This is a genomic window from Pantoea sp. LS15 (genome assembly GCF_012241585.1).
Taxonomy (GTDB): Bacteria; Pseudomonadota; Gammaproteobacteria; order Enterobacterales; family Enterobacteriaceae; genus Enterobacter.
On the sequence record NZ_JAAVXA010000002.1, the window covers coordinates 173508 to 230138 of the forward strand.

Sequence of the window (56631 nt, forward strand, 5' to 3'; positions counted from 1 at the left end):
GGATATTGCCCGTAATCCTGTTCAGCGCGCGTAAGAGAGGTTGTGATGATCAATGCACTGGGATTACTGGAAGTGGATGGCATGGTGGCTGCCGTAGACGCGGCGGATGCCATGCTGAAAGCCGCGAACGTGCGTCTGCTTAGCCACGAAGTGCTCGATCCTGGCCGGCTGACACTGGCGGTGGAAGGCGATCTGGCGGCATGCCGCGCAGCGCTGGATGCCGGCAGCGCCGCCGCAGCGCGTACGGGTCGTGTTATCAGCCGTAAGGAAATAGGCCGGCCGGACGATGACACCCAGTGGCTGATCGGCGGTTTTACACGCCAGCCGAAGAAACCAGAACAGAAGCCCGAAGTGAAAACAGACGTTACTACGCTGAATACCTCCTTGACGTCTGACTCCTCTGAGCAGCTTATGACGTTGTTGGCATCGGTCCGTCAAGGAATGACGGCAGGGGAAGTGGCTGCCCACTTTGGCTGGTCTCTTGATGAGGCCCGAAAGGCGCTGGAACAGCTCTTTTCTCACGGAGCGTTGCGTAAACGCAGTAGTCGCTATCGCTTAAAAAATTAACCTGTCGGAGGGCCGGTGGCGTCGTTGGCGCTTCCGGCTTAAAAGATCATGAAAAAGACCCGAACTGCAAACCTGCACCATCTTTATCATGAAGCATTACCCGAAGACGTTAAACTTACGCCGAAAGTTGAGGTGGACAACGTTCACCAGCGGCGCACAACGGATGTGTATGAGCATGCGCTGACGATTACCGCCTGGCAGCAGATCTACGACCAGCTGCATCCGGGAAAATTTCATGGCGAGTTCACGGAAATCCTGCTCGATGATATTCAGGTGTTCCGTGAATACACCGGGCTGGCGCTGCGTCAGTCGTGTCTTGTCTGGCCGAACTCATTCTGGTTTGGTATTCCGGCCACGCGCTGCGAACAGGGATTTATTGGCACCCAGTGTCTGGGTAACGCTGAAATTGCGACCCGCCCGGGCGGGACGGAGTTTGAACTGAGTACGCCGGATGATTACACCATTCTGGGTGTCGTTATTTCAGAAGAGGCGATTGCCCGTCAGGCCAACTTCCTGCATAACCCGGAAAGGGTGCTGCATATGCTGCGCAGTCAGTCGGCGCTGGAGGTGAAAGAACAGCACAAAGCTGCCCTGTGGGGATTCGTGCAGCAGGCGCTGGCGACATTTAGTGAGAAGCCGGAGAACCTCCATCAACCTGCGGTACGCAAGGTGCTGGGCGATAACCTGCTGCTGGCGATGGGCACAATGCTGGAAGACGCACAGCCGATAATCACGGCCGAGAGCATCAGCCATCAGAGCTATCGTCGCCTGCTGTCGCGTGCGCGCGAATATGTGCTGGAAAATATGTCAGAGCCACTGACCGTACTCGATCTGTGTAATCAGTTGCACGTCAGCCGTCGAACGTTGCAAAACGCCTTTCATACGATACTCGGAATCGGTCCAAATTCCTGGTTAAAACGTATTCGTCTGAACGCCGTGCGTCGCGAACTGATAAGCCCATGGTCGCAAAGCGCGACGGTAAAAGATGCCGCCATGCAGTGGGGATTCTGGCATTTGGGACAGTTTGCCACCGACTACCAGCAATTGTTTGCGGAGAAACCGTCGTTGACGCTGCATCAGCGTATGCGCCAGTGGGCGTGATGACATTAGCGTGCAAAATGCGATGCTAATGTCATCAGGCAATTACACCCAGTCGCGGATCTGAATAAACTCGCTAAGGGCGGCTTCTGGGCTGTTCGCTTCCGGATGCCAGTCATATTCCCAACGCACCAGCGGCGGCATCGACATCAAAATGGATTCCGCGCGCCCGCCGGTCTGAAGGCCGAAAAGCGTCCCGCGATCCCAGACCAGGTTGAACTCCACATAGCGCCCGCGGCGATAAAGCTGGAATTCGCGTTCACGTACGCCATAGTCGGTGCTTTTACGGCGTTCGACGATGGGCATATACGCGTCGGTATAGCCTTCGCCCACCGCGCGCATAAAGCTGAACGCGGTATCAAAATCAGGTGTGTTTAAATCGTCAAAGAACAGTCCGCCAATGCCGCGCTGCTCGTCGCGGTGCTTCAGGTAAAAGTAGTCATCGCACCACTTTTTATATTTCGGGTAGACGTCTTCGCCAAACGGCAGACAAAGATCCCGTGCGGTGGTGTGCCAGTGCACGGCATCCTCTTCGAAGCCGTAGTAGGGGGTGAGGTCAAAACCGCCGCCAAACCACCAGACTGGATCGGCCCCTGGTTTTTCCGCAATGAAAAAGCGCACATTGGCGTGGCTGGTCGGCACAAACGGGTTGTGCGGATGCACCACCAGCGAGACGCCCATCGCTTCGAAACTGCGGCCTGCCAGTTCAGGACGATGCGCGGTTGCTGACGCGGGCATCGCGTCACCATGAACGTGCGAGAAATTGACGCCAGCTTGTTCAAAGATACCGCCGTTACGCAGTACCCGACTGCGCCCACCGCCACCGGCTTCACGCTGCCAGTTATCTTCCTGAAATTCACCGCCGTCTGCGGCGGCCAGTTTCTGGCAAATCTCATCCTGCAGCTGTAGCAGGAAGGCTTTGACCAGTTGAGCATTGGGTTTCATCAACGTTTCCTGGAGTGCGCTTTTTGGTTATCGAACCAGTTGAAGTAACTGATAATGCCGGAAGCGATAGCGTTGGCAATCTTCTGGCGAAACGCCGTGGTGCCGAGCAGGCGTTCTTCCTCCGGGTTGGTGATAAAGGAGGTTTCCACCAGCACGGACGGGATGGACGGTGACTTCAGCACCACAAACGCCGCCTGCTCGGTGCCTTTACTGTGCAGACGATGCACTGGCTTAATCTTCTTCAGAATATGCGAGCCGAGCGTCAGGCTGTTTTTGATCGTGTCGGTCTGCACGAGGTCAAACAGCACCTGCTGTAAAAGGTGATCTTTATCGGTGGCTTTCTTCCCGGCAACTTCATCTGCCCGGTTTTCGCGATCCGAGAGATATTTCGCCATGGCGCTACTGGCGCCACGGTTAGAAAGCGCAAACACTGAGGCACCAGCCGCAGAAGGGTTGGTAAAGCCGTCGGCGTGAATCGACATAAACAGGTCTGCCCCGTGCTGATGGGCGATCTCCACGCGGTCATACAGCGGAATAAAGGTGTCGCCGGAGCGCGTCAGGCGGGCGTCAATGCCGTTACTGCGTAAAATCGCGCGCACATTTTTTGCAATCGCGAGCACGACGTGTTTTTCTTTCGAACCGTTTTTGCCGATGGCGCCGGTATCAATCCCGCCATGGCCCGGGTCAAGCATCACCAGACGCTTTGCGCCCGGCTTTTTGGTCTTCGGCTTACTGTGTCCGTTACTGGTTTTGAGCGTGCTCTCGTCTTTTGCCTGAGCCTGCTTTGCGATGCCCGTTAACGTTAAGGCCGCCAGCCCCGCTTTGAGAACCTGACGACGCGATGTGAGTGCTTTTAATGGTTTGAATGTGCTCATGCGGCCTGAATTGTAAAAATTGGAGTCCTGGTGTTATATCGTATCGTGATTGGCGTTACGACAGTCCTTATTGGCAATTGTTTTACTTTTCATTTCAATACGTGACAAAGTGACATTATGCCAAGTTTTGGTGAGATTTTCCCCGGTTATTGGCTAAACGAGAGGTTCACGCCATAATCACTGTTTTTAAACCCGAAAAGGCGGTTAATACCATGGAGATACGCGTTTTTCGCCAGGAAGATTTCGAAGAGGTGATCACCCTTTGGGAGCGCTGCGATCTGCTGCGTCCGTGGAACGATCCGGAAATGGATATCGAGCGGAAGGTGAATCACGATGTCAGTCTGTTTCTGGTTGCGGAAGTAAATGGCGAGGTGGTGGGGACGGTAATGGGCGGTTACGACGGTCATCGTGGGTCGGCCTATTATCTGGGCGTTCACCCGGAATATCGTGGTCGTGGCATTGCCAATGCTTTGCTTAATCGTCTTGAGAAAAAGCTCATTGCCCGCGGTTGCCCGAAAATTCAGATCATGGTGCGGGAAGATAACGACGTTGTGCTGGGCATGTATGAGCGTCTGGGCTATGAGCATTCTGACGTGTTGAGTTTAGGAAAACGTCTGATCGAAGATGAAGAGTACTGAGATCCATCCGGCTGATTATGACGCGCAGGGCCGCGTCAGGCTGCCCTTTTTATTCTGGTGCGTTCTGCTGCTCCAGGCCCGCACCTGGGTACTGTTTGTGATGGCTGGTGCGTCGCGCGGGCAGGGCGACACACTGCTGAATCTCTTTTACCCCGATCACGATGCGTTCTGGCTCGGCTTATTGCCGGGTGTTCCTGCTGTGGTGGCTTTTTTATGCAGCGGACGGCGGCATATGATCCCACGTCTGTGGGGGGCGCTTCGCGGGTTGCTGATCCTCGCCCAGATTGCGCTACTCTGCTGGCAACCCGTACTCTGGTGGTACGGTGAACCGCTTACGGGCATCGGTATTGCGCTGGTGGTTGCGGATATTGTGGCGCTGCTGTGGCTGCTGACCAACCCGCGTTTTCGCGCCTGTTTTACGCATCAGGATGATTAATACGGCACTTTTTGCCGATGTCGCACTCCAACAAGCGTTGATTTAACAAGTAAGGACGTTTCAATGAAATCGCTGCGTTTACTTTTATGCGCTCTCCCGCTGGCGTTAACCGGGTGTTCAACGCTCTCATCCATTAACTGGTCCGCTGCGTATCCGTGGAACTGGTTTGGCTCATCAACGGAAGTGACCGAGCAGGGCGTGGGAAAAATTACCGCCGCAACAGCGCTGGATCAGAATGCTATTCAGGATGCGCTCAGCAGCGATTACCGCCTGCGCAGCGGCATGAAAACGGAGAATGGCAATATTGTTCGCTATTACGAAGCGCTGAAGGGCGACAAGCTGGCGCTGGTGATTAACGGTGATAAAGGCACGGTGAACCGCATTGCGGTGCTGGATGACGCTATTCCCACGGCAAGTGGTGTGAAGGTCGGTACACTGTTTAGCGATCTCTATAAACAGGCTTTCGGCAACTGTGCAAACGCCTCTTCTGACGATGGCGTGGCTGTGGAATGTAAAGCTGAGGGCAGCCAGCACATTAGTTACATCTTCACTGGAACCTGGAGCGGTCCGGAAGGATTGATGCCGTCTGACGACACGCTGAAAAACTGGAAAGTGAGCAAAATTATCTGGAAGCAGTAATTTGCGCCGGAACAAACCGCCCCGATGAAATCAGGGTATAATACCCGCCATCAATGCCACGTTGTCGTGGCATCTTTATTTCAGGAGGAGCGATGTCTCAGGTTCAGAGTGGCATTTTGCCAGAACACTGCCGCGCGGCGATTTGGATTGAAGCCAATGTTAAAGGGGACGTGGATGCCCTGCGTGCGGCCAGTAAAGTATTCGTCGATAAACTGACTACCTTCCAGGCCAAATTCCCGGATGCTCACCTCGGTGCCGTTGTCGCCTTTGGCAACAACGTCTGGCGTCAGTTGAGCGGTGGCGAAGGGGCTGAAGAGCTGAAGGACTTTATCCCTTACGGTAAAGGTCTTGCGCCAGCGACACAATACGATGTGCTGATCCACATTCTCTCTCTGCGTCACGATGTGAATTTCTCGGTTGCCCAGGCGGCAGTCGCGGCGTTTGGCGACAGCATTGAGGTGCAGGAAGAAGTTCACGGCTTCCGCTGGGTGGAAGAACGTGATCTGAGCGGCTTTGTCGACGGTACCGAAAACCCGGCAGGTGAAGAGACGCGTCGTGAAGTCGCGGTGATCAAAGACGGTGTGGACGCGGGCGGCAGTTATGTGTTCGTCCAGCGCTGGGAGCACAACCTCAAGCAGCTTAACCGCATGAGCGTACACGACCAGGAGATGATGATCGGCCGTACCAAAGAAGCCAACGAAGAGATTGACGGCGATGAGCGTCCGGCTACTTCCCACTTGACCCGTGTTGACCTCAAAGAAGACGGCAAAGGCCTGAAAATTGTTCGCCAGAGCCTGCCGTATGGCACGGCTAGCGGCACACACGGCCTCTACTTCTGCGCGTACTGTGCGCGTCTGTACAACATTGAACAGCAGCTGCTGAGCATGTTTGGCGATACCGACGGTAAGCGCGACGCCATGCTGCGCTTTACCAAACCGGTGACCGGCGGTTATTACTTCGCGCCGTCCGTGGAGCGTCTGCTGGCGCTGTAATTGCCTTTCCCCCTTTCCCTCAAGGGAGAGGGGATTTACCCTTATTCTCTTTTCTGCTTGTAAATCACCAAACGGTATATAAAACCGTTACTCCTTTCGTCCTCGTTATAAATATTATGACTATAAGATAGTCATCACATTTATAAGGGTGCGCAATGGCCGTTACTGTACTGAAAAAAGGAACTCTGGCGCTGGCAGGTTTACTGCTGGTGGCACAGGCGCAGGCGACTGAGTTGCTTAACAGCTCATACGATGTCTCACGCGAGCTGTTTGCCGCCCTTAATCCACCGTTTGAACAGCAGTGGGCGAAAGAAAACAATGGCGATAAGCTGACCATCAAGCAGTCTCACGCCGGTTCGTCCAAGCAGGCGCTGGCAATCCTCCAGGGGCTGAAAGCGGATGTGGTGACCTACAACCAGGTGACTGACGTGCAGATCCTGCACGACAAGGGCAAGCTGATCCCGGCAGACTGGCAGAGCCGTCTGCCGAACAACAGCTCCCCGTTCTACTCCACCATGGGCTTCCTGGTGCGTAAGGGCAACCCGAAGAACATCCACGACTGGAGCGACCTGGTGCGTTCTGACGTGAAGCTGATTTTCCCGAACCCGAAAACCTCCGGCAATGCGCGTTATACCTATCTGGCGGCGTGGGGCGCAGCGGACAAGGCTGACGGTAACGATAAAGCCAAAACCGAGCAGTTCATGACCCAGTTCCTGAAAAACGTCGAAGTATTTGATACCGGCGGACGCGGGGCGACCACGACCTTCGCTGAACGCGGTCTCGGCGATGTGCTGATCAGTTTTGAATCGGAAGTGAACAATATTCGTAAGCAATACGAAGCGCAGGGTTTTGAGGTTGTTATCCCGAAAACCAATATTCTGGCTGAGTTCCCGGTGGCGTGGGTGGATAAAAACGTGCAGGCGAACGGTACCGAGAAAGCGGCAAAAGCTTATTTAAACTACCTGTACAGCCCGCAGGCACAGACTGTCATTACCGATTACTACTACCGTGTGAATAACCCGGATGTGATGAACAAACTGAAAGATAAATTCCCGCAGACCGAACTGTTCCGCGTGGAAGACCATTTCGGCTCCTGGCCTGATGTGATGAAAACGCATTTTGCCAGCGGCGGTGAGTTAGACAAATTGCTGGCGGCGGGGCGTAAGTAATGTTTGCAGTTTCCTCCAGACGCGTGCTTCCAGGCTTTACCTTAAGCCTCGGGACCAGCCTGTTGTTCGTCTGTCTGATTTTGTTGTTGCCGCTCAGCGCGCTGGTAATGCAGCTCGCTCAGATGAGCTGGGCGCAATACTGGGAAGTGATTACTAACCCGCAGGTGGTGGCGGCCTATAAAGTCACGTTGCTGTCGGCATTTGTCGCCTCAATGTTTAACGGTGTATTTGGCTTGCTGATGGCGTGGATCTTAACCCGCTATCGCTTCCCGGGCCGCACGTTGCTTGACGCGTTAATGGATTTACCGTTTGCACTGCCGACTGCCGTAGCAGGTTTAACGCTGGCATCGCTGTTTTCGGTTAACGGTTTTTACGGTGAGTGGCTGGCGAAGTTTGATATCAAAGTAACCTATACCTGGCTCGGTATTGCTGTCGCGATGGCCTTTACCAGTATCCCGTTTGTGGTGCGTACCGTACAGCCAGTGCTGGAAGAGTTAGGCCCTGAATATGAAGAAGCGGCGGAAACGCTGGGCGCTACACGCTGGCAGAGCTTCCGCAAGGTCGTTCTGCCGGAGCTGTCTCCGGCGTTGATGGCCGGTGTCGCGCTGTCGTTTACCCGTAGCCTCGGTGAGTTTGGTGCGGTGATTTTCATCGCCGGAAACATCGCCTGGAAAACAGAAGTCACCTCGCTGATGATTTTCATCCGTTTGCAGGAGTTTGATTATCCGGCGGCGAGCGCCATTGCCTCGGTGATTCTGGCAGCCTCGCTGCTGCTGCTGTTCTCGATTAACACTCTGCAAAGTCGCTTTGGTCGACGTGTGGTAGGTCACTGATGGCGGAAGTTACTCAATTGAAGCGTTATGACGCCCCCCGTGTTAACTGGGGAAAATGGTTACTGATCGGGACGGGTGTGCTGGTTTCCGCGTTTATTCTTGTTGTCCCGATGGTCTATATCTTTGTTCAGGCATTCAGCAAAGGGCTGATGCCTGCGCTGGAAAACCTCGCCAACCCGGATATGTTGCACGCCATCTGGTTGACCGTATTGATTGCGCTGATCACCGTGCCGGTCAACCTGGTATTTGGTACGTTGCTGGCCTGGCTGGTGACGCGCTTTAATTTCCCTGGACGTCAGTTACTGCTGACTCTGCTGGACATTCCTTTCGCCGTGTCACCGGTGGTGGCGGGCCTGGTGTACCTGCTCTTTTACGGCTCCAACGGCCCATTGGGCGGTTGGCTGGATGAGCATAACCTGCAGATCATGTTCGCCTGGCCGGGCATGGTGCTGGTCACCATCTTCGTGACCTGTCCGTTTGTAGTGCGTGAGTTGGTACCGGTGATGTTGAGCCAGGGGAGCAACGAAGACGAAGCGGCGGTGCTGCTGGGCGCGTCAGGCTGGCAGATGTTCCGCCGTGTAACGCTGCCGAATATCCGCTGGGCGCTGCTCTACGGCGTGGTGCTGACCAACGCCAGAGCGATTGGCGAGTTTGGTGCGGTATCGGTGGTATCCGGCTCGATTCGCGGTGAAACCTTGTCGCTGCCGTTACAGATTGAATTACTGGAACAGGACTACAACACCGTCGGTTCCTTTACTGCCGCAGCGTTGCTGACGCTGATGGCGATTTTGACCCTGTTTTTGAAGAGTGTGGTGCAGTGGCGTTTAGAGAATCAGGAAAAACGTCAGCACCAGGAGGGAAATCATGAGCATTGAGATTGCCAATATTAAGAAGTCTTTTGGTCGCACCCAGGTGCTGAATGATATCTCGCTGGATATCCCTTCCGGACAAATGGTGGCGCTGCTGGGGCCGTCTGGCTCAGGAAAAACGACACTGCTGCGTATTATTGCCGGGCTTGAGCATCAGACCAGCGGGCATATCCGCTTCCACGGTACCGACGTGAGCCGCTTGCACGCCCGCGACCGTAAGGTGGGGTTTGTATTCCAGCACTACGCGTTGTTCCGCCACATGACCGTATTCGACAACATCGCGTTTGGTCTGACCGTGCTGCCACGGCGTGAACGCCCGGATGCGGCAACCATTAAAGCGAAAGTGACCAAACTGCTGGAAATGGTTCAGCTTTCCCATCTGGCGGACCGTTTCCCTGCACAACTGTCCGGCGGGCAGAAGCAGCGCGTTGCACTGGCACGTGCGCTGGCCGTTGAGCCGCAAATTCTGCTGCTGGATGAACCTTTCGGCGCGCTGGATGCGCAGGTGCGTAAAGAACTGCGTCGCTGGCTGCGTCAGCTCCATGAAGAGTTGAAATTTACCAGCGTCTTCGTAACCCACGATCAGGAAGAGGCGATGGAAGTCGCTGACCGCGTGGTGGTCATGAGCCAGGGGAATATTGAGCAGGTTGATGAACCCGAGCAGCTGTGGCGTGAACCGGCGACCCGTTTTGTGCTGGAGTTTATGGGCGAGGTGAACCGTCTGCAGGGCACCATTCGTGGGGGCCAATTCCATGTTGGCGCGCACCGCTGGCCGCTGGGCTATACCTCTGCGCATCAGGGCCCGGTCGACCTGTTCCTGCGCCCGTGGGAAGTGGACGTCAGCCGTCGCACCAGCCTGGATTCACCGCTGCCGGTACAAGTACTGGAAGCTAGCCCTAAAGGGCACTACACCCAATTGGTGGTACAACCGCTGGGCTGGTATACCGAGCCGCTGACCGTGGTCATGCGCGATGACGTGCCGCCGCACCGGGGAGAACGCCTGTTTGTCGGTCTGCAACATGCGCGTATTTATCACGGGAAGGAACGCATTGAGACGCGCGAGGATATTGCTCTGGCAGAGACGGCCTGATAGGTTATTAGGATGTTTATCGCCCGGTGGCGCTGCGCTTCCCGGGCCTACAGTTATCACTGCGTCTTGTAGGCCGGGATCGCTGCGCGCGCCCCGGCTTTTTTATTGAGTAAAAAACGTGAATACACTCGAAAACACCATCGGCAACACGCCTCTGGTCAAGCTTCAGCGCATGGGGCCAGACAATGGCAGCGAAATCTGGGTCAAACTCGAAGGCAATAACCCGGCGGGGTCGGTGAAAGACCGTGCCGCACTGTCGATGATTGTCCAGGCCGAAAAACGCGGTGAAATTAAGCCTGGTGACGTGCTGATTGAGGCGACCAGTGGCAACACCGGCATCGCGCTGGCAATGATTGCGGCGTTGAAAGGCTACCGCATGAAGCTACTGATGCCGGACAACATGAGTCAGGAACGCCGCGCGGCTATGCGTGCCTATGGCGCCGAACTGATTCTGGTGACCAAAGAGCAGGGAATGGAAGGGGCACGCGATCTGGCGCTGGAGATGGCCGAGCGTGGCGAGGGCAAATTGCTCGATCAGTTCAATAATCCGGATAACCCGTACGCGCACTACACCACTACTGGCCCGGAAATCTGGCAGCAAACCGACGGACGTATCACCCATTTTGTCTCCAGCATGGGCACTACCGGCACCATTACCGGTGTGTCGCGTTTTCTGCGTGAGCAGGAAAAAGCTGTCACCATTGTTGGTTTACAGCCGGAAGAGGGAAGCAGCATTCCCGGGATCCGTCGCTGGCCTGCGGAGTATATGCCCGGCATCTTTAATGCGCAGCTTGTGGACCAGGTGCTGGATCTTCACCAGCGCGAGGCGGAGAATACCATGCGCGAACTGGCCGTGCGCGAAGGTATCTTCTGTGGCGTCAGTTCGGGCGGCGCGGTGGCGGGTGCGATTCGGGTTGCAAAGGCAAACCCGGGTGCAGTGGTCGTGGCAATAATCTGCGATCGCGGCGATCGTTATCTGTCTACCGGTGTCTTTGGTGAAGAGAGTTATTCGCAGGGGGCAGGGATTTAAGCATCATGGAGATGATTCTTTTCCGGGATAACACCCGGGCGCAACAAACCGATATTGTCGCGGTGCAGTCGCAGGTGGTTTACGGTAGCGTGGGGAACAGTATTGCGGTGCCGAATATTCGAACCCATCAGCTGAGCGTCACCGCCGTACCGACGGTCCTGTTCAGTAATACGCCGCACTACGACACCTTCTACGGTGGAGTGATCCCGGATGAGTGGTTCAGCGGTTATCTGAAAGCGCTGGAAGAGCGTGAGATCCTGCGTGAGCTGAAGGCGGTGACGACCGGCTATATGGGCAGCGCCAGCCAGATTAAATTGCTTGCACAATGGCTCAGGGTCATCAAAGTTCAGCACCCGGACCTGCTGGTGCTGGTCGACCCGGTCATCGGCGATATCGACAGCGGGATGTACGTGAAGCCTGATATCCCTGAAGCGTATCGGGAACATTTATTACCGCTGGCGCAGGGGATTACCCCCAACGTGTTTGAGCTGGAAGTGCTAAGCGGTAAACCGTGTCGTACACCTGAAAACGCCATCGCAGCGGCGCAGGGCTTGCTTTCCGATACGCTGAAGTGGGTGGCGATCACCAGTGCACCAGTGGCTGGCGATGCGGAAAATATTCATGTCGTGCTGGTCACTCACGAAGGGGTTACCATCAGCGCACACCCGCGTGTTGAAACGGATCTGAAAGGGACGGGCGATCTGTTCTGTTCAGAGCTGGTAAGCGGAATTGTTGAGGGCAAAACCGTTGCCGATGCCATTTGCCTGGCAGGCGATCGGGTGACGGATGTGATGATTTACACGCAGTCGAAAGGTTACGACGAGCTTATCCTGCCCGCATAAACAAAAATGGCGCCCGAAGGCGCCATTTTTCTGTGCGGCAAAAATTACTTCTTGATGCGGATAACCGGGGTTTCACCCACGGTGACGCTGCCAGACAGTTTGATCAGTTCTTTGATTTCGTCCATGTTGGAGATAACAACCGGAGTCAGGGTAGACTTGGCTTTTTCTTCCAGCAGTGGCAGATCGAATTCAATCACTGGGTCGCCAACTTTAACACGCTGGCCTTCTTCCGCGATACGTTTGAAGCCTTCGCCTTTCAGTTCAACGGTGTCGATACCGAAGTGAACGAACAGTTCGATACCGCTATCAGATTCGATAGAGAACGCATGGTTGGTTTCAAAAATTTTACCGATGGTGCCGTCAACTGGAGCAACCATTTTGTTGCCAGTTGGTTTGATAGCAATGCCATCACCAACGATTTTCTCAGCAAACACTACATCCGGCACGTCTTCGATGTTGACGATCTCGCCGGAGAGCGGAGCAACAATCTCAATAGTTCCGGAGTCTTTCTTATCATCAGAAACCAGAGATTTCAGTTTATCGAACAAACCCATGATCTTCTCCTAAGCAGTAAATTGGGCCGCATCTCGTGGATTAGCAGATTGTTTTTTCTTCAATGAACTTGTTAACCAGCGTCATTAACTCGTCCGTTGTCGGTTGAGCAAGAGCCTGCTCTGCTAACACCTTCGCATCTTCGAAGTTCGTGTTACGGATAATCTTCTTAATGCGCGGGATGGAAATGGCGCTCATAGAGAATTCGTCCAGACCCATACCCAGCAACAGAAGTGTAGCACGTTCGTCGCCTGCAAGCTCACCACACATGCCAGTCCATTTACCTTCTGCATGAGAAGCATCAATAACTTGCTTAATAAGCGTCAGTACGGACGGTGACATTGGCTGGTAGAGATGTGAAATCATATCATTACCACGGTCAACTGCCAGGGTGTACTGCGTTAAATCATTGGTACCGATACTAAAGAAATCAACTTCTTTGGCTAAATGACGCGCAATGGTCGCCGCTGCAGGTGTTTCCACCATCACGCCGATCTCGATTGACTCGTCAAATGCTTTACCTTCGTCACGCAGTTCCTGTTTGTAGATTTCGATCTCTTTCTTCAGTGCACGCACTTCTTCAACAGAGATGATCATCGGGAACATGATGCGCAGTTTACCGAAAGCAGACGCACGCAGGATGGCACGAACCTGATCGCGCAGGATCTCTTTACGATCCATCGCGATACGTACTGCACGCCAGCCCAGGAACGGGTTCTCTTCTTTCGGGAAGTTCATGTACGGCAGCTCTTTGTCGCCACCGATGTCCATGGTACGGACGATAACCGCCTGAGAGCCACAGGCTTCAGCCACGGCTTTGTATGCAGCAAACTGCTCTTCTTCAGTAGGCAGCGCGTCACGGTCCATGAACAGGAATTCTGTACGATAGAGACCGACACCTTCCGCACCGTTGCGCTCAGCGCCATCAACGTCACGTACGGTACCGATGTTTGCGCACACTTCTACCTGATGACCGTCCAGGGTGATTGCTGGCAGGTCTTTCAGCTTAGCGAGTTCCGCTTTTTCAGTCGCAACTTGCTCCTGAACCGCGCGCAGTTTTTCGATCTCTTCATTCGTTGGGTTGACGTAAACCAGATTGTTTACGGCATCCAGAATCAAATAGTCGCCGTTTTTCACCTGAGAGGTGACGCTACCGGTGCCCACGATGGCTGGCAGTTCCAGAGAACGCGCCATGATTGAGGTGTGGGAAGTACGGCCGCCTGCATCGGTGATGAAACCGAGAACCTTTTTCAGGTTCAACTGAGCGGTTTCTGACGGGGTCAGGTCGGCAGCAACCAGAATAACTTCATCCTGAATCGCGCTCAGATCGATGATGGCCAGACCCAGGATGTTGCGCAGCAGGCGCTTACCGATGTCACGTACGTCAGCCGCACGCTCTTTCAGGTATTCGTCATCCAGTTCTTCCAGGGCAGTCGCCTGACCTTCGATAACTTCATGTGCAGCCGCGTCGGCTGTCATGCCTTTATCTTTAATCAGGGCTATGATTTCCTGCTCCAGCTCCTCATCTTCGAGCAGCATGATGTGCCCTTCGAAGATGGCTTCTTTTTCTTCACCGAAAGTTTCGCCAGCTTTAGTTTTGATTGCTTCCAGTTGCGCAGATGCCTTGGCACGACCGCTCAGAAAACGTTCAACTTCCTGATCAACCTTGTCGGCAGAAATTTTTTTCCGGTCAATGACGATCTCGTCTTCTTTCAGCAGCAGTGCTTTGCCGAAAGCGATACCCGGGGATGCTAAAATGCCTGAAATCATAACCCTACCTTACTTGTGACTGATATTTAAAAGAACCCGGAAACTTACTCGAGCTCAGCCATCAGTTTTACCAGATGCTCAACTGCTTTCTGCTCGTCTTCACCTTCTGCAGAGATGGTGACAACAGTGCCCTGAGTCAGACCCAGAGTCTGCAGTTTGAACAGGCTTTTTGCGCTAGCGCTTTTGCCGTTGGAAGTCACAGTGATTTCAGAAGTGAAGCCTTTCGCTTCTTTAACAAACTGAGCAGCAGGGCGGGTGTGCAGACCGTTCGGAGCGGTAATGGTAACTTCTTGCTGGAACATTGTATTTCCCCAACTTATAGGTTTAGTGTTGTGGAACTAAAGTCTAGCCTGGCGACTGAACTTTAGCCTGTATTGTTAGCGCTGACGTTTCGATCGTCATTAAACATTATGCAGTGAAAGCAAGACTTGAACCAAATCATAAAATCGATTCAGCAAGGCTATTTCATTCACTGATTAATTTCACGCATCAAAATAATTGCTGGTTTAAATACCAGACCCAACGGGGTGAATCAATGCCAGGAGGGGTAAAACTTTGAAGCAGGCCACAAAAAAGCACCCAAAAAGGTGCTTTTTTACGCGTTCTTAACATGCTGGCATCACTGTTGCAGTTCTTTCTCAGTGAAGAGATCGGCAAACAGTGCAGTGCTTAAGTAACGCTCACCCGAGGATGGAAGGATAACCACAATATTCTTATTGGTAAAGGCTTCGTCTTCCTGAAGTTTGAGCGCTGCCGCAACAGCCGCACCGGAAGAGATACCCGCCAGAATGCCTTCTTCATCCATCAGACGACGCGCGGTAGAGATGGCTTCTTCGTTAGTGATGGTGACCACTTTATCGATCAACTTCAGATCCAGGTTACCCGGAATGAAGCCGGCACCAATGCCCTGAATTTTGTGTGGACCTGGCTTAAGCTCTTCACCCGCCAGTGCCTGAGTGATAACCGGTGAGTCGGTCGGTTCAACGGCAACAGTAATCAGATCTTTTTTACCTTTCGTGCCTTTAATATAGCGTGACACACCAGTCAGCGTACCGCCGGTACCTACGCCGGAGATAAACACATCAACCTGACCGTCGGTATCTTCCCAGATTTCCGGGCCGGTGGTTTTTTCATGAATTTCCGGGTTTGCCGGGTTGCTGAACTGCTGTAACAGCAGATATTTTGCCGGATCGCTGGCCACAATCTCTTCGGCTTTCTGAATGGCACCTTTCATGCCTTTCGCGCCTTCGGTCAGCACCAGGTTCGCCCCCAGCGCTTTGAGCAACTTGCGACGTTCGATGCTCATGGTTTCTGGCATAGTCAGCGTCAGTTTGTAGCCACGCGCGGCAGCAACATAGGCCAGTGCAATACCGGTGTTGCCGCTCGTTGGTTCCACCAGCTCAACGCCTGGTTTCAGTACACCACGTTTTTCAGCATCCCAAATCATGTTTGCACCAATACGGCATTTTACGCTGAAGCTCGGGTTGCGTGATTCGACCTTCGCCAGAATGCGTCCATTACCGATACGGTTCAGTCGAACCAGGGGCGTATGACCGATAGTCAGCGAGTTGTCTTCATAAATCTTACTCATGGCCTGTCCTTAACTGTATGAAATTGGGATACCGTCCCAGCATACCTGTTGAGCAGGTAGGGGGAAGTAAGGAATTCGCATATCTATATACTGCAAGGAAATAATGGGGATCAGTATGGAATAAGGGGCGGCATAAGCCACCCCTTGTTTACACATTTTTGCATTACTTCCATAACGCGTGCTTAGCACGGTAGCAGTCAACCCACATTGCTGTCGCGCCGCACACCGCAACGGGCATGATAAAAAGGTTCAGGAACGGAATCATCGTGAACAGGCTGGTCAGTGCGCCAAATTGCATATTGGCAACCTTCTGGGTGCGCAGGGCTGTGCGCATCGCTTTAAACGGTACTTTGTGGTTATCGAACGGATAGTCGCAGTACTGGATCGCCAGCATCCAGGCGCTGAACAGGAACCATAGCACCGGGGCCACCGTTTGACCGATGCCGGGCACGAAATAGAGGATAAGTAGCACAACCGCACGGGGAAGGTACCAGGCAAATTTCTGCCACTCGCGCTTCATGATACGTGGAATGTCTTTCATGATCCCCAGAACGCCCGTGTCCGGCGGTGTTGCGCCGGTAAGCCGTGCTTCCAGCTGTTCCGCCAACAGGCCATTAAACGGCGCAGCTATCCAGTTCGCGATCGTTGAGAAGAAGTAACCGAATACCAACAGCACGGAGATAACCACAACCGGCCAGAGCAGGTAGTTGAGCCACTGCAGCCACTCAGGAACATGGCTCATCAGTGAGGGGATCCAGCTTTCCAGCTTTGTGAACAGCCACCAGAACGCACCGCCCATCAGAATAATGTTGATCAACAGAGGCAGGATGACGAAACGTCGAATCCCCGGCAATGAGACCAGTTTCCAGCCCTGAGAAAAATACCAGACGCCGCTGCGAGGGGGGGAAGAAGATGTTGAAACCATAACCAGGCTGTACTCCTTTTTTCACAACCAGTGGAATTGCCCGCCTATATTATCCACTTACGGACCAATGACCAGTTAGGAAATGTTCGAAAAACCAGCAAAAAGCACGATTTCCTTCATCTTTATGCTGTGAATGCTCTGCACACACTTGCACTTGACGTAAACGGCAAATACTCTTAGTGAGTAAATGTTTGCCGTGGTGGCAAGGTGTTAGAACAACAGAGAATATAATGATGCAGGATTTGCGTCTGATATTAATCATTGTTGGCGCGATCGCCATAATCGCTTTACTGGTACATGGTTTCTGGACCAGCCGTAAAGAACGTTCCTCTATGTTTCGCGATCGCCCACTGAAGCGCATGAAGTCCAGTCGTGACGACGATGACAGTGAAGATGACATCGACGACAGCGACGACGACGGCGTGGGTGAAGTTCGTGTTCATCGGGTCAATACTGCGCCCGGCGCGGCTCATGGGGAGCATGAAGCGACCCGTACTGCGCAGCACCAGTATCAACCGCCGTATGCTTCCGCGCAGCCGCGCCAGCCAGCGCAGCAGCCAGTGGAAGAGCCGGTGCGCCAACCGCCGCAACAGCCTGTCCATCAGCAGCCTGCTGCACCTCAGCCGGTTCAACAGCAGCCTGTGCAACAGCCAGTTCAACCGGTACAACAACCGCAGCAGCCTGTGCATGTGCAGCCTGCGCCGCAGCCAGCTCCGGCCCCGCACGTTGAGCCAGAGCCCGTCGTCGAGCCAGAACCGGTTGTTGAAAAACCGCAGCGTAAAGAAGCCGTTATCATCATGAACGTGGCCGCACATCACGGCAGCCATCTTAACGGTGACGTGCTGCTTAACAGTATTCAACAGGCAGGTTTCAAGTTTGGCGACATGAATATTTTCCATCGCCACCTGAGCCCTGACGGTAGCGGTCCGGCGCTGTTCAGCCTGGCTAATATGGTCAACCCTGGCACCTTTGACCCGGAAATGACCGGTGATTTCGTGACGCCGGGTGTCACAATCTTTATGCAGGTGCCGTCCTATGGTGACGAGCTGCAGAACTTTAAGCTGATGCTGCAATCCGCTCAGCACATCGCTGATGAAGTGGGTGGTGTGGTGCTCGACGATCAGCGTCGAATGATGACCCCGCAGAAACTGCGCGAGTATCAGGACCGCATCCGCGAAGTTAAGGAAGCCAACGCGTAATCGTCGCGTTTACTTCGACTCCTCCTCAACCCCCGCATGTCGGGGGTTTTTTCTCATTGATGGTGCGATATGGACTCAATCGAACAACAACTCACTGAACTGCGAACCACGCTTCGCCATCATGAATATCTCTATCATGTTATGGACGCGCCGGAATTACCGGATGCGGAGTACGACCGCCTGATGCGCGAACTCCGCGAATTAGAGGCGCAGCATCCGGAACTCGTCACACCCGATTCCCCCACCCAACGCGTCGGCGCTGAGCCGCTGGGGGCTTTCAGCCAGGTGCGTCATGAAGTACCGATGCTGTCGCTGGACAACGTCTTCGATGAAGAGAGTTTCCTCGCGTTTAATAAGCGTGTGCAGGATCGCCTTAAAAGCAGCGATACCCTTACCTGGTGCTGCGAGTTAAAACTGGATGGCCTTGCGGTCAGCCTTCTTTATGAAAACGGGGTACTGGTGCGTGCTGCGACACGTGGCGACGGTACGACGGGTGAAGACATCACCACCAATGTACGTACCATTCGCGCGATCCCGCTGAAACTGCAGGGTGAAAACATTCCCGCGCGTCTGGAAGTGCGCGGCGAGGTGTTCCTGCCGCAGGCAGGCTTCGAGAAAATCAACGATGAAGCGCGCCGTACCGGTGGGAAAGTGTTTGCTAACCCGCGTAATGCGGCGGCAGGTTCTCTGCGCCAGCTTGACCCGCGAATCACCGCGAAGCGACCGCTTACTTTCTTCTGCTACGGCGTAGGGATTCTGGAGGGGGGCGAGCTACCGGATACGCACCTCGGACGTCTGCTGCAGTTTAAAGCGTGGGGCCTGCCGGTGAGCAACCGTGTTCAGCTTTGCGACTCCCCGGAAGCCGTACTGGCGTTCTACCACAAAGTGGAAGAGGACCGTCCAACGCTCGGCTTTGATATTGATGGCGTCGTCATTAAGGTTAACTCGTTAGCGCTTCAGGAGCAGTTAGGTTTTGTTGCGCGTGCTCCGCGCTGGGCGGTTGCGTTTAAATTCCCGGCACAGGAGCAGATGACCTTTGTCCGCGATGTGGAGTTCCAGGTTGGTCGCACCGGTGCCATTACTCCGGTTGCCCGTCTGGAGCCGGTGCAGGTCGCTGGCGTGCTGGTGAGTAATGCCACGCTGCATAACGCCGATGAAATTGAGCGTCTGGGTCTGCGTATTGGTGACAAAGTGGTCATTCGCCGCGCGGGTGATGTTATCCCGCAGGTGGTTAACGTTGTTGAGTCAGAACGTCCTGATGATACGCGCGAGATTATTTTCCCCACCCATTGCCCGGTATGCGGCTCAGACGTTGAACGTGTTGAAGGTGAAGCGGTGGCGCGCTGTACAGGCGGTTTAATCTGCGGCGCGCAGCGTAAAGAGTCCCTGAAGCACTTTGTCTCGCGTCGGGCGATGGATGTTGACGGCATGGGTGACAAGATTATCGATCAGCTGGTTGAGAAAGAGTACGTCCATACGCCAGCAGATCTTTTCAAACTGACTGCGGGTAAACTGACGGGGCTTGATCGCATGGGGCCTAAGTCAGTGCAGAATGTTGTCAATGCTCTGGAAGCCGCTAAAGAGACGACCTTCGCACGCTTCCTCTACGCGCTGGGTATTCGCGAAGTCGGCGAAGCGACGGCAGCAGGGCTGGCTGCGTACTTTGGTACGCTGGATGCGCTGGAAAAAGCCAGCATCGACGAGTTGCAGAAAGTCCCGGATGTCGGGATTGTTGTCGCCACGCACGTCTTTAACTTCTTTGCTGAAGAGAGCAATCGTGAAGTCATCGGCAAGTTGCTGGAAGAGGGCATCAAATGGCCCGCACCGGTGGTGGTTAATGCCGAAGAGATCGACAGTCCGTTCGCCGGTAAAACGGTGGTGCTGACCGGCAGTCTGAGCCAGCTTTCACGTGACGATGCGAAAGCACGTCTGGTGGCGCTGGGGGCCAAAGTGGCGGGCAGCGTGTCGAAGAAAACCGATTTGGTGATTGCCGGAGAGGCAGCGGGTTCGAAGCTGGCGAAAGCCCAGGAGCTCGGCATTGCGGTGATCGACGAAGCGGAAATGATGCGTCTGCTGGGAGAATAACGTGGAGAAAGAGCAGCTCGTTGAGATCGCCAACACCGAGATGCCGTTCGGTAAATATAAAGGCCGCAGGCTGATCGATTTACCGGAAGAGTATCTGCTATGGTTTGCCCGTAAGGATGAGTTCCCGGCAGGGCGGCTGGGTGAGCTGATGGCTATCACGTTACTGATCAAAACTGAGGGGCTGACCCAGCTGGTTCAGCCCCTGAAACGCCCTTAAGCTTTCGCGGCGCGGGTCTCTTCCTGCGCCAGTTTTTCAGTCTGGCGTTTGTAACGACGCGCCAGCACCGCGCAGACCATCAGCTGGATCTGATGGAAAATCATCAGCGGCAGCACCATCATCCCAATCACTGAGGTCGGGAACAGAATGTTGGCCATCGGGATACCGTTCGCCAGGCTCTTTTTCGACCCGCAGAACACAATCGTAATTTCATCTGCTTTATTGAAGCCGCACTTGCGTGCCACAAAGACGTTAACTGCAATCACAATTGCCAGCAGGACGAGGCTGACCACCACGATGAACAGCAGCGAGCCTGCGCCCACTTTATGCCAGATCCCATTCACGACCGCTTCACTGAAAGCGGAATAGACCACCAGCAGTATCGACGACTGATCGGTTTTTGAGATCCATTTTTTGTGCTTTGCCACAAACGCGCCCGTCCACGGACGAGAGAGATGCCCCAGGACAAACGGCAGCAGCAGCTGCAGACAGATTTTACCCACCTGCTCGAGGTTACCTTCCGCGCCGTGCATATTCATGAGTAAACCCACCAGCAAGGGGGAGACGAAAATCCCTAACAGGCTGGATGCCGACGCCGAACAGACCGCAGCCGCAACGTTGCCACCTGCCAGCGAGGTAAAGGCAATGGCGGACTGCACGGTGGCTGGCAGAATGCACAGATACAGGAAACCGGTGTAGAGCGCCGGGTCGACGTTAACCGGAGCCCACCACGCAAACAGCACGCCGAGTATTGGGAACAGAATGAACGTGCTGCACATCACACAGAGGTGTAGTCGCCAGTGGCTACCGCCAGCGATAATGGCCTCGCGGGAGAGTTTTGCGCCATGCATAAAGAACAGCAGTGCGATGGCGGCCGTCGTTAGCCCCTCAAAAAACGGAACAAATCCTCCGCGAGCGGGGAAGAACGAGGCCAGTAAAACGGTAGCAACCAGGGTAAGCGTAAACGGATCAACAATACGAAATAGTTTCATAATGACTCCTGAAAACAGATGTCGCTATTGTGCTTTTTTCCATTTGAGAAATAAAATTGATTTATTGCATCCATTTATGAATTAAACAGATGAATTATTCCTTACGTCAGCTTCGCATTTTCGTCACCGTGGCAAACGCCCGCAGCTTCAGCCGGGCAGGGGAGATGATCGGCCTGAGCCAGTCGGCGGTGAGTCATAGTGTGAAAGAGCTGGAGAGCCAAACGGGCGTGCGGTTACTTGACCGCACCACGCGCGAAGTTGTGCTGACTGAAGCCGGGCAGCAACTGGCCTTGCGCCTCGAGCGGTTACTTGATGAATTGAACAGTACGCTCAGGGATGTAGGGCGGTTGGGACAGCAACTTTCGGGTACGGTGCGGGTCGCTGCCAGCCAGACGATCTCTGCCCACCTTATCCCACAGTGTATTGCCGAGGGGAACCACCGCTACCCGGATATTGATTTTGTTTTACATGACAGGCCACAACAGTGGGTGCTGGAAAGCATCCGACAGGGGGATGTGGATTTTGGGATTGTGATCGATCCCGGTCAGGTGAGTGATCTGGCGTGTGAAAGCGTACTTTCAGAACCTTTTTTGCTGCTCTGCCGGGACGACGATCCGCTGGCAACATTACCGGTAGTCAGCTGGCAGTCCCTTCAGGGGGCGAACCTGGTATTGCAGGATTATGCCTCGGGTAGCCGTCCGCTGATTGATTCTGCGCTGGTGACTCAGGGAGTAAAGGCAACGATCGTGCAGGAGATTGGTCACCCGGCGACGCTGTTTCCTATGGTGGAAGCTGGCATTGGTATCAGCGTGTTGCCCGCCCTGGCGCTTCCCCTGCCACAGGGAAGTCGGCTGTCCGTGAAGCGATTGGTGCCTGTTGTCGAGCGAAAGCTGATGCTGGTACGGCGAAAAAATCGTTCACTCTCGGGGGCGGCACAGGCCATCTGGGAAGTGGTGCGTATCCAGGCGCAACGATTAACCGAGGCCCGCATACGCGACCCACTGTTTAATGCATCAGAAGATTAGATGTAGATATCAATCTGATGATTATCTGACGGGCTATTCACACCTTCCACTTTGCCCAGCTTTTGATCCTGTTTCTTCTGAGCCTCTTCGGCCTGCTGGCGCTGCAGCGCGGCAAGCTGGGCCTGCAGCACTTTGATCTGGGTCTGAATTAGTTCCTGCTGCTTCTTCTTCTCATCTGCGCTGCCAGTGCTGTTCGCCAGCTCTTTTAACTGCTGAGTCAGCTTTTTGATCTTGTCAATAATACTGCTGATCTGGGAAGAGATGTCGCTACCGGCAGAAGCACCTTTCCCACCGTTGCTGGTTTGAATCATTTGGGTTGAAGCCTGAATGGTCGTCATCGTATTTCCTCGCGTTATAAAACAGAGGTATCGGCACCGACGGGATTAGCTTGAGCAAAACTGCCATATCTGGCAGGGAGTTGCATTGATACACAATCAGTATTGATGGTGCTGCAAAAGTGTATTGGAGGTAAGCCGCAGGCTCCAGATATAAGACTAAGGTCATGCGATCCGTGATATCGCGATCTTAATTCTCAAGGAGCCTCTATGACCCTCTCAAATAACCCATGGTACTGCGCTGACATCATCCGCACCGCTAAACCAAATTTCACGCCGCGCGTTGCGTTCATTCTCGGTTCTGGCCTTGGCGCACTAGCCGACCAGATTGAAGACGCCGTTTCTCTGAGCTACGAAAAGCTGCCGGGTTTCCCTGTGAGTACGGTTCACGGTCATGCTGGTGAGCTGGTCCTGGGACATCTTGGCGGTGTACCTGTTGCCTGTATGAAAGGGCGGGGTCACTTCTATGAAGGCCGCGGGATGACCGTCATGACTGATGCGATCCGCACTTTCAAACTGCTGGGGTGTGAGCTGCTGTTTAGCACAAATGCTGCGGGTTCATTGCGTAAAGACGTTGAGCCAGGAAGCCTGGTTGCGTTGAGTGACCATATCAACACCATGCCGGGAACGCCGATGGTGGGACTAAACGATGAGCGTTTTGGTGATCGCTTCTTCTCGCTGGCTAATGCTTATGACGCAGACTACCGTGCCGTTTTGCAAACCGTGGCCGTGAAAGAGGGCTTCCCTCTGCATCAAGGCGTGTTTGTCTCTTATCCTGGCCCCAACTTCGAGACTGCGGCGGAGATCCGCATGATGCAAATTATCGGTGGCGACGTGGTGGGCATGTCTGTGGTGCCGGAAGTGATCTCAGCGCGTCACTGCAACCTGAAAGTGGTGGCCGTTGCTGCAATTACGAATCTTGCTGAAGGTCTGGGCGAGGTAAAACTCTCACACGAACAAACACTGGCTGCTGCTGAGCTTTCCCGCCAGAACTTCATCAACCTTATCTGCGGTTTTCTTCGCCATATTGCCTGATTAAAACAATAAAGTGGCCCGTGAGGGCCACACTGCTATAAGGAATGGAATATGAACATCACGACTCGCTTAAAGATGATGTCCTTTATGCAATATTTTATCTGGGGGAGTTGGCTGGTTACCCTCGGCGCTTACATGATTAACACTCTACATTTTACCGGCTCCGACGTGGGGATGGTTTACAGCTCCAAGGGGCTGGCCGCAATTGTTATGCCATCTCTGGTGGGGATTATTGCTGACAAATGGCTGCGAGCAGACCGTGCATACGTGATTTGCCACCTCGTCTGTGCCGTTGCCCTCTGTTATGCCGCGCAGGTCAATGAACCCGGGCTGATGTTCTGGGTCATGCTGGTGAATGCGATGGCCTTTATGCCCACCATTGCACTGTCAAATACGATTTCCTACTCCTGTCTTGAACAGTCAGGGCTGGATACGGTGAGCCATTTTCCGCAAGTGCGGGTGTATGGCACCGTGGGATTTATTGCCGCGATGTGGGCCATCAGCCTGATGGGGGCGGAACTGAGCAACGTGCAGCTCTATATAGCGGCTGCTGCGTCCCTGCTACTGGCGCTCTACTCTCTGACGCTACCATCCATTCCGGTTGCGAAGACAAAAACGTCTCAGTCTCTGGCAAGTAAACTGGGCCTTAATGCATTTATCCTGTTCAGACAACCCCGTATGGCGGTGTTCTTTTTATTCGCGATGCTGCTGGGTGCTGTACTGCAGATAACTAACACTTTCGGTAGTCCCTTCCTGCATGATTTTGCGCGTAATCCTGCGTATGCGGAGAGCTTTATCGTCAAATACCCATCCATTTTGCTCTCCGTTTCGCAGATGTCAGAGGTGTTCTTCATTCTGACCATTCCATACTTCCTCAGTCGATTTGGTATTAAAACCGTCATGCTGATGAGCATGGTGGCCTGGATGCTGCGGTTTGGGTTGTTTGCCTTTGGCGATCCGTCCGCAACAGGCTTTGTGCTGCTTATGCTGTCAATGATTGTCTACGGCTGCGCGTTCGACTTCTTCAATATTTCTGGCTCGGTGTTTGTTGAACAAGAGGTAAGCTCAGATATCCGTGCCAGCGCGCAAGGGCTGTTTATGACTACCGTTAACGGTATTGGTGCTTATTTCGGATCCGTGTTAAGCGGTATGGCAGTCGATTACTTCTCGGTGGATGGGGTCAAAGACTGGCAGACCATCTGGCTGGTGTTTGCGGCCTATGCGCTGGTGCTTGCGGTGGTGTTTTATTTCAGCTTTCATTATCACCACACCAGTAAAAACAGCGAGATGCGCACAGTTGCGCACTAAATTTTTCCTGTCGACGATGAAAGGCTTTAAGGTAGGCGCTTAAATGTTATCGCCAGGATATGTTTTGATGGAACGCGTCTATCGGACCGATCTCAAGCTGCTGCGCTATTTTCTGGCCGTGGCGGAGGAACTGCATTTTGGGCGGGCTGCGGCCCGTCTTAATATGTCCCAGCCGCCGTTGAGCCTGCATATTAAAGAGCTGGAAAGCCAACTGGGCACGTTACTGTTTATTCGCCACTCGCGGAGTGTCGCATTGACGCATGCCGGTAAAGTGCTGATGGAAGAGTCCCGTCGGCTGCTCGCCAGTGCAAACCAGGCGCTGGCTCGCGTCGAGCAAATTGGCCGGGGTGAGGCGGGGCGCATTGAACTGGGGATTGTCGGTACCGCCATGTGGAGTGAAGTGCGCACGGTTATGCGCACTTTTTTGAAAGAGAACCCGAATGTCGATGTTATCTTTCGCGAAAAATCTCCGGTCATGCAGATGGCTTTGCTTGAACGTCGGGAGCTGGATGTCGGGATCTGGCGAATGGCAACTGAACCCACCGCCGGGTTTAGCAGCGTGCGGTTGCGTGATGCCGCTTTTCTTGTTGCTATGCCGGAAGATCATCGACTGGTCAGCGAATCATCTATTACGCTCTCAGAGCTACAGGTTGAGTATTTTGTCACCATGCCTTCAGCACATTCTGACTGGGCATTTTTACATCGCGTATGTCAGCAGGCCGGGTTCTCGCCGATGATTGTACGCGAAGCTGTTGAGCCACAGACGGTACTGGCGATGATTAGTATGGGGATGGGGATTACGCTTGCCGCTGACAGTTACGCGCAAATGCAGTGGCCAGGCGTGGTGTTCCGTCCTTTGCGCGAGCGCATACCGGCTGATTTGTATGTGGTATATGACGAGAAGCAGGCGACACCCGCGGTAGAAAGGTTGATTGCAACTTTGACGATGATGTAAACCACAGATAGCAAAAAAGCGCCTTTAGGGCGCTTTTTTACATTGGTGGGTCGTGCAGGATTCGAACCTGCGACCAATTGATTAAAAGTCAACTGCTCTACCAACTGAGCTAACGACCCGAAATGGTGGGCGATGACGGGCTCGAACCGCCGACCCCCTCCGTGTAAAGGAGATGCTCTACCAACTGAGCTAATCGCCCATTTCGGAACTGCTGCGATAAGGTGAGAATGGTGGGCGATGACGGGCTCGAACCGCCGACCCCCTCCGTGTAAAGGAGATGCTCTACCAACTGAGCTAATCGCCCATTCTCAATTCTTATCTACACTGCGAGTCTACGTGAAGTAGATGGTGGGTGATGACGGGCTCGAACCGCCGACCCCCTCCGTGTAAAGGAGATGCTCTACCAACTGAGCTAATCACCCCCGCTGTGTGGAGTCGCATTATAGGGAGAGTTGAAAATGAGTCAACGCATTTTCTAAAGTTTTTATTCGTTCGTCGTAAAATTAAACAAAACGATCGCGAAATGGGCGGTGGAGCATGATTTCTAAACAAAAATCGCAAACTCGGTCACGATAAAGGGATCAAGATTGAGGAATCCCCCCACAGTGATAGAATATTGCCCATCGTTTTTTCCCCAGGATTTGCCGAATACCGGCATCTTTATAACGTAAGGCCATTTCATGAAAATCAAAACTCGCTTCGCGCCGAGCCCGACAGGCTATCTGCATGTCGGTGGTGCTCGTACTGCTCTCTATTCCTGGCTTTTTGCTCGTCACAACAAAGGTGAGTTCGTCCTGCGTATTGAAGACACCGATCTTGAGCGCTCCACGCCGGAAGCAATTGAAGCCATCATGGATGGTATGAACTGGCTGAATCTGGAATGGGATGAAGGCCCATACTTCCAGACCAAACGTTTTGACCGCTATAACGCTGTGATTGATGAGATGCTGGTCGCGGGCACGGCATATAAATGCTATTGCTCCAAAGAGCGTCTGGACGCGCTGCGTGAAGAGCAAATGGCGAACGGTGAGAAGCCACGTTATGACGGCCGCTGCCGCCATGACCATAGCGAACATGCTGCTGATGAGCCATGCGTGGTGCGTTTTGCTAACCCGCAAGAGGGTTCAGTGATCTTCGACGACCAGATCCGTGGCCCGATCGAATTCAGCAATCAGGAGCTGGACGATCTGATCATCCGCCGTACCGACGGTTCTCCAACCTATAACTTCTGCGTTGTGGTTGATGACTGGGATATGGAAATTACGCACGTTGTTCGTGGTGAAGATCATATCAACAACACCCCACGTCAGATCAACATTCTGAAAGCGCTGAATGCGCCTGTTCCAGTCTATGCACACGTCTCCATGATTAACGGCGACGACGGTAAAAAGCTGTCTAAACGCCATGGCGCGGTCAGTGTCATGCAGTATCGTGATGATGGTTATCTGCCGGAAGCGCTGCTGAACTACCTGGTGCGTCTGGGCTGGGCTCACGGTGACCAGGAGATCTTCAGCCGCGAAGAGATGATCAATCTGTTCTCTCTGAACTCTGTGAGTAAATCGGCGAGTGCATTTAATACCGACAAGTTGCTGTGGCTGAACCACCATTACATCAATACGATGCCGCCTGAATATGTCGCGACATACCTGCAGTGGCACATTGAGCAGGCAAATATTGATACCCGCACTGGCCCAGAGCTGGCGGATCTGGTGAAACTGCTCGGCGAGCGCTGCAAGACACTGAAAGAGATTGCCGAAAGCTGCCGCTACTTCTATGAAGAGTTTGATGAGTTCGACGCGGACGCCGCGAAGAAACATCTGCGCCCGGTTGCGCGTCAGCCGCTGGAAGTGGTGCGTGACAAGCTGGCTGCTCTTACCGAATGGACTGCAGAAAATGTGCATCACGCCATTCAGGCAACTGCTGAAGAACTGGAAGTCGGCATGGGGAAAGTGGGTATGCCATTGCGCGTTGCGGTGACCGGTGCGGGTCAATCCCCGGCGCTGGATGTGACTGTCCATGCCATCGGCAAGTCGCGTAGTGTGGCGCGTATTAACAAGGCGCTGGACTTTATCTCTGAACGCGAAAATCAGCAGTAATTAAGTCTTCTGGACGAAAAACGGCAGGGTAACCTGCCGTTTTTTTATGTATTTGATTCGGCAATACCCAGGCGTGTAAGAAAGCCGCGTATACCTTCACGTTTCAGTAATGTGTCCAGACGCTTCTGCTCAAGCTGAGTCAAACTCTCCAGCGTTTCGATAATGCCCGGACGCAGGTTTGGCGAGGGGTCACTGTATGATGAGGGGACTTCTGCCAGATGGTAAACCGCCTGGCGAGTACGGATAGCCGGGAGGCTCATAATATGTTCCTTTACGCGCGCATCAACATGGATTAGCCGCGCCCGACCGCCTTTCACGCCATTGAGCCCTTCAGTTTTCCAACCTTGTTGACGTATCCAGCGATTAATGGTCTGTCTGGCAACACCTAAACTCTCCGCCAACTCTTCCGTGGTCATTTTACTACGTAATCTTTTCATATTAGTTCTGGTCGCGAATCCCTAAACGTTGCAACAATCCGGTTATCCCTTCCCGCAGTAACAGTGATGTCATTTGCTTCTGCTCTTCCGGAGTCATTTCATTGGCCAGCGTCAGGAGCAGGGTATGAAGCGAACCATCATGGCTGGTGCCTTCTGGTATATCGGACGTTTCAGTTGCCCGGCGTGCGCTGCGGATAAAGTCACGCACTTTTTCGTTCACATGTACCAGACGCGCTTTCCCGCCCTGGACTCCCGGTTTTGGTGATGTAATCCAACCCTCTTTACGTACCCATTTATTGATGGTCTGGCGGCTATAGCCAGTGAGCAGGGCTAACTCTTCTGGCGTCATTCGTTCCTTGATCATGCAATTTCCTGAATATTTGTAGGGTTAATTAACGGTTCATTTTATAGCACCGTTTTACGTGAAAACGTGACAGGCTTAACTCATGACTGCGAGCAGGCTCGCAAAGTGATTCATTTGCATGATTTTTCGGCGATTGAGCAGCGGTCATTGATTTTGCCGTTGACACTCCGCAGCGGAATTCATATTATGCCGCCCGTCAACATGACAGCTTTACGATGGGGCTATAGCTCAGCTGGGAGAGCGCTTGCATGGCATGCAAGAGGTCAGCGGTTCGATCCCGCTTAGCTCCACCAAACTCTGAACCCAACAGAGTGCGGTCAGTAAAGTAACATGTGGGGCTATAGCTCAGCTGGGAGAGCGCTTGCATGGCATGCAAGAGGTCAGCGGTTCGATCCCGCTTAGCTCCACCAAAATTTTAAGCCCTCGTCAAAAGACGAGGGCTTTTTTTATGTATTTGTAACATCCGCCACTGCATTTTGTTATAAAAACAGGTGTATTCCTGTACCTCACCTCAATCGAAATCAATAAACCTGTCTATAAATAGACTTGAACTTGCTTCGCGCAATTAATAAACATATTATCCATTCGGTCAATGATACGAACGGATAATATACTCATCAGCTTAATGAATAGAAAAACTTACAATAACGTAAAGATATTTATGATTGCTCTGGCACTCTGCCTGATTGCGGTACCTTTCTCCCGTTACCTCTCTCCGCATGCAATTGTTAATGGCCACGATGTTTATTTGGCATGGCTTCCCTTAAGCGTTATGCTGGCGGTGATTTTGTTATTTGGCCGTAGGGCAATTCTTCCTATTTTGTTAGGTTTTACTGTCACTAATTTATTTTATTTTAATTTAGCACCGCTACAATATTCAGTATTACTGTTTTGTCAGACCTTTGCGTTGTTCGCGGCCTGCGGTCTTCTGCGCCTCATGCTGGGCAAGCGTTGGCGCTACTCCATCCCCAACAAGCACATCGGATTACGTATATTCTGGCTCGGTTTTATCGTGCCATTAGGTATTAAGATGTCGATGTATCTTGCAGGCTATTTGTTTGATTTCCCGGTAACAATCTCAACCTATTTCGGGGAGGGAACGGTAATTTACAACGTGGTGGATATTCAAAGCCTGATATGTGCGGCACTGATTTTTACCATGATGTTCTATTACCCATTACGAATGATAATTAATCCCCGCTACGCCATCACTTTCTGGCGGCGAAGCGTAAAGCCCGTGTTTTTCCACAAGAAACCACTTTATATATTCATCTGGCTGATAGTTCTGGTCTTCATCATCGCAATTTTATGTGCTCCCGTTGAGTCACCTGTTATTGCAGGCTATTTGATGCCGGTTATTTTTATTCTCTTCACGTTAGCGATAAGCCGTCTGAGTTATGCAGTCATCTCTCTGCTCTGGGCCGCTTCTGCACTCCTGCTGCTGACCTACAACTACAACTTCCTGAGCGGGGTGGAATCGGGTCATTCGCTCTCCTTCATCCTCTCCGTGCTAATCTCTTTCGCTATTTGTTTGCTTTACATGTCGCGGATTTACCAGCGTAGCGAGTGGTTGAAGCAGGGCTGGCAGGACAGAGCGTTAACCGATCCACTGACGGGTTTACCGAACATCCGTGCGCTGGAGGATTTTCTTCAGGTTCATCCGGATGCCAAAGTGTGCTGTCTGCGAATGGATAACCTTGAGTTTTTGAGCCGCCACTACGGCATTCTCATGCGGGTACATTGCAAACGGATTGTCACCACGTCGCTGCAGCCACTTTTGCAAAAAGATGAGTCGCTCTTCCAGTTACCTGGCAGCGAGCTGGTGCTGGTATTGCTGGGACCGGGAACCGCTGGACGTCTCCAGCATATGGTTGATCAACTGAACAGCCGTAAGATTTTCTGGAACAATACCGGGTTGGATATTGAATTTGGCGCATCCTGGGGGATGGTTGAAAACGGCGAAAAGTTACACCACACGCTGGGGCAACTGAGCTGGCTGGCAGAGCAATCCTGCAGTGCGCATAACGTTCTTGCGCTCACGAATAGCCTTGAGGCGGCATCAGGACAAACGACAGAACGTGTTCTGATGTTAGCGCGTATTAAACACGCCCTGGACGCGGGCCAGTTTCATTTATACGCGCAGCCGATCCAGAAGGCTGACGGGAGCGGGTACTACGAAATTCTGGCGCGGATGGAAAGTGAAGGGGAGATCATTACCCCCGATCGCTTTATTCCATTGATAGCCCAGTTCAACCTGAGCCATCGGTTCGATATGTGTGTAGTGGAAAAGTTACTGGCGTGGCTGCGCGATAACCCTGCGACGCATGCCGGCGCCCGTTTTTCTGTCAATCTGATGCCGTTGACGTTGATGCAAAAAGAGGTGGCGACTGAAATTTGCGCCCTCTTTGAACGATACGGCGTTGCGCCTCAGGCCGTCGTGATTGAGATCACCGAAGAGCAGGCCTTCTCAAATTCAGGCTGCAGCATCCACAATATTCAGCAACTGCGGGATTACGGTTTCCGTATTGCCATCGATGATTTTGGTACTGGCTACGCCAACTACGAGCGTCTCAGACGCCTGCAGGCAGATATCATTAAAATTGACGGCTGTTTTGTTAAAGACATTTGTACCGATGATATGGATGCGATGATCGTCCAGTCGATGTGTAATCTGGCGAAGACAAAATCTCTGTGTGTGGTGGCTGAATATGTAGAAACACCGGCGCAGCGCGAGATGCTGCTTCGCTTCGGTGTGGATTATCTGCAGGGCTACCTGATAGGTAAACCTACACCGCTGGAAGAATTGCGGGCATAAAAAAACCGGGAGCCAGGCTCCCGGTTTGTGTTTTAACAGTAAACGTTACAGTACCAGTGCTGCGATAGAAGCAGACAGGACGCTTACCAGCGTAGAGCCGTAAACCAGTTTCAGGCCAAAGCGAGAAACCACGTTACCCTGTTCTTCGTTCAGACCTTTAATCGCACCGGCGATAATACCGATGGATGAGAAGTTAGCGAAGGAAACCAGGAATACGGACAGAATGCCTTCCGCGCGTGGAGAAAGGGTGCTGGCAATCTTCTGCAGATCCATCATCGCAACGAATTCGTTAGACACCAGTTTAGTCGCCATAATACTGCCCACCTGCAGTGCTTCGTGAGCCGGAACACCCATCACCCATGCAACAGGGTAGAAGATGTAGCCCAGAATACCCTGGAAGGAGATACCCAGAACCGCAGCGAACAGGGCGTTCAGGCCAGAAATCAGCGCAATGAAGCCAATCAGCATGGCGGCAACGATAATCGCCACTTTGAAACCTGCCAGAATGTACTCACCCAGCATTTCGAAGAAACTCTGGCCTTCGTGCAGGTTTGACATCTGGATGTTCTCTTCGCTGGCATCAACGCGGTACGGGTTGATCAGTGACAGAACGATAAAGGTGCTGAACATGTTCAGAACCAGTGCCGCAACCACGTATTTTGGCTCCAGCATGGTCATATACGCGCCCACGATAGACATGGAAACGGTAGACATTGCGGTTGCCGCCATGGTGTACATGCGGTTGCGGGACATCTTACCGAGAATATCTTTATACGCGATGAAGTTCTCAGACTGACCGAGGATCAGGGAACTGACGGCGTTGAATGATTCCAGTTTACCCATGCCGTTCACTTTGGATAACAGGAAACCAATTCCACGAATAATAAACGGCAGAACACGGATGTGCTGCAGAATACCGATCAGCGCAGAGATGAAGACAATTGGGCATAGCACCTTCAGGAAGAAGAACGCCAGACCTTCGTCGTTCATTTTACCGAAGACAAAGTTCGTCCCTTCGTTGGCAAACCCGAGCAGTTTTTCGAACATTTCGGAGAAGCCTTTTACGAAGCCAAGCCCCACGTTGGAGTTCAGGAAGAACCAGGCGAGTAAAACTTCAATGACCAGCAGTTGGACAACATAACGAATACGAATTTTTTTGCGGTCTGTGCTGACCAGCAATGCAAGTGCAGTAACGACAACAAGTGCCAGGACAAAATGAAGGACGCGGTCCATATTTGCTCCAAATTTGAGGCAGGTTTAATTTTCTTGCACATTCTATGTAACGAAGGAAAAGAAAACGAGATCAAGGGCACACTATAGTTACATCCTGTGACGAGTCTCAAAATTAGTGATCCACAATACATTTTTGTTATGTTAGGTAAATGAGTGAAAAGTTAAGTTTGTGTGCTAGTCTTCACAAAAGAGCGCGCGATTTCAGTTATTGTCAGGTCGCCCTCAGCTTACCCGCCTGTCTATCGTCCAAAGCTATCAGAGAAATCACTGTTAACTTCATAAATGATCTTGATAATCATTCTCATTTTGATAGCATTAAACATAGCAAAGGCTATATTTCCAGAGGCAGAAATGACAAACAGTCGCGTAGAGGGTAGCAGTGGCAGAGCAGCGCGCAAGTTGCGGTTCGCATTAATGGGACCTGCGTTCATTGCTGCCATTGGCTATATCGATCCAGGTAACTTTGCGACCAATATTCAGGCCGGGGCCAGCTTTGGCTACAAACTGCTGTGGGTAGTCGTCTGGGCTAACCTGATGGCGATGCTGATTCAGATGCTATCCGCAAAGCTTGGGATTGCCACGGGTAAAAACCTGGCGGAGCAAATTCGCGATCATTATCCGCGCCCGGCGGTCTGGCTCTACTGGATTCAGGCCGAAATCATCGCCATGGCGACCGACCTCGCTGAATTTATCGGTGCGGCGATTGGCTTTAAATTGATTTTGGGGGTGTCGCTGTTGCAGGGGGCGGTACTGACCGGGATCGCTACTTTCCTGATTTTGATGTTGCAGCGTAGGGGGCAAAAACCGCTGGAGAAGGTAATTGGCGGTCTGCTGTTGTTTGTCGCTGCGGCCTATATTGTTGAGCTGATTTTCTCACAACCCAATCTGGCGCAGCTCAGTAAAGGGATGGTGATCCCAAGTCTGCCAACCTCTGAAGCGGTGTTTCTGGCCGCTGGTGTGCTGGGGGCGACCATCATGCCGCATGTCATTTATCTGCACTCTTCACTGACTCAGCATCTCCATGGCGGGACACGTAAAGAACGCTACTCTGCGACCAAATGGGATGTGGCTATCGCCATGACAATTGCTGGTTTTGTTAATCTGGCGATGATGGCGACTGCCGCGGCCGCTTTCCACTTTAACGGCCACACCGGTATTGCCGATCTCGACCAGGCTTATCTTACGCTGGAGCCGTTATTGAGCCACGCTGCTGCCACGATATTTGGTCTGAGTCTGGTGGCAGCGGGTCTCTCTTCTACGGTTGTGGGGACCCTGGCAGGGCAGGTGGTCATGCAGGGGTTTGTTCGTTTCCATATTCCACTGTGGGTGCGTCGCTCTGTCACGATGTTACCGTCATTTATCGTGATTCTGATGGGGCTCGATCCAACAAGGATCCTGGTCATGAGTCAGGTCTTGTTGAGTTTTGGTATTGCGCTGGCGCTGGTGCCGTTACTGATCTTTACCAGCAACAAAGCACTGATGGGCGACCTGGTTAACACGACGCTGGTGAAACGGATCGGCTGGGCTATTGTCGTGGTAGTGGTTGCACTGAATCTGTGGTTGTTGATTGGAACAGTGTTAGGTCTGTAAGTTGTAATAAAGAAAAAGGAGCCGTGAGGCTCCTTTTTGCATTAATGGCGACCATGGCCATGACCACCACGTCCTCTTCCGCCGTGGTCCCAACCACCACCGCGGCGGTCATCACGGTCGTTCCAGCCTTCACGGTAACCACGCTCATAGGCGTTGTTTTTATACCAGCCGCGATGCAAACCATTATCATGTTTCCACCAGCGATCTCCACGCCACTCGTAGTGACGATGCCAGTAATCACGGTCGCGCCAGTAGCCACCGTCCCAGTATCTGCCGTAGTCGTCACGATCGCCAATTTGTAATTTTACTGATGGCAACAGGGTGATTTCGCCCGCAGTGGCGATGAGCGGGGCCGAAGCCAGTAATACCGCTGCAAGAATCAGTGACCTGAACATACTCTTTCTCCTTCACGATCGGGGCCTTTGCGAGGCCTGTTAACTCAATATTACGAGTTGGTAAAGCCTCGTTTCATCGCCTGAACTCCGAATTCATGAGTGAGAGCACTTTTTGCTAAAAATGCTTTTATTTTGAGCTGCCCAGGATCTCCTCAATAATGTTCAGTTCTTCATCTGAAAAATGGCCGTTTTCCAGCATGCCCACGGCGTCATCAATCTGGGCGGCCTTGCTTGCCCCAATAAGTACAGATGTCACCGATTCATGGCGTAAGATCCAGGCCAGCGCCATCTGAGACAGCTTCTGGCTGCGGCTTTCCGCCAGGGTATTCAGTTTTCTGACCTTAACCAGCTTCTCTTCAGTTATCTGGTCAGGATTAAGGAACTTACTGCCACTCGCCGCACGTGAGTCTGCGGGGATACCGTTCAGATAGCGGTTGGTTAGTTGACCTCCTGCCAGTGGCGAGAAGGGAATACACCCGACCCCTTTTTCCAGCAGTACATCCAGCAAACCCTCTTCCGGCGCGCGTTCAAACATAGAGTATTTCGGCTGGTGGATCAGGCAGGGCGTACCAAGGTCTTCAAGGATATCAATCGCTTTACGAGCCAGTTCAGCGGGGTAGTTGGATAACCCGACATACAGCGCTTTTCCCTGACGCACGATATGGTCAAGCGCTTTCATTGTTTCCAACAGCGGCGTGTGTGGGTCAGGACGATGATGGTAGAAGATATCAACATACTCCAGTCCCATGCGTTTCAGGCTTTGATCCAGACTTGCCAGCAGATATTTGCGTGACCCCCAGTCACCGTAAGGGCCTTCCCACATGGTATAGCCCGCTTTGGTTGAGATGATCAATTCGTCGCGCCATGGCAGGAAATCCTCCTGCAAAATACGTCCAAAATTACGTTCAGCTGATCCCGGTGGCGGGCCATAGTTATTGGCAAGGTCGAAATGCGTAATGCCCAGATCGAAGGCGCGCTGTAAAAGTTGACGGCTGTTTTCGATAAGCGTTGCGTCACCGAAGTTATGCCAAAGCCCAAGGGATATGGCTGGCAATTTCAGGCCGCTCTGCCCACAGCGACGGTACTGCATTGTCTGATAACGATTTTTGTCCGGCTGATAACCCATTCTCATGACCTCTGGCGCTGAAAAGAAAAATCAGTGTATGCGTTTACACTACCGTGAAGAAAAGGAGAATAACGCAGCCATTTTTGTAAAGCATTCTTTCCATACCCTTCTTACTGCCAATTCTGGACAGCCATCACGCTTCTTTAATACTCAAAGTGAGGTCAACATAAGAAGGATACCTGTCATGCGTACCCCATACTGCGTCGCCGATTACCTGCTGGACCGTCTTACAGATTGTGGAGCCGATCATCTGTTTGGCGTGCCAGGCGACTATAACCTGCAGTTTCTCGACCATGTGATAGACAGCCCGGATATCTGTTGGGTGGGCTGTGCCAACGAGCTAAATGCATCTTATGCTGCTGACGGATACGCCCGATGTAAGGGCTTTGCCGCGCTGCTGACGACATTCGGCGTTGGAGAATTAAGTGCCATGAACGGTATCGCTGGCAGCTATGCTGAGCACGTGCCGGTATTACATATTGTGGGGGCGCCGGGTACGGCGTCACAGCAAAGAGGGGAGTTGCTACATCATACATTGGGTGATGGTGAGTTTCGTCATTTTTACCATATGAGCGAACCGATCACCGTCGCACAAGCGATCCTTACCGAACAAAATGCCTGTTATGAGATAGACCGGGTACTGACCACAATGCTCCGTGAACGCCGGCCCGGCTATCTGATGTTGCCTGCCGATGTGGCAAAAAAAGCCGCTACCCCTCCTGTAAGCGCTCTCACCTTAAAGCATGCGCATGCCGATAGTGCCTGCCTGAAGGCGTTTCGCGATGCTGCAGAGAGCAAGCTTGCCAGAAGCAAACGTACTGCACTCCTGGCTGATTTTTTGGTCCTGCGTCATGGCCTGAAACATGCGCTACAAAAATGGGTGAAGGACGTACCGATGGCGCATGCCACCATGCTGATGGGCAAAGGCATATTCGATGAACGTCACACAGGTTTTTACGGTACATACAGTGGTTCGGCCAGCGCTGGCGCGGTAAAAGAGGCGATTGAAGGGGCGGACACGGTGTTGTGTATTGGCACACGTTTTACCGATACCCTGACGGCGGGGTTCACTCATCAGTTAACCCCGGCGCAAACGATTGAAGTCCAGCCTAATGCCGCTCGCGTCGACGATATCTGGTTTACCGGTATCCCGATGCTGCAGGCGATTGAGACGCTGGTGGAGCTGTGCAAACAGCACGTGCACGATACGCCTGTGCCGTCGTCTCATAGCGCTATGGCCTACCCGCAGCCAGATGGTTCGCTTACCCAGGAGAATTTCTGGCGAACGTTGCAAACGTTCATTCACCCGGGAGACATCATTCTTGCGGATCAGGGAACTTCGGCTTTCGGTGCGATTGACCTTCGTCTACCGGCAGACGTGAATTTTATCGTCCAGCCGCTGTGGGGGTCGATTGGTTATACGCTGGCGGCAGCATTCGGTGCGCAAACGGCATGTCCAAACCGGCGCGTGATTGTCCTGACTGGAGATGGTGCGGCTCAGCTGACTATTCAGGAGCTTGGGTCGATGTTGCGTGATAAACAGCACCCCATCATTCTTGTGCTTAACAACGAAGGGTACACGGTTGAACGCGCGATCCACGGGCCGGAACAGCGGTACAACGACATTGCGTTGTGGAACTGGACGCAAATTCCACAGGCACTGAGCCTTGATCCTCAGGCTCAGTGCTGGCGGGTCAGTGAAGCGGAACAGCTGGTGGACGTGCTTGAAAAAGTGGCGCACCACGAGCGGCTCTCGCTGATTGAGGTGATGCTGCCGAAAGCAGACATCCCGCCGTTGCTGGGGGCCATTACCAAAGCGCTGGAAGCGCGTAATAACGCCTGATTACTTATCGTTCCGCCAAGCCATCATCATGGGTTTGCCCGCCAGCAGGAGCCAGGCGGGCAACATCACGATACAGAGCAGAGGGAAAAGCGTCGAATCCGGCACCACTACCGCCGCCATAAACAGACTTAGCCACGCGTCGCGCGTGACCACCAGAACCAGCCCCAGAATCGAGCAAGAAACGGTAATGGCCGCCGGGACGGCATCCACATGTTCGTGCAGCATCAGCCCCAGCGCGACACCGATAAACACCGCCGGGAAAATACGGCCCCCGCGGAAACCACAGGCCGAAGCTACCACCAGCGCCGCCAGTTTGATCACCGCAAACAGCAGATAATCTGAAACACTAAACACCTGGCTGAAGGCCAGTTGCTGCATCTCATCCAGACCTTTGAATAATGTCACTGCCCCGCCGATTGCCCCTAAAATACCGAGGATAAAACCGCCCACTCCCAGAATTAACACCGGGTGTTTAAGTTTATGCATCAGCCGATGAAGGCGCGGAAGACACCATACTGCCACCATGCCCAGCGCAATGGCGATCGCTGCGACGATAGCGCCGCTGAAAATATCGGCAATTTGCATCTGTCCATAGTGGGGCAGAGAGAGTGAAAAATGGGGATGGAAAAACAGGCTGGTTGTCAGCGCGCCGGCAGCAGCGGCCATCAGCGGTGCAAAGAGTTTATCCCAGAGCGGGACATCGTTATTGCTGCTGAGGGTCTGAGAAAAAATGAGTGCGGCAGCAACGGGCGTGCCGAAAAGCGCTCCGATGGTGCCTGCGGAGGCAAGGATAGTCCAGTCCAGTGCGGCGACACGGGGTAAAATTCGTGCACCGAGGTAAACCGCCAGACCGATATTGACCGCCATGATCGGATGCTCCGGCCCCAGACTGACACCGCCCGCCAGACCCAGAATCAACGCGATGATCAACCCAGGTAGTGCCGAGGGGGAAACTGGAGCACCAATCAAGGGTTCCTGCGCCGGGTCTGGGCCGGCATGACCGGGACTGAAACGGATCACCAGCCCAACTGCAATACCGGTTAACGTCAGCATCAAAATAACCCATGCAGGAGAATCAACATTGACCCCCAGCTTTGCAGGAAGCGCTGTCCATAACATCGTTTGCAGCACCGAGGCGACTTTCATCACGACAATGAGCACCAGACTTGAGACAACACCAATAATTAACGCCGGAATTGCCAGCAGCAGCATGGTTCTGGCTCGCGGGTGGAGCATGATGATTTCCTTGTACGGTAACGTTATTCTGTGACGAAGATCGCTAATCCACGGGCATTCGTCTTCCGGTCGTTGTTGTTATCACGCCTTGAATTTACAGTGTTCCAAAGATTTATTCTGACTTTAGCGGAGCAGTAGAAGAATGACAAAGTATGCTTTGGTAGGTGATGTGGGCGGTACAAACGCGCGCCTTGCATTATGCGATATAAGTAGCGGTGAAATTTCCAGGGCGAAAACCTATTCAGGGCTGGATTATCCGAGCCTTGAGGCCGTTGTCCGCGTCTATCTGGAAGAGCATCAGGTGAGCGTCGAAGACGGTTGCATTGCCATTGCCTGCCCGATTACTGGTGACTGGGTTGCGATGACCAACCATACCTGGGCATTTTCCATCGCTGAGATGAAAAAAAATCTCCGTTTTGCGCATCTTGAAATCATCAATGACTTCACTGCGGTTTCCATGGCGATCCCGATGCTAAAGCCTGAGCATCTGATTCAGTTTGGCGGTGCGGAGCCAGTCGAAGGTAAACCGATTGCCGTCTATGGCGCAGGAACCGGTCTGGGGGTATCGCATCTGGTGCACGTTGCTCAGCGCTGGGTAAGCCTGCCGGGCGAGGGGGGGCATGTTGACTTTGCGCCAAACAGCGAAGAAGAGGGCATTATCCTTGAAGAATTGCGTGCTGAGATTGGACACGTCTCCGCTGAGCGCGTCCTTTCCGGCCCCGGGCTGGTCAACCTGTACCGTGCGATTGTGAAATCAGACGGTCGTCTGCCGGAAAACCTGCAGCCGAAAGATGTGACCGAACGTGCGCTGGCGGACAGTTGCATTGACTGCCGTCGTGCACTGTCGTTGTTCTGCGTGATCATGGGGCGCTTCGGTGGCAACCTGGCACTGACGCTGGGCACATTCGGTGGTGTCTATATTGCGGGCGGGATCGTACCGCGTTTCCTCGATTTCTTTAAAGCCTCTGGTTTCCGTGGTGGGTTTGAAGATAAAGGGCGTTTCAGAAGCTACGTGCAGGACATCCCTGTCTACCTCATCGTGCACGACAACCCAGGTCTTCTTGGCTCGGGTGCCCATCTGCGTCAGGTTCTCGGTCAAATCCTTTGACGACACTGCCCTCTCCTGCGTGAGGGGGCGCTTTACAGATGCATCAACTGACGAAATTCTTTCACTTTGCTGCGGCTTACCGGCACCTGAAAATCCAGATCCTTCAGACGTAAAATATAGGTGTTGTTAAACCACGGTTCGATCTCGCGGATCTTATTTAAATTCACACAAAACGAACGGTGGCAGCGGAAGAAGTGTGCCGCAGGCAGTTTGCTGCAGAACTCGGTGATGTTCATCGCCATCACGTAAGATTCTCGACGTGTATAAACAAACGTCATCTTCTCATGCGCTTCGGCGTAGTAAATATCGTTGACTGGCGTCACGATGATACGTTCATCTTTGACCAGATTAATGGTGTCGTTTTCCCGCACCGTTGGGCTGGCGTTAGCGGGGGCCGTCTGTTGCTGCCATGCTGCTTCCAGCTTTTGCAGCATGCTGATAATACGCGACTCCTGGTAAGGCTTAAGAATATAGTCAAATGCCTCCAGCTCGAAGGCCTCCACGGCGTGCTCTTTCCAGGCGGTAACGAAAACAATGAACGGCTTATGGGCAAATTGATTGATGTTTTGCGCCAGTAATACGCCATCCAGCGACGGAATATTGATATCCAGAAAAATAGCGTCGACCCGGTTGTGCTGCAGAAACTTCAGCACATCCAGACCATCGTCAAAGGTACCCACAATCTCCATCTGGCTGTGGGTTTTGATAAGCCAGGTTAGCTCCTGTTGAGCCAGAATTTCATCTTCTACGATGATGACTTTCATAGGTCACTCCACCAGGGGTAACAGGGATGTTGTCGCATGAACGGGAGAACGTTCATTCGGGACGTAAAAAGCGATTTCGGTACCCGGTTCAAGACGGTGAATATGCAGCCCGTCGCCATAGAGCAGTTTGACCCGATGGTGCACGTTCAGTAGCCCAATTTTATTCCCGGGCATCTCATTAGACTCCACGCGCTCAATAACTTTGGGATCAATCCCGTGTCCGGTATCGCGTACGGCAATACGCACACGGTTGCCGCTTTCGGTGACACTGATGGTCACGACGCCTTTACCTTTACAGGGCTGAATACCGTGAACAATCGCGTTTTCGACCAGCGGCTGGATAAGCAGGCTCGGGATCACGCAGTTGACCTCTTCATCAATATCGTAAATAACCGTGAGTTTGTCGCCAAAGCGTGCCTGCTCAATCGCGATGTAGTCTTTAATCTGGTACAGCTCTTTTTTGATGTCGATCTGCTCGTCATCTTTCAGTTCTATGTTGTAGCGCAAATATCGCGACAGATTGAAAATCAGCTGGCGCGCGGTGTCCGGATTCAACCGAATTGAAGAGGAGATGGCATTCAAGGCATTAAACAGGAAATGGGGATTGATTTTGCTCTGCAGTGCGCGCAGCTCTGCCTTATTTGCCATCTCGCGCAGCTGCTCTGCCCGGGAAACTTCCAGTTGTGTGGAGATAATTTGCGACAGACCGATGGCCATCTCCTGAAGGGAGGAGGTGATCTGATGCGCGTGGCAGTAATAAATTTTCAGCGTGCCCGTCACGACACCTTTTTCCCATAACGGGATCACCAGCATGGAGTGGATTTCCGGCGTACGGTGGGCTTCGTCATTGTTTTTGATAATGATTTTGCCGTAGTTAATCGCTTGTCTGGTGGTCGGGCTGATGGTGTCATCGTTGTCGTGATAGTTGTGCTCCCCAACACCGACATAGGCTAGCACGTGGTCGATATTGGTGATGGCGACAGCATCGGCGTGAATATCGTGGCGGATAATCTCGCAGACCTGACGCAATGATTCCGCGTTAACGTGGCGGAAAAGCGGCAGGGTTTTGTTGGCAATATCGAGCGCCAGTTTGGCCTGACGGGCAGCACTGGCCTCCTTTTCCCCTTCGACACTTTGCACCAGCAGCACGATAAAACCGATACAGACGCTACCCAGGATCATTGGAATACCGATTTTCGAGACGATATCCAGCCCCAGTGCAGTGGTGGGAGCCCAAACCACGACCAGGATCATGGTCAGCGTTTCGCACACCATGCCTGCGATGATCCCGGCACGCCAGCGCTGCTTTTTCGGGATCTTGCGGTTAATCCACCCGGAAAGTATCCCGGCAATAATGCTGGTGATAAAGCACGGCACAGCCGTCACGCCACCGATATCAATCAGGTAGCGATGGGTGCCAGCGATCAGGCCGGTTATGACGCCCACCCACGGGCCAAACAAAATTCCGCCGGACATGACGGCAATAATCCGCACGTTAACCAGCGACCCTTCAACCGGCACGCCGGACCAGGTGCTGAACAGCGCAAACAGTGAAAAGATGGCGGTAACAGCCAGTAACTCTTTGGGGGAGTGTGCAGACTTATGCAAAAGCTCGCGAAACAAGCGAATGCGAATAAGGAAGAACAGGCAAATCAGCATTAATGCCGCCCGGTCAAAAACCGCCAACAGCATAGTGAATATTTCGTGCACGAGTAGACCTGGGGTAACGGGAAAGAACCATGATAAAAAACCTGACGCGTATTGACCAGCTATCCGTCAGGTTTATCAAATGAGGAAAAACCATAATTTACAAAAGGGATTATCTGGTGTGCGCTGACATGTCCCGATTTTTTATTATCGACGTCCCGGCAGGTAACTGTTTTGATATCATTGTGTTAAATAACAGCTATCAAAAAGATGAAATCCACTCAGGAGCTTCCGCTTTTCGACGCAGCAGGGTTCCGGTTTTAGCGCGATCTCTTTTTTTTCATTTCCCTCTCGACAGCATGATTTTTTTCAGGTTATTTTCTAAACACGCCACATGCGTGGCAGCGTCGCTCGGACGGTCCGGGCGCTAACGTTAATCTGAGGAATCTATGGCTGAATTCAGTCCTAAACGCCGTTTTACGCGTATCGATCGTCTCCCCCCTTATGTTTTCAATATCACCGCCGAACTGAAGATGGCTGCACGTCGTCGTGGCGAAGACATCATTGATTTCAGTATGGGGAACCCTGACGGCCCAACACCACCGCATATTGTTGAGAAACTTTGCACGGTTGCCCAGCGTCCTGATACGCATGGCTACTCAACGTCTCGCGGTATTCCTCGGTTACGTCGCGCGATCTCGCGCTGGTATCAGGACCGCTATCAGGTTGATATCGATCCTGAAAGTGAAGCCATTGTGACCATTGGCTCGAAAGAGGGCCTGGCACACCTGATGCTGGCAACGCTGGATCACGGTGATACGGTGCTGGTTCCGAATCCAAGTTACCCAATCCATATCTATGGCGCGGTGATTGCCGGGGCACAGGTACGTTCTGTGCCGCTGGTGGAAGGTGTCGATTTCTTCAACGAACTGGAACGTGCAATTCGCGAAAGTTACCCGAAACCTAAGATGATGATCCTCGGTTTCCCGTCGAACCCAACGGCGCAGTGTGTGGAGCTCGATTTCTTCGAGAAAGTTGTGGCCCTGGCTAAGCGTTATGACGTACTGGTGGTTCATGATTTAGCCTATGCAGACATCGTCTACGACGGCTGGAAAGCTCCGTCTATTATGCAGGTTCCAGGCGCGCGCGATGTAGCGGTAGAGTTCTTTACGCTGTCCAAAAGCTACAACATGGCGGGCTGGCGAATTGGCTTTATGGTGGGTAACAAAACGCTGGTGAGTGCACTGGCGCGAATCAAGAGTTACCACGACTACGGCACGTTTACGCCGCTACAGGTCGCGGCTATTGCAGCTCTGGAAGGCGATCAGCAATGCGTTCATGAGATTGCTGCCCAGTATAAACGTCGTCGCGATGTGCTGGTGAAAGGGTTACATGAAGCTGGCTGGATGGTAGAAATGCCGAAAGCGTCCATGTACGTCTGGGCTAAAATTCCGGAGCCGTATGCGGCGATGGGTTCTCTGGAGTTTGCCAAAAAGCTGCTGCAGGATGCAAAAGTGTGTGTATCACCTGGCATTGGTTTTGGTGACTATGGCGACACCCATGTGCGATTCGCCCTGATTGAAAATAGCGACCGTATTCGTCAGGCAGTGAGGGGCATTAAGAGTATGTTCCGTGCCGATGGGCTTCTTTCATCAAAAAGTATCGCTGAAAATCCCGTGTCGTCATGACATAAAAAAACAGGAGCCGATGGCTCCTGTTTTTTTGACTGCATATTCTTCACTAAATCATCAGGGCAAAGGTTCCGGCCCAGACTAAAACAATCACCGAAATGCCCATAAAGAAATATTTCACGTTTCATCGCTCCGCGTATCTTCTGGTACGCATTAAAAACAGAGTCCACCTGATTATAGAGAGCTGAAATCCGGTCAAACGGAACAGAGAATTTTTCCGTTACGCCGCCAACTCCAGCTCAGAATTCTGTGCTTTCCTGTTGCCAGACGGCGCTAATGTACGCTTAAAAATGAGGGGTGGCAAGAGGGATTTTTTCAAATAATTTCCGTTACTTACGGGTGTCGTGGAACGGCGACAGTTTGATTTCAGAGTGCAATAAATTCACTTCTAGCGACGCACGGAAAAACAATTACCCGGTGTGATTACAGGTGATTGAAAAGGTTAGTTTCCTGGCGAAACTAACCTTCATGAAGGGCTTAAATATAGAGCGAAGCTTCGCCAAGGGGACGCGTTTTGAAACGGCGATGCATCCAGAGATACTGCTCTGGCGCACGCATGATTTCGGTTTCGATAATTTTATTGATAAACGCTGCCGCTTCGCATTCGTTTTCCGGATAGTTAGCCATTTCAGGGGAAATGTGCAGACGATAGCCTGATTTATCTGCTTTCCTTACCATCGTCACGGTCAGCATGGCTGCACCTGAAAGACGCGAAATGACAAAGGTACCATTGGTCGTTGCAACGTCTTTAACAGCAAAGAAGGGAGCAAAACTGCTGCCCTTACGGCCGTAATCCTGATCGGGTGCAAACCAGACAGCTTCACCTTTCTTCAGGGCGCCGACCATACCGCGCAGGTTATTACGGCTGATCATCGCCTTGTTGGAACGCATACGACCCCGTGTCTGTACCCACTCCATCAGAGGACTGTTGTGAGGACGATAGGTTGCCATCATTGGCTGGCAAAGCCCCATCACGCGACCACCCAATTCCAGCGACATAAAGTGAACCCCAACAACCATCACCCCGCGGTTTTGCTTCTGCGCACGTTGAAGATTATCCAGGCCTTCAACATCAAACCATTTGCGGACGCGTTCATCAGGCCAGAACCAGGCCATGCCGGTCTCAAGCAGTGCCATGCCGATAGATTTGAAGTTTTCAGAGATGAGTTTCTCGCGCTCTTCAGCATTGTACTGAGGAAAGCAAAGTTCGATATTTTTACGCGCGATGGATTCACGACGTTTCAGGAAATAGCGGGATGCACTTCCCAGTTTTGACCCCAGCAAACGCAGTACAGGGTAGGGAAGCTGAACCAGCAGCCAGAGTACACCAAGGCCAAACCATGTAAACCAGTAACGCGGGTGTAAAAACGCACGTTCAAATTTGGATTGAGACAAAATAGTAAAACCTATGTGAAGCCTGTAAAGGTAGCGCAGAGTTTGCGATACGACGTGCAGATAAGACCGTTCTTCAAGGTGATGGTTGCAGGCTTTACCGAACTTTACGGCGTTGCCTGGCCACTGCTGATTTGGGCGGACGGCGTAATGTAGCACCGTTATACGATATGTGCTATTACTCGTTTTTGATTAAAAAAGCGGCAGTGAGGGAGGTGGTTGATTTTGTGGTTTTTATCGACAGATTAAAGATGTATTACGTCATCTCTGGAGCATAACCATGTGTGCTGATAAAGTCTGTTTTATCGGCTAAAACGTGACTGACAGGAAGAACCGGTGACTGAGCGAATCGATTACCAGATTGAAAAGTACAGGTTTACAGAAGCGAATGAACCTTCCCGCCTCACAAAACAGTGGGATGATGTTTTGAGTGAATGCAGGGAGAGCAAAGCCGGAGCCGAAGAGCGTTTACGTATTGCCTTGCTTAATGTCGATTACGTTACCAGTTTCGAGCTACCTTTTCGTCTGCTGCTTGTGCGCACACCCCAGTTAATAGCCGGGATTCGAAACGAACTGGAACTCAGCCAGAAAAATGTCATTTTTAACGGTAAACGCTTCGGTTGTGTCTGGAGCGTGAAAACGGATCTCAGTGAAGTTCCTGATAATTATCAATACCGTCTCTCTACCCGCATACGGCGCCTTAGCCCAACCACCCACACCGCAGAACCCTTTTTGCAAATTGCCAAAGAACTTAAGTCTCCAGTTGAACGACTAAAGCGGGCGCTGCTAAGTGGGCTGGACGTTACTGCGCTTGATGCACTTTTTTGGTTTGGTATCCAACGAATTGCAGCTGAGGTGTCGCGTCTGAGAAAAACCGGAATGAGGATCACAACGGATGAAACATGGGTATTTGAAAATCTGACGGGAACGACCCGTCGAGTACCGGTTTATCGTTACGTCTTATAAATTTATCTTTAGTTGAGCAGTGAACTTAAAATCACTCGTTGAATTTAGCTGGCACTCATTTTAGAAAAAATAGTTCTTGAGAGGATGAGTATTGCAATATTTTATAATATAAATCAGTTTGTTAAGAGGTGAGATGAGAGCGCGTCATGGTGTCCCCTGCAGACATCACATAAAGCGTCTAAGTGCAGGGGATTTATAAGGAAATGCATGAGTGGAAAATATTATGCCCGCAATTATGCCCACAAATAGTGGTCATGATGCTTTTTTGAGGTCAGGAATGAAGCTGCGTTTCCATCCTTGATAATCACCATATAGCCATTTCGAAGAGCGGCCATATTTGATAGGAGGTGGAAAGTCGCCTTTCTGGATATGCTTGTAGAAGTAGCGATCTGAAAATCCAGAATCCTCCATTATGAATTTCATGTCAATGAGTGAGTCGTCGCGAAGTTCGCGCATAGGTTTCATCTCCGGATTGGGAATCGAACAGGGAAGTTGATTAAGTGCACAGGCCTCATCGAGTGTGAGGCTGTGTGATTCCATGGTTACTCCGTCATTCGAAGCGGATGGTTGAGCCTTTCCAGATACCTTTACAAACAGCGCCTCTCACCAGGCTGCCATTGGGTGACGTCGCGGTAAATTCAGTACGGTATATGTCATCCTTGCTGCCGCATGACAGCCATGCGTAACCACCAGTTTTTATTTTAGTGAATCCGTTATCTGATAATACCTTTGCAGCGCCGTCAGGGTCAGTGCATCCTGTAGCGAGCATAATTAACAGAAGTGCTAATTTCTTCATTATCTATCTCCAATAAAAAACCGCCATTGCGGCGGTCTAGTCGATGTGGGTGCAAATTTCATAACAAGTAGCAGCAGATTCATGCGTGATTCCAATTCGCTTAACCATCTCTGCAATCGCCTCATCGCGTTTCTTCTCTTCTTCTGAGCGGATATCAGAACAAACAATCTGCCAGCCGCCCAATTCAGAAAACGGCTGTTAACCAATCACACTGGAACGACAAAGACGAATGGGAGAACAACTTCCTATGAAAAACCTTGTCCAGGCGATTCACAATCGCGACAGCAACGCACTGGCTCGCCTTGCTGGAGAAAACAAAGAGTCAGATCGCGGATTGAGCGAGGGTGACGAAAAGTTGGTCGACCTGCTTTTTATCAACCTGAAACAGCTTTTCCCCGCTTCTGTAAGCACGATATTCAGAGACCCAAGCGCAGAAGATGCCGCAAAACGCCAGTGGATAGCTGCATTTGCTGAGAGCGGGATATGTACCAGAGAGCAATTACAGGTAGGGATGAGGCACGCCAGGGCAAGTGAATCACCTTTCTGGCCATCACCAGGCCAATTTATCTCCTGGTGCAATCAGCTAGCGATTCCTGGCTTGCCAGATACGAACCGGCTTTATGACATGGTTCTGGAGTACGAAGTTAAGCGCTCTCGTTATTCATCACCTGAGAAATATCCCTGGGAGAGCAACGCATGTTACTGGATGGTGACAAAGCTCTACGATGTGAAGCAGTCATTCAACCTGACCAATGCAGAGCTTCGAAAGCGATGCACAGAAGAATTGCGAAAAATGGCTCATCGCATTGAGTCTGGCGAAACAATCCCCGCGCCGGTTGTTCAAATTCCAAAACTTCACATCCCGCTCAGCAACGATAAAGGCCTGGCGAAAATCGCCGAGCTTCGTGCAAAGCATCGCCTGGGGAGACATTGACATGGATGCAGAACGCGAAAGATTCGAAGGTTTCTTCCGGAGCGTTTACCGCGAAAGATACCGACTGGAGAGAACCTATCTCGGCTATCAGGACCCATTCGTAAACACATTATTTTTCTTCTGGCAGGGGGGAAGATGAACGCACGAGACAAAATGCTTGCTCATCTCGAAACCAGCAAGCCAACATCATCATCTGAGTTTCACGCACTAACCAGAGCACCAAAATCCCGCGTTAACCAAATCCTCAAAGAACTACTCGAATCAGGCCATATAGAAATCGACAGCCAGATTAACAACCTCAAGCGCTACCGGTTAACAAGTCTCCACAGCAACCGTCGCCAGGCGATTCTTGACTACCTGGATGATGGCCACGAAGGAACCTCAGGGGATATATCAGCAGCTGGCGGCACGAACAGGAAAAGACCTCCGGCATCTGCGAGGCGATATGATTTTTCCGCAGGTTTTGCTGCGTCGATTTGCTTTACCGTAAGCATGTGGGCATAAATCCGTGGTCATTTTGCAGTGTGCCCACAATATGCCCGCAAAAGTTTGCTGTAGTCAATTCGCTTTGGTTCGCTTCGGTTGAGTATGAATGTCTAATTATAAAGGTGTGATGGGCGTTTGGTTCTGAAGCGGAGAGGTGGGTTCTGTTAAAAATGGTGTCCCCTGCAGGAATCGAACCTGCAACTAGCCCTTAGGAGGGGCTCGTTATATCCATTTAACTAAGGGGACGAGGCGGCACGAGTATAACGTTATTTACACTTTGCGTTAAGCGCATCACCGCCTGACTGCTCAAAGAGTCACCATTCAGGTCGATTTTTTTGTCGATTTATCATCATTTTCCCGTGCCTTAAGCTCTGCTTTGCGTTTGTTCGACATGTCGTTACGGATTTGCGCATGGCTTAACAGCGCGAAGATAAACGTCCCGCCGCAGATGTTGCCCGCGAGCGTCGGCAGAGCGAATGGCCAGAAAAAATCACTCCAGTGAAGCGTGCCATTAAAGACCAGATAGAGTATTTCAACGCTACCCACCACGATATGCGTCGTGTCAGCCAGTGCAATCAGCCAGGTCATCAAGATGATTACCACAATTTTGGCGCTGCCGGCTGAAGGGAACATCCAGACCATCGTGGCGATAATCCAGCCGGAGATGATGGCATTGGAGAACATTTCGACTGGTGTGTTTTTCATCACATCCATGCCAATTTTCACAAACGCATCGCGGGTGGGTTCATCAAATATCGGCATATATTCAAATGCCCAGGCCGCGACGCCTGTACCGATGATATTGCCCAGCAGGACCACGCTCCACAGACGCATCAGTAAACCGAAATTACCGAAGGTAGGGTTTTGCATTACTGGCAGAACGGCGGTAACAGTGTTTTCCGTAAACAGCTGCTGCCGCGCCATGATGACGATAATAAAGCCGAAGGTATAGCCGAGATTCTCAAGTAAAAAACCGCCGGGCACACCGTCCAGTTGAACATGAAAGATCCCTTTTGCGAGCAGAGAAGCGCCCATTGAAAGCCCGGCAGCGATAGCTGACCAGAAAAGGGCCATGGCATCACGTTCCATCTCTTTTTCGCCATCCTGGCGAATATGCTCGTGGATCGCCATCGCGCGGGAGGGGAGGCGATCTTCGTCAATTTCTATCTTCTCGCCGCGGGCTTTCTCTTCGCTCTCAATTTCAATCTTCTCGTTACTTTCATCCACTTTTTCTTCGCCTACTTCTTTCATAATCACTCCCGCAGGTTGATTTTCTTCTAAGCGTAGCGGTTTTTATTGGGCTGCCTGTGGGGAAGCTCTTAAATTGGTGGCAATAGCAACAAAGGCGAGACATCTCTTTCAAACACATTATAAAATTGCCAGCGAAACGAATTCCAAAAGCCAGGCTATGCTGAGATCAGAGTCACGCTGGTTACTGCCCGTAATTGTGCTCATAGACATCGGTAAACGTGCTGTTACAATCGCTTGCACGTTTACAGACGGAGCATTTAAAGGTTCCGTTACGGATGGCAATCAACGATAGCCAAACTGAACAGGGAGATATTTATGAAACTTCGGCTGTCGGCGCTTGCGTTGGGCGCGACGATGCTTGTGGGCTGCGCCAGCTCTGGAGAGCAAACGGGACGCTCCGATCCTCTCGAAGGATTTAACCGCTCAATGTATAGCTTCAACTACAACGTGTTGGATCCGTATGTGGTTCGCCCGGTGGCAGTGGCATGGCGTGATTATGTTCCGCAACCTGCGCGTAATGGGTTAAGTAATTTTACCAGCAACCTCGAAGAGCCTGCGGTTATGGTTAACTTCTTCCTGCAGGGTGACCCGTATCAGGGGATGGTGCACTTTACTCGCTTCTTCCTGAACTCCCTGTTGGGGATGGGGGGCTTCATTGATGTTGCAGGTATGGCCAACCCGAAACTGCAGCGTGAACAGCCGCACCGTTTCGGTAGTACTCTGGGGCATTATGGCGTAGGTTACGGCCCGTATGTCCATCTGCCGTTCTATGGCAGTTTCACGATTCGTGATGATGGCGGTGATATGGTGGATACGCTGTATCCGGTCCTGTCGTGGCTAACCTGGCCGCTGTCTATTGGTAAATGGACGGTGGAAGGGATTGAAACACGCGCGCAACTGCTCGACTCTGATGGTCTGCTGCGCCAGTCTTCTGACCCGTATATTATGGTGCGTGAAGCGTACTTCCAGAATCATGACTTTATTGCCAACGGCGGTAAGCTGAAGCCGGAAGAGAATCCAAACGCGAAGGCTATCGAAAACGAACTAAAAGATATTGATTCGCAGTAAATAAAAAAGGTGAGCGATGCTCACCTTTTTTGATCCCGCGTGATTAGAACGCGTAGTTGAAGTTAGTACCGAACAGCCAGGCTTTACCTTCAGAACGGAACTCGTACGGACCTTCTTTGATGGTCACGGTCTGACCGTGCATGTAAGAGGCACCTACGTCAACAGAAGCATCTTTATTGAACGCATAAGTCGCACCTGCGCTCAGCCAGAAGCGGTCCTGATCCGGGATAGAAATGGAACGGGTCTGAGCCGGAACCGGGCTATCATCAAAGGCGATACCGGTACGGAAGGTCCAGTTAGTATCGTAGTAGTAGGTGGTACCCAGCGCGATACGGTAAGAGTCTTTGAAGCTCTCATCCTTATAGAAAAGCGTCTGGCCATTAGAGCCGGTTGCTTTCAGCTCCTGGAACTGACTCCAGCTGGTGTAAGCCATGCTGTAGTGAATTGCCCATTGTGGCGCAACTTTGTTGTAACCTGAAACTTCCCACATTTCTGGCAGGTTAAGCGTCAGAGAACCCGGAATAGTTCTGCCACCGGTTGGATACGGGAAACCTGGGACGGCGGTGCTCATGTTGCTGTTGTAATCTCCGTCGAAGTCGATTTTAACTTCAGAACGGTAGGTCAAACCCCAACGGTTGTTTTTATCCAGCTCATACAGAATACCCGCGTTCCAGCCGTAGCCCCACTCGCTGCCTTTCAGGCGTGCAATCTGGGTATCGGCCGGGATGGCCGCCAGCTGTTGGGCTTTGGCAATGGCGGCTGGGCGTGCTGCTGCAGGCAGGTTTGGTACCTGAGAAAGGATCTGGCCGGCAGCCAGCATACCGGCGTCACCCGCATAGCGCTCGATTTTTGCGTCTGCGTAAACCGCATCAAAACCAAGACCAAAGCTCCAGTTGTCGTTCAGTCGATAAGCGCCGCTCAGGTTCAGGTTAACGGTAGTCAGGTCAGTTTTACCGCCCATCGTGCCCGCTGCATAGTTATCGCCATATTCGGTCGCCAGACCAAAGTTAGAGGTAACAGATGCCCCCCAACCAAACTGATCGTTAATAGGTGCAACGAAATGTACGTTAGGGACCCAGGCGCTTGGGGCGATATTATCCGCATCCAGGCTCTTACCGGACGGCGATTTACCAGAGATATTAACATCCGGGTCAATATAGACTGCACCGGCAGAGAACGTCGGGCGGTCAAACATCATAATCAGTGCCGGGTTACGACTCGCGTTACCCGCATCATCAGCGATGGCGCCTTCCCCGGAATATGCGCGGCCAAGGCCAGAGGAAGAAAATTCGTTTAACTGAAAGCCCGCTGACCATGCGGAAGTGGATACGAGTGCCACTGCGACTGCCAGCGCAGTCTTGTTGAACAGGGTTTTCTGGCTCATGACCATAACCTCATTGAGTTATTTTTATTCAATAATTGTTACATACCGTAACAGGAGCGCGAAGTGTAGGGTCTGAGGTATGACAGACAAATCAGACCAGTGGCCAGAGTATAGGTCTGACCAGCTAGAATGTTGCAAGTTTGTTTATTAATATTTTCAAACATGTTTCTTGAAACGAGATCTGGTTGGCAAAAATGTGACCATCGCGACTCACCCAAAAGGGTGGTTTTTGTTTTAGATCATTTTTTAGTGTGATATTGGTCACTTATCCGATTTTACGCCATTAACGGCTGGAGAGAGCCAGCGTCGGGGCGTAAAATATCAGCATCGTGTTTATCTCGCGTCCTGCGCGAATACAGAGGAAATTGAGCTATGAGTAAATGCAGTGCTGATGAAACCCCGGTTTGCTGCTGTATGGATGTTGGTACCATCATGGACAACTCCGATTGCACCGCCTCTTACAGCCGTGTATTCACCAACCGTACTGAAGCGGAAGAGACCCTGGTCGCGCTGAGCAAGCGCGCGCGTGATGTGGAATCCGAACCGTGTGAAATCAAGTCTACCTTTACTGAAGTGGAAGGCGGCGTGAAGCTGGATATCGACTTTGTGTTCGCCTGCGAAGCAGAAACGCTGATTTTCCAGTTGGGTTTGCGTTAATTCTTTTTGCCCGCTGGCATACCTCTCAAATGCCTCTGCCATGCAGAGGCATTTTCTTTTTCTTCTCTGTGTTTTAGCTCGCACTTTTTCGTTTCCCTGATTGGCTGAATGTAAAAAAATGGTTAAGACTATTATCAGGTCAGACCACTTTATGTTTGCGCAATAAATTTTACAGGGGAGTGTTATGAGTCAGGCATTACCGCTTATTACCCGTCAGGGCGATCGCATTGCCATTGTCAGTGGATTGCGTACGCCATTTGCGCGTCAGGCAACGGCGTTTCATGGCATACCGGCTGTTGACCTGGGCAAAATGGTGGTGGGGGAGATGCTGGCTCGAAGCGAAATTCCGCCAGAGGTCATCGAACAACTGGTTTTCGGTCAGGTCGTGCAGATGCCTGAAGCACCTAATATTGCGCGGGAAATCGTCCTCGGTACCGGAATGAATGTCCATACTGATGCCTACAGCGTCAGCCGCGCGTGTGCGACCAGCTTCCAGGCTGTTGCTAACGTGGCTGAAAGCCTGATGGCGGGCACCATTCGTGCCGGGATTGCCGGCGGAGCGGACTCCTCTTCAGTACTGCCGATCGGCGTCAGCAAAAAGCTGGCGCGTATCCTTGTTGATGCCAACAAAGCCCGCACAACCGGACAGAAGCTCAAACTGTTCTCTCGTTTACGCTTGCGCGACCTGATGCCTGTGCCTCCTGCCGTAGCGGAATATTCCACGGGGCTGCGCATGGGAGATACCGCCGAGCAGATGGCAAAAACCTATGGCATTACCCGCGAGCAGCAGGATGCGCTGGCCCACCGTTCACATCAACTGGCAGCGAAAGCCTGGTCTGAAGGTAAACTGGCTGATGAGGTGATGACCGCTTATATCCCGCCATACCGTGAACCGCTTGCGGAAGATAACAATATCCGCGGCACCTCGACGCTGGCGGATTATGCAAAACTGCGCCCTGCGTTTGACCGCAAACATGGCACGGTAACCGCGGCGAACAGTACGCCACTGACGGACGGCGCTGCTGCGGTGATCCTGATGACCGAATCCCGCGCGAAAGAGTTGGGTGTTACTCCCCTGGGTTATTTGCGCAGCTACGCTTTTACCGCCATTGATGTCTGGCAGGACATGCTGTTAGGACCAGCCTGGTCCACGCCGCTGGCACTGGATCGCGCAGGGCTGACGCTTGCTGATTTAACCCTGATTGATATGCACGAAGCCTTTGCTGCACAAACCCTGGCAAATGTGCAGTTACTGGCCAGCGAGCGGTTTGCGCGTGATGTGCTGGGCCGCGCCCATGCCACTGGTGAAGTGGATCAAAGCAAATTCAACGTGTTGGGTGGCTCCATCGCTTACGGGCATCCGTTTGCCGCCACAGGGGCGAGGATGATCACGCAAACATTACACGAGCTACGTCGTCGTGGTGGCGGGTTTGGCCTTGTTACCGCCTGCGCGGCGGGTGGCCTTGGTGCAGCAATGGTTCTGGAGGCTGAATAATGGATATGCCATCTGCATTTAATCTGACGGTTCGCCTCGATAACGTGGCCGTTATCACTATTGATGTGCCTGATGAAAAGATGAATACCCTGAAGGCTGAATTTGGTGTTCAGGTTCGCGCGATGCTAAAGCAGATCCGTGAAAACAAGGCCATTCGTGGTCTGGTGTTTATCTCTGCTAAGCCGGATAACTTTATTGCCGGTGCCGACATTAACATGATCTCCCGTGCGCAAAGTGCCCTGGAAGCCGAAGAACTGGCGCGTCAGGGGCAGCAGGTGATGGCGGAGATCAACGCGCTGCCGATCCCGGTGGTTGCCGCGATCCACGGCGCATGTCTGGGCGGAGGACTGGAGCTGGCGCTGGCCTGCCATAGCCGTATCTGTACCGATGATACAAAAACCATTCTGGGCCTGCCGGAAGTGCAGTTAGGGCTTCTGCCCGGCTCAGGCGGAACACAGCGTCTGCCACGCCTGGTGGGGGTCAGCACTGCACTCGAAATGATCCTGACGGGTAAGCAACTGCGTGCCCGCCAGGCACTGAAAGCTGGTTTGGTTGATGAGGTGGTTCCTCATTCCATTTTGCTGGAGGCCGCCGTCGAACTGGCTCTGAAAGGACGCCAGACCAAACGTACTCTACCTGTACGCGAGCGCGTTCTGGCCGGGCCGTTGGGACGTGCTTTGCTGTTCAGTATGGTCGGTAAAAAGACTGAACAGAAAACCAAAGGCAACTACCCGGCGGCGAAGCGAATCCTTGAGGTTATTGAAACCGGGTTATCACAGGGCAGCAGTAGCGGTTATGCCGCTGAGGCAAAAGCCTTTGGTGAACTGGCAATGACGCCCCAGTCGCTGGCACTGCGCAGCATTTTCTTTGCCAGCACTGAGGTGAAAAAAGATCCAGGCAGTGAGGCTCAACCCGGTCCACTACGCGCCATTGGCGTACTGGGTGGTGGACTAATGGGCGGCGGAATATCTTTTGTTACCGCAAGCAAAGGTAAATTGCCCGTACGTATCAAAGACATCGCTGCGAAAGGGATCAACCACGCGCTGCAGTACAGCTGGCAGAACCTTGATCAGAAGGTCAAACGCCGCCATATCAGGGCGAGTGAGCGTGATAAAACCCTGGCGATGATCTCCGGTACGACGGATTACAGCGGTTTTGCGCATCGCGATCTGGTGATTGAAGCTGTGTTTGAAGATCTGTCGCTTAAACAGCAGATGGTGGCTGACGTTGAACAACATTGTGCGGCGCACACCATTTTTGCCTCAAACACATCGTCATTGCCGATTGGCGATATCGCGGCTAAGGCTGCGCGTCCGGAGCAGGTGATTGGTCTGCACTTTTTCAGCCCGGTTGAAAAAATGCCGCTGGTGGAAGTGATCCCGCATGCGACAACCAGCCCGCAAACCGTCGCCACCGTGGTGAAACTGGCCAAAATGCAGGGTAAGACACCGATCGTTGTGGCGGACAAAGCCGGTTTTTATGTTAACCGCATTCTGGCCCCCTATATTAATGAAGCCATGCGGTTGCTGACAGAAGGCGAGAAAATCGAGCACGTCGACGAAGCACTCGTCAAGTTTGGTTTCCCGGTTGGGCCAATCCAACTTTTGGATGAGGTGGGAATAGACACCGGAACTAAAATTATACCTGTGCTGGAAGCAGCTTATGGCGATCGTTTTACCCCGCCTGCAAACATTGTTTCCGCAATTTTGAAGGACGATCGCAAAGGCAGAAAAAATGAACGCGGTTTCTATCTTTACGGCGCGAAAGGGCGTAAAAGCAAGAAACAGGTCGACCCTTCTGTTTATGGGCTTATTTCGACCACCGGTCAGGGAAAACTGTCTGCCG

55 protein-coding genes, 7 tRNA genes and 1 pseudogene (2 of these 63 running past the window's edge) are annotated in these 56631 nt (G+C 52.3%); 34 read left to right on the forward strand and 29 right to left on the reverse strand.

Annotation, left to right across the window (positions count from 1 at the left end):
- The 3 genes in view from eutL to eutR are tightly spaced (at most 48 nt apart) and all read left to right on the forward strand, a layout consistent with a single transcriptional unit that may run on beyond the window.
- A protein-coding gene (gene eutL / locus HED65_RS04230; protein ID WP_114977573.1) for an ethanolamine utilization microcompartment protein EutL crosses the window boundary here: on the forward strand, positions 1–34 show its final stretch. 626 nt of this gene lie to the left of the window's left edge; 34 of the gene's 660 nt are visible here — the last part of the coding sequence; the start codon falls outside the window, past its left edge; it ends in the stop codon at positions 32–34.
- A gap of 11 nt (positions 35–45) precedes the next feature.
- Complete coding sequence (gene eutK / locus HED65_RS04235; RefSeq protein WP_114977574.1) at positions 46–567, forward strand: ethanolamine utilization microcompartment protein EutK; 522 nt, start codon at positions 46–48, stop codon at positions 565–567.
- A gap of 48 nt (positions 568–615) precedes the next feature.
- Entirely contained in the window at positions 616–1668 is a 1053-nt protein-coding gene (eutR, locus tag HED65_RS04240) for an HTH-type transcriptional regulator EutR (RefSeq protein ID WP_114977575.1), read from the forward strand.
- A gap of 42 nt (positions 1669–1710) precedes the next feature.
- Here the strand turns inward: eutR and hemF are convergent, their stop codons facing one another.
- Positions 1711–2610 carry an oxygen-dependent coproporphyrinogen oxidase gene (gene hemF / locus HED65_RS04245; RefSeq protein WP_114977576.1) on the reverse strand — a complete coding sequence of 300 codons (900 nt, stop codon included), beginning with the start codon at positions 2608–2610 and terminating at the stop codon, positions 1711–1713.
- The gene (gene amiA / locus HED65_RS04250; protein ID WP_023308739.1) at positions 2610–3485 is read right to left on the reverse strand and encodes an N-acetylmuramoyl-L-alanine amidase AmiA; all 876 of its coding nucleotides are present in this window, start codon (positions 3483–3485) and stop codon (positions 2610–2612) included. Before amiA ends, hemF begins: the two co-directional genes overlap by 1 nt.
- Before the next feature lie 212 nt (positions 3486–3697).
- Here amiA and HED65_RS04255 point away from each other — a divergent pair, with 212 nt between their 5' ends.
- The 10 genes from HED65_RS04255 to pdxK all read left to right on the forward strand — a co-directional run bounded on the left by HED65_RS04255 (position 3698) and on the right by pdxK (position 12023).
- Positions 3698–4123, forward strand: coding sequence for a GNAT family acetyltransferase (locus HED65_RS04255; protein WP_023308738.1), 426 nt, complete (start codon positions 3698–3700; stop codon positions 4121–4123).
- Positions 4110–4559, forward strand: coding sequence for a DUF2919 domain-containing protein (locus HED65_RS04260; RefSeq protein WP_114977577.1), 450 nt, complete (start codon positions 4110–4112; stop codon positions 4557–4559). Before HED65_RS04255 ends, HED65_RS04260 begins: the two co-directional genes overlap by 14 nt.
- A gap of 63 nt (positions 4560–4622) precedes the next feature.
- The gene (locus HED65_RS04265; RefSeq protein WP_114977578.1) at positions 4623–5198 is read left to right on the forward strand and encodes an RpoE-regulated lipoprotein; all 576 of its coding nucleotides are present in this window, start codon (positions 4623–4625) and stop codon (positions 5196–5198) included.
- A 92-nt stretch (positions 5199–5290) separates the two neighbouring features.
- Positions 5291–6190 (forward strand): Dyp-type peroxidase, encoded by a 900-nt coding sequence (locus HED65_RS04270; protein WP_114977579.1) that lies wholly within the window; start codon positions 5291–5293, stop codon positions 6188–6190.
- Positions 6191–6345: 155 nt separating this feature from the next.
- Positions 6346–7359: a sulfate ABC transporter substrate-binding protein gene (locus tag HED65_RS04275; RefSeq protein ID WP_028016161.1), complete on the forward strand. Its 1014-nt coding sequence runs from the start codon at positions 6346–6348 to the stop codon at positions 7357–7359.
- On the forward strand, positions 7359–8192 hold the full coding sequence (gene cysT, locus HED65_RS04280) for a sulfate/thiosulfate ABC transporter permease CysT (RefSeq protein WP_114977580.1): 834 nt from the start codon (positions 7359–7361) through the stop codon (positions 8190–8192). The genes HED65_RS04275 and cysT overlap by 1 nt, the downstream gene beginning before the upstream one ends.
- On the forward strand, positions 8192–9067 hold the full coding sequence (gene cysW / locus HED65_RS04285) for a sulfate/thiosulfate ABC transporter permease CysW (RefSeq protein WP_114977581.1): 876 nt from the start codon (positions 8192–8194) through the stop codon (positions 9065–9067). Before cysT ends, cysW begins: the two co-directional genes overlap by 1 nt.
- Positions 9057–10151 (forward strand): sulfate/thiosulfate ABC transporter ATP-binding protein CysA, encoded by a 1095-nt coding sequence (gene cysA, locus HED65_RS04290; RefSeq protein WP_114977582.1) that lies wholly within the window; start codon positions 9057–9059, stop codon positions 10149–10151. The genes cysW and cysA overlap by 11 nt, the downstream gene beginning before the upstream one ends.
- 118 nt (positions 10152–10269) lie before the next feature.
- The gene (gene cysM / locus HED65_RS04295; protein ID WP_032643488.1) at positions 10270–11181 is read left to right on the forward strand and encodes a cysteine synthase CysM; all 912 of its coding nucleotides are present in this window, start codon (positions 10270–10272) and stop codon (positions 11179–11181) included.
- Between the two features lie 5 nt (positions 11182–11186).
- Entirely contained in the window at positions 11187–12023 is an 837-nt protein-coding gene (gene pdxK / locus HED65_RS04300; RefSeq protein WP_114977583.1) for a pyridoxine/pyridoxal/pyridoxamine kinase, read from the forward strand.
- Between the two features lie 44 nt (positions 12024–12067).
- Here pdxK and crr read toward each other — a convergent pair whose 3' ends face one another.
- From crr to cysZ, 5 genes are all read right to left on the reverse strand, one after another.
- Entirely contained in the window at positions 12068–12577 is a 510-nt protein-coding gene (crr, locus tag HED65_RS04305) for a PTS glucose transporter subunit IIA (RefSeq protein WP_003861316.1), read from the reverse strand.
- Between the two features lie 40 nt (positions 12578–12617).
- Positions 12618–14345: a phosphoenolpyruvate-protein phosphotransferase PtsI gene (gene ptsI, locus HED65_RS04310; protein ID WP_028016167.1), complete on the reverse strand. Its 1728-nt coding sequence runs from the start codon at positions 14343–14345 to the stop codon at positions 12618–12620.
- A gap of 44 nt (positions 14346–14389) precedes the next feature.
- The gene (gene ptsH / locus HED65_RS04315) at positions 14390–14647 is read right to left on the reverse strand and encodes a phosphocarrier protein Hpr (RefSeq protein ID WP_000487600.1); all 258 of its coding nucleotides are present in this window, start codon (positions 14645–14647) and stop codon (positions 14390–14392) included.
- Between the two features lie 317 nt (positions 14648–14964).
- Positions 14965–15936 (reverse strand): cysteine synthase A, encoded by a 972-nt coding sequence (cysK, locus tag HED65_RS04320; protein WP_014884739.1) that lies wholly within the window; start codon positions 15934–15936, stop codon positions 14965–14967.
- A gap of 163 nt (positions 15937–16099) precedes the next feature.
- A complete protein-coding gene (gene cysZ, locus HED65_RS04325) occupies positions 16100–16861 on the reverse strand; it encodes a sulfate transporter CysZ (protein ID WP_028016168.1) in 762 nt (253 codons plus the stop codon).
- A gap of 230 nt (positions 16862–17091) precedes the next feature.
- On the opposite strand from cysZ, the gene zipA reads away from it, so the two are divergent.
- The 3 genes from zipA to HED65_RS04340 all read left to right on the forward strand — a co-directional run bounded on the left by zipA (position 17092) and on the right by HED65_RS04340 (position 20362).
- Positions 17092–18060, forward strand: a complete 969-nt coding sequence (gene zipA, locus HED65_RS04330; RefSeq protein ID WP_114977586.1) for a cell division protein ZipA — start codon at positions 17092–17094, stop codon at positions 18058–18060.
- 69 nt (positions 18061–18129) lie between these two features.
- On the forward strand, positions 18130–20145 hold the full coding sequence (gene ligA, locus HED65_RS04335; RefSeq protein WP_114977587.1) for an NAD-dependent DNA ligase LigA: 2016 nt from the start codon (positions 18130–18132) through the stop codon (positions 20143–20145).
- A gap of 1 nt (position 20146) precedes the next feature.
- The gene (locus HED65_RS04340) at positions 20147–20362 is read left to right on the forward strand and encodes a DUF3820 family protein (RefSeq protein ID WP_003861328.1); all 216 of its coding nucleotides are present in this window, start codon (positions 20147–20149) and stop codon (positions 20360–20362) included.
- Here the strand turns inward: HED65_RS04340 and HED65_RS04345 are convergent.
- Entirely contained in the window at positions 20359–21354 is a 996-nt protein-coding gene (locus tag HED65_RS04345; RefSeq protein WP_114977588.1) for a bile acid:sodium symporter family protein, read from the reverse strand. The genes HED65_RS04340 and HED65_RS04345 overlap by 4 nt on opposite strands.
- Positions 21355–21443: 89 nt before the next feature.
- Between HED65_RS04345 and HED65_RS04350 the strand changes: the two genes are divergently transcribed.
- Positions 21444–22379 (forward strand): LysR family transcriptional regulator, encoded by a 936-nt coding sequence (locus tag HED65_RS04350; RefSeq protein WP_114977589.1) that lies wholly within the window; start codon positions 21444–21446, stop codon positions 22377–22379.
- Here HED65_RS04350 and HED65_RS04355 read toward each other — a convergent pair.
- The gene (locus HED65_RS04355) at positions 22376–22717 is read right to left on the reverse strand and encodes a FlxA-like family protein (protein ID WP_114977590.1); all 342 of its coding nucleotides are present in this window, start codon (positions 22715–22717) and stop codon (positions 22376–22378) included. The two genes, HED65_RS04350 and HED65_RS04355, sit on opposite strands and share 4 nt — an antisense overlap.
- 207 nt (positions 22718–22924) lie before the next feature.
- On the opposite strand from HED65_RS04355, the gene xapA reads away from it, so the two are divergent.
- From xapA to HED65_RS04370, 3 genes are all read left to right on the forward strand, one after another.
- On the forward strand, positions 22925–23749 hold the full coding sequence (xapA, locus tag HED65_RS04360; protein ID WP_114977591.1) for a xanthosine phosphorylase: 825 nt from the start codon (positions 22925–22927) through the stop codon (positions 23747–23749).
- 51 nt (positions 23750–23800) lie between these two features.
- A complete protein-coding gene (locus HED65_RS04365) occupies positions 23801–25057 on the forward strand; it encodes a nucleoside permease (RefSeq protein ID WP_114977592.1) in 1257 nt (418 codons plus the stop codon).
- Between the two features lie 67 nt (positions 25058–25124).
- Positions 25125–26012 carry a LysR family transcriptional regulator gene (locus tag HED65_RS04370; RefSeq protein ID WP_114977593.1) on the forward strand — a complete coding sequence of 296 codons (888 nt, stop codon included), beginning with the start codon at positions 25125–25127 and terminating at the stop codon, positions 26010–26012.
- Positions 26013–26055: 43 nt separating this feature from the next.
- Here HED65_RS04370 and HED65_RS04375 read toward each other — a convergent pair.
- The 4 genes from HED65_RS04375 to HED65_RS04390 form a co-directional block, all read right to left on the reverse strand.
- Positions 26056–26131 (reverse strand) — tRNA-Lys (locus tag HED65_RS04375).
- Positions 26132–26135: 4 nt separating this feature from the next.
- Positions 26136–26211 (reverse strand) — tRNA-Val (locus tag HED65_RS04380).
- 29 nt (positions 26212–26240) lie between these two features.
- Positions 26241–26316, reverse strand: a tRNA-Val gene (locus tag HED65_RS04385).
- 42 nt (positions 26317–26358) lie between these two features.
- A tRNA-Val gene (locus HED65_RS04390) sits at positions 26359–26434 on the reverse strand.
- A gap of 258 nt (positions 26435–26692) precedes the next feature.
- Here HED65_RS04390 and gltX point away from each other — a divergent pair.
- On the forward strand, positions 26693–28108 hold the full coding sequence (gene gltX / locus HED65_RS04395; RefSeq protein WP_114977594.1) for a glutamate--tRNA ligase: 1416 nt from the start codon (positions 26693–26695) through the stop codon (positions 28106–28108).
- A gap of 44 nt (positions 28109–28152) precedes the next feature.
- Here gltX and HED65_RS04400 read toward each other — a convergent pair whose 3' ends face one another.
- Together HED65_RS04400 and HED65_RS04405 are read right to left on the reverse strand one after the other, a co-directional pair.
- Positions 28153–28545, reverse strand: coding sequence for a YfeC-like transcriptional regulator (locus HED65_RS04400; RefSeq protein ID WP_114977595.1), 393 nt, complete (start codon positions 28543–28545; stop codon positions 28153–28155).
- Between the two features lies 1 nt (position 28546).
- Positions 28547–28909 (reverse strand): YfeC-like transcriptional regulator, encoded by a 363-nt coding sequence (locus tag HED65_RS04405; protein ID WP_114977596.1) that lies wholly within the window; start codon positions 28907–28909, stop codon positions 28547–28549.
- Between the two features lie 217 nt (positions 28910–29126).
- Between HED65_RS04405 and HED65_RS04410 the strand changes: the two genes are divergently transcribed.
- From HED65_RS04410 to HED65_RS04420, 3 genes are all read left to right on the forward strand, one after another.
- Positions 29127–29202 (forward strand) — tRNA-Ala (locus HED65_RS04410).
- 41 nt (positions 29203–29243) lie between these two features.
- Positions 29244–29319 (forward strand) — tRNA-Ala (locus HED65_RS04415).
- 215 nt (positions 29320–29534) lie between these two features.
- Positions 29535–31724 carry a sensor domain-containing phosphodiesterase gene (locus HED65_RS04420; RefSeq protein WP_114977597.1) on the forward strand — a complete coding sequence of 730 codons (2190 nt, stop codon included), beginning with the start codon at positions 29535–29537 and terminating at the stop codon, positions 31722–31724.
- 45 nt (positions 31725–31769) lie between these two features.
- Here HED65_RS04420 and HED65_RS04425 read toward each other — a convergent pair whose 3' ends face one another.
- Positions 31770–32957 (reverse strand): NupC/NupG family nucleoside CNT transporter, encoded by a 1188-nt coding sequence (locus HED65_RS04425; protein ID WP_024907625.1) that lies wholly within the window; start codon positions 32955–32957, stop codon positions 31770–31772.
- Positions 32958–33308: 351 nt separating this feature from the next.
- Here HED65_RS04425 and HED65_RS04430 point away from each other — a divergent pair, with 351 nt between their 5' ends.
- On the forward strand, positions 33309–34547 hold the full coding sequence (locus HED65_RS04430; RefSeq protein ID WP_114977598.1) for an Nramp family divalent metal transporter: 1239 nt from the start codon (positions 33309–33311) through the stop codon (positions 34545–34547).
- A 41-nt stretch (positions 34548–34588) separates the two neighbouring features.
- Here the strand turns inward: HED65_RS04430 and HED65_RS04435 are convergent, their stop codons facing one another.
- Positions 34589–34942 carry a DUF2502 domain-containing protein gene (locus HED65_RS04435; protein WP_114977599.1) on the reverse strand — a complete coding sequence of 118 codons (354 nt, stop codon included), beginning with the start codon at positions 34940–34942 and terminating at the stop codon, positions 34589–34591.
- Positions 34943–35069: 127 nt separating this feature from the next.
- Positions 35070–36068, reverse strand: coding sequence for an L-glyceraldehyde 3-phosphate reductase (gene mgrA, locus HED65_RS04440; protein ID WP_114977600.1), 999 nt, complete (start codon positions 36066–36068; stop codon positions 35070–35072).
- Positions 36069–36252: 184 nt separating this feature from the next.
- On the opposite strand from mgrA, the gene ipdC reads away from it, so the two are divergent.
- Entirely contained in the window at positions 36253–37911 is a 1659-nt protein-coding gene (ipdC, locus tag HED65_RS04445; protein ID WP_114977601.1) for an indolepyruvate decarboxylase, read from the forward strand.
- On the opposite strand, the gene HED65_RS04450 is transcribed toward ipdC, so the two are convergent.
- Positions 37912–39147 (reverse strand): ion channel protein, encoded by a 1236-nt coding sequence (locus HED65_RS04450; RefSeq protein WP_114977602.1) that lies wholly within the window; start codon positions 39145–39147, stop codon positions 37912–37914.
- A gap of 142 nt (positions 39148–39289) precedes the next feature.
- Between HED65_RS04450 and glk the strand changes: the two genes are divergently transcribed.
- Positions 39290–40255, forward strand: a complete 966-nt coding sequence (gene glk / locus HED65_RS04455) for a glucokinase (RefSeq protein WP_114977603.1) — start codon at positions 39290–39292, stop codon at positions 40253–40255.
- A gap of 32 nt (positions 40256–40287) precedes the next feature.
- Here glk and HED65_RS04460 read toward each other — a convergent pair whose 3' ends face one another.
- Positions 40288–41019 (reverse strand): LytR/AlgR family response regulator transcription factor, encoded by a 732-nt coding sequence (locus HED65_RS04460; RefSeq protein ID WP_114977604.1) that lies wholly within the window; start codon positions 41017–41019, stop codon positions 40288–40290.
- A gap of 3 nt (positions 41020–41022) precedes the next feature.
- Entirely contained in the window at positions 41023–42729 is a 1707-nt protein-coding gene (locus tag HED65_RS04465; RefSeq protein WP_114977605.1) for a sensor histidine kinase, read from the reverse strand.
- 386 nt (positions 42730–43115) lie between these two features.
- Here HED65_RS04465 and alaC point away from each other — a divergent pair, with 386 nt between their 5' ends.
- Entirely contained in the window at positions 43116–44354 is a 1239-nt protein-coding gene (alaC, locus tag HED65_RS04470) for an alanine transaminase (RefSeq protein ID WP_114977606.1), read from the forward strand.
- Between the two features lie 52 nt (positions 44355–44406).
- Here alaC and ypdK read toward each other — a convergent pair whose 3' ends face one another.
- Both ypdK and lpxP read right to left on the reverse strand, forming a co-directional pair.
- On the reverse strand, positions 44407–44478 hold the full coding sequence (gene ypdK, locus HED65_RS22910; RefSeq protein ID WP_099458937.1) for a membrane protein YpdK: 72 nt from the start codon (positions 44476–44478) through the stop codon (positions 44407–44409).
- 356 nt (positions 44479–44834) lie between these two features.
- Positions 44835–45755 carry a kdo(2)-lipid IV(A) palmitoleoyltransferase gene (gene lpxP / locus HED65_RS04480; RefSeq protein ID WP_114977814.1) on the reverse strand — a complete coding sequence of 307 codons (921 nt, stop codon included), beginning with the start codon at positions 45753–45755 and terminating at the stop codon, positions 44835–44837.
- 330 nt (positions 45756–46085) lie between these two features.
- On the opposite strand from lpxP, the gene HED65_RS04485 reads away from it, so the two are divergent.
- Positions 46086–46715: an ECs1377 family protein gene (locus tag HED65_RS04485; RefSeq protein WP_114977607.1), complete on the forward strand. Its 630-nt coding sequence runs from the start codon at positions 46086–46088 to the stop codon at positions 46713–46715.
- Between the two features lie 252 nt (positions 46716–46967).
- Here HED65_RS04485 and HED65_RS04490 read toward each other — a convergent pair whose 3' ends face one another.
- On the reverse strand, positions 46968–47255 hold the full coding sequence (locus HED65_RS04490) for a helix-turn-helix transcriptional regulator (protein ID WP_317615652.1): 288 nt from the start codon (positions 47253–47255) through the stop codon (positions 46968–46970).
- 10 nt (positions 47256–47265) lie between these two features.
- Positions 47266–47511, reverse strand: a complete 246-nt coding sequence (locus tag HED65_RS04495) for a hypothetical protein (RefSeq protein ID WP_114977608.1) — start codon at positions 47509–47511, stop codon at positions 47266–47268.
- Between the two features lie 247 nt (positions 47512–47758).
- Between HED65_RS04495 and HED65_RS04500 the strand changes: the two genes are divergently transcribed.
- On the forward strand, positions 47759–48445 hold the full coding sequence (locus HED65_RS04500; RefSeq protein WP_114977816.1) for a replication protein P: 687 nt from the start codon (positions 47759–47761) through the stop codon (positions 48443–48445).
- A gap of 404 nt (positions 48446–48849) precedes the next feature.
- On the opposite strand, the pseudogene HED65_RS23025 reads toward HED65_RS04500, so the two are convergent.
- The 3 genes and pseudogenes from HED65_RS23025 to HED65_RS04515 form a co-directional block, all read right to left on the reverse strand.
- Positions 48850–48939 (reverse strand): annotated as a pseudogene (locus HED65_RS23025) (DUF4102 domain-containing protein); the annotation flags it as partial.
- A gap of 163 nt (positions 48940–49102) precedes the next feature.
- Positions 49103–49177 (reverse strand) — tRNA-Arg (locus tag HED65_RS04510).
- Between the two features lie 75 nt (positions 49178–49252).
- Positions 49253–50182 (reverse strand): formate/nitrite transporter family protein, encoded by a 930-nt coding sequence (locus HED65_RS04515; protein ID WP_114977610.1) that lies wholly within the window; start codon positions 50180–50182, stop codon positions 49253–49255.
- A 315-nt stretch (positions 50183–50497) separates the two neighbouring features.
- Here HED65_RS04515 and mlaA point away from each other — a divergent pair, with 315 nt between their 5' ends.
- Positions 50498–51250 carry a phospholipid-binding lipoprotein MlaA gene (gene mlaA / locus HED65_RS04520; RefSeq protein WP_114977611.1) on the forward strand — a complete coding sequence of 251 codons (753 nt, stop codon included), beginning with the start codon at positions 50498–50500 and terminating at the stop codon, positions 51248–51250.
- A 43-nt stretch (positions 51251–51293) separates the two neighbouring features.
- Here mlaA and fadL read toward each other — a convergent pair whose 3' ends face one another.
- Positions 51294–52640 (reverse strand): long-chain fatty acid transporter FadL, encoded by a 1347-nt coding sequence (gene fadL, locus HED65_RS04525; protein ID WP_114977612.1) that lies wholly within the window; start codon positions 52638–52640, stop codon positions 51294–51296.
- Between the two features lie 366 nt (positions 52641–53006).
- On the opposite strand from fadL, the gene HED65_RS04530 reads away from it, so the two are divergent.
- From HED65_RS04530 to fadJ, 3 genes are all read left to right on the forward strand, one after another.
- On the forward strand, positions 53007–53291 hold the full coding sequence (locus tag HED65_RS04530; protein ID WP_114977613.1) for a YfcZ/YiiS family protein: 285 nt from the start codon (positions 53007–53009) through the stop codon (positions 53289–53291).
- 184 nt (positions 53292–53475) lie between these two features.
- Positions 53476–54786, forward strand: a complete 1311-nt coding sequence (fadI, locus tag HED65_RS04535; RefSeq protein ID WP_114977614.1) for an acetyl-CoA C-acyltransferase FadI — start codon at positions 53476–53478, stop codon at positions 54784–54786.
- Positions 54786–56631: the 5' portion of a fatty acid oxidation complex subunit alpha FadJ gene (gene fadJ, locus HED65_RS04540; protein ID WP_114977615.1), read on the forward strand. 302 nt of this gene lie beyond the right edge of the window; 1846 of the gene's 2148 nt are visible here — the first part of the coding sequence; the start codon lies at positions 54786–54788; its stop codon lies off the right edge, out of view. Before fadI ends, fadJ begins: the two co-directional genes overlap by 1 nt.

Excerpts from the sequence above, each read along its gene's own strand:
- eutK (WP_114977574.1), top strand. The coding sequence starts at position 46 with ATGATCAATGCACTGGGATTACTGGAAGTGGATGGCATGGTGGCTGCC.
- eutR (WP_114977575.1), top strand. The coding sequence starts at position 616 with ATGAAAAAGACCCGAACTGCAAACCTGCACCATCTTTATCATGAAGCA.
- hemF (WP_114977576.1), bottom strand. The coding sequence starts at position 2,610 with ATGAAACCCAATGCTCAACTGGTCAAAGCCTTCCTGCTACAGCTGCAG.
- amiA (WP_023308739.1), bottom strand. The coding sequence starts at position 3,485 with ATGAGCACATTCAAACCATTAAAAGCACTCACATCGCGTCGTCAGGTT.
- HED65_RS04255 (WP_023308738.1), top strand. The coding sequence starts at position 3,698 with ATGGAGATACGCGTTTTTCGCCAGGAAGATTTCGAAGAGGTGATCACC.
- HED65_RS04260 (WP_114977577.1), top strand. The coding sequence starts at position 4,110 with ATGAAGAGTACTGAGATCCATCCGGCTGATTATGACGCGCAGGGCCGC.
- HED65_RS04265 (WP_114977578.1), top strand. The coding sequence starts at position 4,623 with ATGAAATCGCTGCGTTTACTTTTATGCGCTCTCCCGCTGGCGTTAACC.
- HED65_RS04270 (WP_114977579.1), top strand. The coding sequence starts at position 5,291 with ATGTCTCAGGTTCAGAGTGGCATTTTGCCAGAACACTGCCGCGCGGCG.
- HED65_RS04275 (WP_028016161.1), top strand. The coding sequence starts at position 6,346 with ATGGCCGTTACTGTACTGAAAAAAGGAACTCTGGCGCTGGCAGGTTTA.
- cysT (WP_114977580.1), top strand. The coding sequence starts at position 7,359 with ATGTTTGCAGTTTCCTCCAGACGCGTGCTTCCAGGCTTTACCTTAAGC.
- cysW (WP_114977581.1), top strand. The coding sequence starts at position 8,192 with ATGGCGGAAGTTACTCAATTGAAGCGTTATGACGCCCCCCGTGTTAAC.
- cysA (WP_114977582.1), top strand. The coding sequence starts at position 9,057 with ATGAGCATTGAGATTGCCAATATTAAGAAGTCTTTTGGTCGCACCCAG.
- pdxK (WP_114977583.1), top strand. The coding sequence starts at position 11,187 with ATGGAGATGATTCTTTTCCGGGATAACACCCGGGCGCAACAAACCGAT.
- crr (WP_003861316.1), bottom strand. The coding sequence starts at position 12,577 with ATGGGTTTGTTCGATAAACTGAAATCTCTGGTTTCTGATGATAAGAAA.
- ptsI (WP_028016167.1), bottom strand. The coding sequence starts at position 14,345 with ATGATTTCAGGCATTTTAGCATCCCCGGGTATCGCTTTCGGCAAAGCA.
- ptsH (WP_000487600.1), bottom strand. The coding sequence starts at position 14,647 with ATGTTCCAGCAAGAAGTTACCATTACCGCTCCGAACGGTCTGCACACC.
- cysK (WP_014884739.1), bottom strand. The coding sequence starts at position 15,936 with ATGAGTAAGATTTATGAAGACAACTCGCTGACTATCGGTCATACGCCC.
- cysZ (WP_028016168.1), bottom strand. The coding sequence starts at position 16,861 with ATGGTTTCAACATCTTCTTCCCCCCCTCGCAGCGGCGTCTGGTATTTT.
- zipA (WP_114977586.1), top strand. The coding sequence starts at position 17,092 with ATGATGCAGGATTTGCGTCTGATATTAATCATTGTTGGCGCGATCGCC.
- ligA (WP_114977587.1), top strand. The coding sequence starts at position 18,130 with ATGGACTCAATCGAACAACAACTCACTGAACTGCGAACCACGCTTCGC.
- HED65_RS04345 (WP_114977588.1), bottom strand. The coding sequence starts at position 21,354 with ATGAAACTATTTCGTATTGTTGATCCGTTTACGCTTACCCTGGTTGCT.
- HED65_RS04350 (WP_114977589.1), top strand. The coding sequence starts at position 21,444 with ATGAATTATTCCTTACGTCAGCTTCGCATTTTCGTCACCGTGGCAAAC.
- HED65_RS04355 (WP_114977590.1), bottom strand. The coding sequence starts at position 22,717 with ATGACGACCATTCAGGCTTCAACCCAAATGATTCAAACCAGCAACGGT.
- xapA (WP_114977591.1), top strand. The coding sequence starts at position 22,925 with ATGACCCTCTCAAATAACCCATGGTACTGCGCTGACATCATCCGCACC.
- HED65_RS04365 (WP_114977592.1), top strand. The coding sequence starts at position 23,801 with ATGAACATCACGACTCGCTTAAAGATGATGTCCTTTATGCAATATTTT.
- HED65_RS04370 (WP_114977593.1), top strand. The coding sequence starts at position 25,125 with ATGGAACGCGTCTATCGGACCGATCTCAAGCTGCTGCGCTATTTTCTG.
- gltX (WP_114977594.1), top strand. The coding sequence starts at position 26,693 with ATGAAAATCAAAACTCGCTTCGCGCCGAGCCCGACAGGCTATCTGCAT.
- HED65_RS04400 (WP_114977595.1), bottom strand. The coding sequence starts at position 28,545 with ATGAAAAGATTACGTAGTAAAATGACCACGGAAGAGTTGGCGGAGAGT.
- HED65_RS04405 (WP_114977596.1), bottom strand. The coding sequence starts at position 28,909 with ATGATCAAGGAACGAATGACGCCAGAAGAGTTAGCCCTGCTCACTGGC.
- HED65_RS04420 (WP_114977597.1), top strand. The coding sequence starts at position 29,535 with ATGAATAGAAAAACTTACAATAACGTAAAGATATTTATGATTGCTCTG.
- HED65_RS04425 (WP_024907625.1), bottom strand. The coding sequence starts at position 32,957 with ATGGACCGCGTCCTTCATTTTGTCCTGGCACTTGTTGTCGTTACTGCA.
- HED65_RS04430 (WP_114977598.1), top strand. The coding sequence starts at position 33,309 with ATGACAAACAGTCGCGTAGAGGGTAGCAGTGGCAGAGCAGCGCGCAAG.
- HED65_RS04435 (WP_114977599.1), bottom strand. The coding sequence starts at position 34,942 with ATGTTCAGGTCACTGATTCTTGCAGCGGTATTACTGGCTTCGGCCCCG.
- mgrA (WP_114977600.1), bottom strand. The coding sequence starts at position 36,068 with ATGGGTTATCAGCCGGACAAAAATCGTTATCAGACAATGCAGTACCGT.
- ipdC (WP_114977601.1), top strand. The coding sequence starts at position 36,253 with ATGCGTACCCCATACTGCGTCGCCGATTACCTGCTGGACCGTCTTACA.
- HED65_RS04450 (WP_114977602.1), bottom strand. The coding sequence starts at position 39,147 with ATGCTCCACCCGCGAGCCAGAACCATGCTGCTGCTGGCAATTCCGGCG.
- glk (WP_114977603.1), top strand. The coding sequence starts at position 39,290 with ATGACAAAGTATGCTTTGGTAGGTGATGTGGGCGGTACAAACGCGCGC.
- HED65_RS04460 (WP_114977604.1), bottom strand. The coding sequence starts at position 41,019 with ATGAAAGTCATCATCGTAGAAGATGAAATTCTGGCTCAACAGGAGCTA.
- alaC (WP_114977606.1), top strand. The coding sequence starts at position 43,116 with ATGGCTGAATTCAGTCCTAAACGCCGTTTTACGCGTATCGATCGTCTC.
- HED65_RS04490 (WP_317615652.1), bottom strand. The coding sequence starts at position 47,255 with ATGGAATCACACAGCCTCACACTCGATGAGGCCTGTGCACTTAATCAA.
- HED65_RS04495 (WP_114977608.1), bottom strand. The coding sequence starts at position 47,511 with ATGAAGAAATTAGCACTTCTGTTAATTATGCTCGCTACAGGATGCACT.
- HED65_RS04500 (WP_114977816.1), top strand. The coding sequence starts at position 47,759 with ATGAAAAACCTTGTCCAGGCGATTCACAATCGCGACAGCAACGCACTG.
- HED65_RS04515 (WP_114977610.1), bottom strand. The coding sequence starts at position 50,182 with ATGAAAGAAGTAGGCGAAGAAAAAGTGGATGAAAGTAACGAGAAGATT.
- mlaA (WP_114977611.1), top strand. The coding sequence starts at position 50,498 with ATGAAACTTCGGCTGTCGGCGCTTGCGTTGGGCGCGACGATGCTTGTG.
- fadL (WP_114977612.1), bottom strand. The coding sequence starts at position 52,640 with ATGGTCATGAGCCAGAAAACCCTGTTCAACAAGACTGCGCTGGCAGTC.
- HED65_RS04530 (WP_114977613.1), top strand. The coding sequence starts at position 53,007 with ATGAGTAAATGCAGTGCTGATGAAACCCCGGTTTGCTGCTGTATGGAT.
- fadI (WP_114977614.1), top strand. The coding sequence starts at position 53,476 with ATGAGTCAGGCATTACCGCTTATTACCCGTCAGGGCGATCGCATTGCC.